At 65.7% G+C, this 57,671-nt stretch carries 49 protein-coding genes (2 of these 49 cut by a window edge); 23 read left to right on the forward strand and 26 right to left on the reverse strand.

Going from position 1 to position 57,671, the window contains the following annotated elements; translation table 11 throughout:
- Nucleotides 1-1,817: the 3' portion of a hypothetical protein gene (locus ACFWO8_RS29030; RefSeq protein WP_378969182.1), read on the forward strand. The gene continues 64 nt to the left of window position 1, outside the view; 1,817 of the gene's 1,881 nt are visible here — the last part of the coding sequence; its start codon lies beyond the left edge, outside the window; the stop codon is at nucleotides 1,815-1,817.
- Here ACFWO8_RS29030 and ACFWO8_RS29035 read toward each other — a convergent pair.
- Entirely contained in the window at nucleotides 1,804-1,950 is a 147-nt protein-coding gene (locus ACFWO8_RS29035) for a hypothetical protein (protein ID WP_378968826.1), read from the reverse strand. The genes ACFWO8_RS29030 and ACFWO8_RS29035 overlap by 14 nt on opposite strands.
- Nucleotides 1,951-2,008: 58 nt before the next feature.
- Between ACFWO8_RS29035 and ACFWO8_RS29040 the strand changes: the two genes are divergently transcribed.
- The 3 genes from ACFWO8_RS29040 (at nucleotide 2,009) to ACFWO8_RS29050 (ending at nucleotide 5,742) form a co-directional block, all read left to right on the forward strand.
- Complete coding sequence (locus ACFWO8_RS29040) at nucleotides 2,009-2,341, forward strand: hypothetical protein (RefSeq protein WP_378968831.1); 333 nt, start codon at nucleotides 2,009-2,011, stop codon at nucleotides 2,339-2,341.
- A 37-nt stretch (nucleotides 2,342-2,378) separates the two neighbouring features.
- On the forward strand, nucleotides 2,379-3,593 hold the full coding sequence (locus tag ACFWO8_RS29045) for a hypothetical protein (protein WP_378968833.1): 1,215 nt from the start codon (nucleotides 2,379-2,381) through the stop codon (nucleotides 3,591-3,593).
- A gap of 1,069 nt (nucleotides 3,594-4,662) precedes the next feature.
- Entirely contained in the window at nucleotides 4,663-5,742 is a 1,080-nt protein-coding gene (locus ACFWO8_RS29050; protein ID WP_378968838.1) for an alkaline phosphatase family protein, read from the forward strand.
- A gap of 5 nt (nucleotides 5,743-5,747) precedes the next feature.
- Here the strand turns inward: ACFWO8_RS29050 and ACFWO8_RS29055 are convergent, their stop codons facing one another.
- Both ACFWO8_RS29055 and ACFWO8_RS29060 read right to left on the reverse strand, forming a co-directional pair.
- A complete protein-coding gene (locus ACFWO8_RS29055; protein WP_378968843.1) occupies nucleotides 5,748-6,152 on the reverse strand; it encodes a hypothetical protein in 405 nt (134 codons plus the stop codon).
- 681 nt (nucleotides 6,153-6,833) lie between these two features.
- Complete coding sequence (locus ACFWO8_RS29060; protein ID WP_378968848.1) at nucleotides 6,834-7,436, reverse strand: TetR/AcrR family transcriptional regulator; 603 nt, start codon at nucleotides 7,434-7,436, stop codon at nucleotides 6,834-6,836.
- Nucleotides 7,437-7,554: 118 nt separating this feature from the next.
- Between ACFWO8_RS29060 and ACFWO8_RS29065 the strand changes: the two genes are divergently transcribed.
- Entirely contained in the window at nucleotides 7,555-8,727 is a 1,173-nt protein-coding gene (locus tag ACFWO8_RS29065) for an SRPBCC family protein (RefSeq protein WP_378968853.1), read from the forward strand.
- Nucleotides 8,728-9,020: 293 nt separating this feature from the next.
- On the opposite strand, the gene ACFWO8_RS29070 is transcribed toward ACFWO8_RS29065, so the two are convergent.
- Both ACFWO8_RS29070 and ACFWO8_RS29075 read right to left on the reverse strand, forming a co-directional pair.
- A complete protein-coding gene (locus ACFWO8_RS29070; protein ID WP_378968856.1) occupies nucleotides 9,021-9,731 on the reverse strand; it encodes a histidine phosphatase family protein in 711 nt (236 codons plus the stop codon).
- A 574-nt stretch (nucleotides 9,732-10,305) separates the two neighbouring features.
- A complete protein-coding gene (locus tag ACFWO8_RS29075; RefSeq protein WP_378968864.1) occupies nucleotides 10,306-10,803 on the reverse strand; it encodes a TetR/AcrR family transcriptional regulator in 498 nt (165 codons plus the stop codon).
- A 174-nt stretch (nucleotides 10,804-10,977) separates the two neighbouring features.
- Here ACFWO8_RS29075 and ACFWO8_RS29080 point away from each other — a divergent pair, with 174 nt between their 5' ends.
- On the forward strand, nucleotides 10,978-12,699 hold the full coding sequence (locus ACFWO8_RS29080) for an ABC transporter ATP-binding protein (RefSeq protein ID WP_378968883.1): 1,722 nt from the start codon (nucleotides 10,978-10,980) through the stop codon (nucleotides 12,697-12,699).
- A gap of 52 nt (nucleotides 12,700-12,751) precedes the next feature.
- Here the strand turns inward: ACFWO8_RS29080 and abc-f are convergent, their stop codons facing one another.
- On the reverse strand, nucleotides 12,752-14,359 hold the full coding sequence (gene abc-f / locus ACFWO8_RS29085; protein ID WP_378968891.1) for a ribosomal protection-like ABC-F family protein: 1,608 nt from the start codon (nucleotides 14,357-14,359) through the stop codon (nucleotides 12,752-12,754).
- A gap of 277 nt (nucleotides 14,360-14,636) precedes the next feature.
- Here abc-f and ACFWO8_RS29090 point away from each other — a divergent pair, with 277 nt between their 5' ends.
- From ACFWO8_RS29090 to ACFWO8_RS29100, 3 genes are all read left to right on the forward strand, one after another.
- Nucleotides 14,637-14,972, forward strand: coding sequence for a hypothetical protein (locus ACFWO8_RS29090; RefSeq protein ID WP_378968894.1), 336 nt, complete (start codon nucleotides 14,637-14,639; stop codon nucleotides 14,970-14,972).
- A gap of 117 nt (nucleotides 14,973-15,089) precedes the next feature.
- Nucleotides 15,090-15,725: a TetR/AcrR family transcriptional regulator gene (locus ACFWO8_RS29095; RefSeq protein WP_378968901.1), complete on the forward strand. Its 636-nt coding sequence runs from the start codon at nucleotides 15,090-15,092 to the stop codon at nucleotides 15,723-15,725.
- Nucleotides 15,726-15,918: 193 nt separating this feature from the next.
- On the forward strand, nucleotides 15,919-16,362 hold the full coding sequence (locus tag ACFWO8_RS29100; RefSeq protein ID WP_378968905.1) for a hypothetical protein: 444 nt from the start codon (nucleotides 15,919-15,921) through the stop codon (nucleotides 16,360-16,362).
- Nucleotides 16,363-16,534: 172 nt separating this feature from the next.
- Here ACFWO8_RS29100 and ACFWO8_RS29105 read toward each other — a convergent pair whose 3' ends face one another.
- Nucleotides 16,535-16,756: a heavy-metal-associated domain-containing protein gene (locus ACFWO8_RS29105; RefSeq protein ID WP_378968915.1), complete on the reverse strand. Its 222-nt coding sequence runs from the start codon at nucleotides 16,754-16,756 to the stop codon at nucleotides 16,535-16,537.
- Nucleotides 16,757-16,891: 135 nt separating this feature from the next.
- Between ACFWO8_RS29105 and ACFWO8_RS29110 the strand changes: the two genes are divergently transcribed.
- Nucleotides 16,892-18,076, forward strand: coding sequence for an NAD(P)/FAD-dependent oxidoreductase (locus ACFWO8_RS29110; RefSeq protein WP_378968922.1), 1,185 nt, complete (start codon nucleotides 16,892-16,894; stop codon nucleotides 18,074-18,076).
- A gap of 238 nt (nucleotides 18,077-18,314) precedes the next feature.
- The gene (locus ACFWO8_RS29115; RefSeq protein ID WP_378968931.1) at nucleotides 18,315-19,259 is read left to right on the forward strand and encodes a M56 family metallopeptidase; all 945 of its coding nucleotides are present in this window, start codon (nucleotides 18,315-18,317) and stop codon (nucleotides 19,257-19,259) included.
- Here the strand turns inward: ACFWO8_RS29115 and ACFWO8_RS29120 are convergent.
- The 3 genes from ACFWO8_RS29120 to ACFWO8_RS29130 form a co-directional block, all read right to left on the reverse strand.
- A complete protein-coding gene (locus ACFWO8_RS29120; RefSeq protein WP_378968936.1) occupies nucleotides 19,256-20,560 on the reverse strand; it encodes an MFS transporter in 1,305 nt (434 codons plus the stop codon). The two genes, ACFWO8_RS29115 and ACFWO8_RS29120, sit on opposite strands and share 4 nt — an antisense overlap.
- Complete coding sequence (locus ACFWO8_RS29125) at nucleotides 20,557-21,702, reverse strand: PLP-dependent cysteine synthase family protein (RefSeq protein ID WP_378968945.1); 1,146 nt, start codon at nucleotides 21,700-21,702, stop codon at nucleotides 20,557-20,559. Before ACFWO8_RS29125 ends, ACFWO8_RS29120 begins: the two co-directional genes overlap by 4 nt.
- Before the next feature lie 80 nt (nucleotides 21,703-21,782).
- Nucleotides 21,783-22,190 carry a hypothetical protein gene (locus ACFWO8_RS29130; RefSeq protein WP_378968951.1) on the reverse strand — a complete coding sequence of 136 codons (408 nt, stop codon included), beginning with the start codon at nucleotides 22,188-22,190 and terminating at the stop codon, nucleotides 21,783-21,785.
- A 485-nt stretch (nucleotides 22,191-22,675) separates the two neighbouring features.
- On the opposite strand from ACFWO8_RS29130, the gene ACFWO8_RS29135 reads away from it, so the two are divergent.
- Nucleotides 22,676-23,014 carry a BlaI/MecI/CopY family transcriptional regulator gene (locus ACFWO8_RS29135; RefSeq protein WP_378969187.1) on the forward strand — a complete coding sequence of 113 codons (339 nt, stop codon included), beginning with the start codon at nucleotides 22,676-22,678 and terminating at the stop codon, nucleotides 23,012-23,014.
- On the opposite strand, the gene ACFWO8_RS29140 is transcribed toward ACFWO8_RS29135, so the two are convergent.
- Nucleotides 22,964-23,305 carry a hypothetical protein gene (locus tag ACFWO8_RS29140; RefSeq protein WP_378968955.1) on the reverse strand — a complete coding sequence of 114 codons (342 nt, stop codon included), beginning with the start codon at nucleotides 23,303-23,305 and terminating at the stop codon, nucleotides 22,964-22,966. The genes ACFWO8_RS29135 and ACFWO8_RS29140 overlap by 51 nt on opposite strands.
- A gap of 81 nt (nucleotides 23,306-23,386) precedes the next feature.
- Between ACFWO8_RS29140 and ACFWO8_RS29145 the strand changes: the two genes are divergently transcribed.
- Nucleotides 23,387-24,319, forward strand: a complete 933-nt coding sequence (locus ACFWO8_RS29145; protein WP_378968959.1) for an SMP-30/gluconolactonase/LRE family protein — start codon at nucleotides 23,387-23,389, stop codon at nucleotides 24,317-24,319.
- Nucleotides 24,320-24,522: 203 nt separating this feature from the next.
- On the opposite strand, the gene ACFWO8_RS29150 is transcribed toward ACFWO8_RS29145, so the two are convergent.
- Nucleotides 24,523-24,714, reverse strand: coding sequence for a hypothetical protein (locus ACFWO8_RS29150; RefSeq protein ID WP_378968965.1), 192 nt, complete (start codon nucleotides 24,712-24,714; stop codon nucleotides 24,523-24,525).
- Nucleotides 24,715-24,855: 141 nt separating this feature from the next.
- Here ACFWO8_RS29150 and ACFWO8_RS29155 point away from each other — a divergent pair, with 141 nt between their 5' ends.
- Complete coding sequence (locus ACFWO8_RS29155; protein WP_378968970.1) at nucleotides 24,856-26,313, forward strand: catalase; 1,458 nt, start codon at nucleotides 24,856-24,858, stop codon at nucleotides 26,311-26,313.
- A gap of 428 nt (nucleotides 26,314-26,741) precedes the next feature.
- Nucleotides 26,742-26,981 (forward strand): hypothetical protein, encoded by a 240-nt coding sequence (locus ACFWO8_RS29160; RefSeq protein ID WP_378968974.1) that lies wholly within the window; start codon nucleotides 26,742-26,744, stop codon nucleotides 26,979-26,981.
- Between the two features lie 56 nt (nucleotides 26,982-27,037).
- Here the strand turns inward: ACFWO8_RS29160 and ACFWO8_RS29165 are convergent, their stop codons facing one another.
- The 7 genes from ACFWO8_RS29165 to ACFWO8_RS29195 form a co-directional block, all read right to left on the reverse strand.
- Nucleotides 27,038-28,120 (reverse strand): class I SAM-dependent methyltransferase, encoded by a 1,083-nt coding sequence (locus ACFWO8_RS29165; RefSeq protein ID WP_378968980.1) that lies wholly within the window; start codon nucleotides 28,118-28,120, stop codon nucleotides 27,038-27,040.
- Between the two features lie 194 nt (nucleotides 28,121-28,314).
- Nucleotides 28,315-29,109 (reverse strand): class I SAM-dependent methyltransferase, encoded by a 795-nt coding sequence (locus ACFWO8_RS29170; RefSeq protein ID WP_378968987.1) that lies wholly within the window; start codon nucleotides 29,107-29,109, stop codon nucleotides 28,315-28,317.
- Entirely contained in the window at nucleotides 29,110-30,387 is a 1,278-nt protein-coding gene (locus ACFWO8_RS29175; protein ID WP_378968992.1) for a serine hydrolase domain-containing protein, read from the reverse strand. It lies immediately after the preceding gene.
- 157 nt (nucleotides 30,388-30,544) lie between these two features.
- A complete protein-coding gene (locus tag ACFWO8_RS29180; RefSeq protein WP_378968998.1) occupies nucleotides 30,545-30,946 on the reverse strand; it encodes a DUF302 domain-containing protein in 402 nt (133 codons plus the stop codon).
- A 34-nt stretch (nucleotides 30,947-30,980) separates the two neighbouring features.
- Nucleotides 30,981-31,226 carry a DUF2892 domain-containing protein gene (locus ACFWO8_RS29185; protein ID WP_378969002.1) on the reverse strand — a complete coding sequence of 82 codons (246 nt, stop codon included), beginning with the start codon at nucleotides 31,224-31,226 and terminating at the stop codon, nucleotides 30,981-30,983.
- Between the two features lie 43 nt (nucleotides 31,227-31,269).
- Nucleotides 31,270-31,539 carry a metal-sensitive transcriptional regulator gene (locus ACFWO8_RS29190; protein WP_189027774.1) on the reverse strand — a complete coding sequence of 90 codons (270 nt, stop codon included), beginning with the start codon at nucleotides 31,537-31,539 and terminating at the stop codon, nucleotides 31,270-31,272.
- 84 nt (nucleotides 31,540-31,623) lie between these two features.
- Nucleotides 31,624-33,783 (reverse strand): MMPL family transporter, encoded by a 2,160-nt coding sequence (locus ACFWO8_RS29195; protein ID WP_378969014.1) that lies wholly within the window; start codon nucleotides 33,781-33,783, stop codon nucleotides 31,624-31,626.
- Between the two features lie 121 nt (nucleotides 33,784-33,904).
- Between ACFWO8_RS29195 and ACFWO8_RS29200 the strand changes: the two genes are divergently transcribed.
- Together ACFWO8_RS29200 and ACFWO8_RS29205 are read left to right on the forward strand one after the other, a co-directional pair.
- Nucleotides 33,905-35,533, forward strand: coding sequence for an FAD-dependent oxidoreductase (locus ACFWO8_RS29200; protein ID WP_378969021.1), 1,629 nt, complete (start codon nucleotides 33,905-33,907; stop codon nucleotides 35,531-35,533).
- A gap of 599 nt (nucleotides 35,534-36,132) precedes the next feature.
- Complete coding sequence (locus ACFWO8_RS29205; protein WP_378969026.1) at nucleotides 36,133-36,753, forward strand: YdeI family protein; 621 nt, start codon at nucleotides 36,133-36,135, stop codon at nucleotides 36,751-36,753.
- 52 nt (nucleotides 36,754-36,805) lie between these two features.
- Here the strand turns inward: ACFWO8_RS29205 and ACFWO8_RS29210 are convergent, their stop codons facing one another.
- Complete coding sequence (locus ACFWO8_RS29210; RefSeq protein WP_378969030.1) at nucleotides 36,806-38,179, reverse strand: cutinase family protein; 1,374 nt, start codon at nucleotides 38,177-38,179, stop codon at nucleotides 36,806-36,808.
- 272 nt (nucleotides 38,180-38,451) lie between these two features.
- Here ACFWO8_RS29210 and ACFWO8_RS29215 point away from each other — a divergent pair, with 272 nt between their 5' ends.
- Entirely contained in the window at nucleotides 38,452-40,062 is a 1,611-nt protein-coding gene (locus ACFWO8_RS29215; protein WP_378969043.1) for a GMC family oxidoreductase, read from the forward strand.
- 42 nt (nucleotides 40,063-40,104) lie between these two features.
- Here ACFWO8_RS29215 and ACFWO8_RS29220 read toward each other — a convergent pair whose 3' ends face one another.
- From ACFWO8_RS29220 to ACFWO8_RS29230, 3 genes are all read right to left on the reverse strand, one after another.
- A complete protein-coding gene (locus tag ACFWO8_RS29220; RefSeq protein WP_378969054.1) occupies nucleotides 40,105-47,262 on the reverse strand; it encodes an amino acid adenylation domain-containing protein in 7,158 nt (2,385 codons plus the stop codon).
- A gap of 61 nt (nucleotides 47,263-47,323) precedes the next feature.
- Nucleotides 47,324-48,022 carry an aspartyl/asparaginyl beta-hydroxylase domain-containing protein gene (locus tag ACFWO8_RS29225; RefSeq protein WP_378969059.1) on the reverse strand — a complete coding sequence of 233 codons (699 nt, stop codon included), beginning with the start codon at nucleotides 48,020-48,022 and terminating at the stop codon, nucleotides 47,324-47,326.
- Between the two features lie 83 nt (nucleotides 48,023-48,105).
- The gene (locus ACFWO8_RS29230) at nucleotides 48,106-48,726 is read right to left on the reverse strand and encodes a hypothetical protein (protein WP_378969064.1); all 621 of its coding nucleotides are present in this window, start codon (nucleotides 48,724-48,726) and stop codon (nucleotides 48,106-48,108) included.
- Nucleotides 48,727-49,021: 295 nt separating this feature from the next.
- Between ACFWO8_RS29230 and ACFWO8_RS29235 the strand changes: the two genes are divergently transcribed.
- Nucleotides 49,022-49,633, forward strand: a complete 612-nt coding sequence (locus ACFWO8_RS29235; RefSeq protein ID WP_378969069.1) for a hypothetical protein — start codon at nucleotides 49,022-49,024, stop codon at nucleotides 49,631-49,633.
- Nucleotides 49,634-49,677: 44 nt separating this feature from the next.
- Here the strand turns inward: ACFWO8_RS29235 and ACFWO8_RS29240 are convergent, their stop codons facing one another.
- Entirely contained in the window at nucleotides 49,678-50,952 is a 1,275-nt protein-coding gene (locus ACFWO8_RS29240) for a PucR family transcriptional regulator (protein ID WP_378969073.1), read from the reverse strand.
- 161 nt (nucleotides 50,953-51,113) lie between these two features.
- Here ACFWO8_RS29240 and ACFWO8_RS29245 point away from each other — a divergent pair, with 161 nt between their 5' ends.
- The 4 genes from ACFWO8_RS29245 to ACFWO8_RS29260 all read left to right on the forward strand — a co-directional run bounded on the left by ACFWO8_RS29245 (nucleotide 51,114) and on the right by ACFWO8_RS29260 (nucleotide 56,448).
- Complete coding sequence (locus tag ACFWO8_RS29245; RefSeq protein ID WP_378969080.1) at nucleotides 51,114-52,556, forward strand: class I adenylate-forming enzyme family protein; 1,443 nt, start codon at nucleotides 51,114-51,116, stop codon at nucleotides 52,554-52,556.
- Nucleotides 52,557-52,646: 90 nt separating this feature from the next.
- A complete protein-coding gene (locus ACFWO8_RS29250; RefSeq protein ID WP_378969085.1) occupies nucleotides 52,647-54,449 on the forward strand; it encodes a DUF3556 domain-containing protein in 1,803 nt (600 codons plus the stop codon).
- A 41-nt stretch (nucleotides 54,450-54,490) separates the two neighbouring features.
- Nucleotides 54,491-55,903 carry a phytoene desaturase family protein gene (locus ACFWO8_RS29255; RefSeq protein ID WP_378969089.1) on the forward strand — a complete coding sequence of 471 codons (1,413 nt, stop codon included), beginning with the start codon at nucleotides 54,491-54,493 and terminating at the stop codon, nucleotides 55,901-55,903.
- Between the two features lie 227 nt (nucleotides 55,904-56,130).
- Nucleotides 56,131-56,448, forward strand: a complete 318-nt coding sequence (locus ACFWO8_RS29260) for a GYD domain-containing protein (protein WP_378969093.1) — start codon at nucleotides 56,131-56,133, stop codon at nucleotides 56,446-56,448.
- On the opposite strand, the gene ACFWO8_RS29265 is transcribed toward ACFWO8_RS29260, so the two are convergent.
- On the reverse strand, nucleotides 56,426-57,010 hold the full coding sequence (locus ACFWO8_RS29265; protein ID WP_378969097.1) for a DUF6968 family protein: 585 nt from the start codon (nucleotides 57,008-57,010) through the stop codon (nucleotides 56,426-56,428). The two genes, ACFWO8_RS29260 and ACFWO8_RS29265, sit on opposite strands and share 23 nt — an antisense overlap.
- Before the next feature lie 213 nt (nucleotides 57,011-57,223).
- Nucleotides 57,224-57,671, reverse strand: partial view of a hypothetical protein gene (locus tag ACFWO8_RS29270; protein WP_378969102.1) — the end only. Its footprint extends 833 nt past the window's final position; the window shows 448 of its 1,281 coding nt (coding positions 834-1,281); the start codon falls outside the window, past its right edge; its stop codon occupies nucleotides 57,224-57,226.

Here is a 57,671-nt window from a genome sequence, read left to right on the forward strand (position 1 = left end):
AGTGGGCCGAAACAGGCTATGAGGGTGGCGATCTCGGATACCCGGAGTCGCGCGAGTTCGGTGGTGGCCACGACAGTCGCGGAAACCACTTCCAGCGAGGCGAAATCTATTGGTCGGGCGCGACGGGTGCGCATTCGGTCAAGGGGGAGATCTGGCAGACCTGGGCAGCGACCGACTATGAGAACGGCACCTACGGACTACCGACAACGGACGAATACGACTTCGAAGATGGGAAGAAGCAAGACTTTCAAAGCGGTTCGATCGTCTGGAAACCGTACGGGTTCCCGCCAGACTGGTCAGGAGACGACGATGTCACCTGGACTGGCCAACCCAATTGCGCCACCGATCCTTGCGCTGTCGATGCTCAGGGGTCAGCCAACGTAGATGCGCAGGTCATTCCGATCACGTTGCCAATTGTGTGGGCGCAGGGCATCGCTGAGAGCGCGGAGGTTCCCAACGGGGAGCCTGGACAACCCGATCGGTCCGCATCGGACGTGCCGAGAATGCTCGAATGCGCCGCCTTCGACGCCATGCTGCGGGCCGGCCGGGCTGCGGTCGCGGAGGTGACATGGTGTATAAACGCTGGGCCCACACCTGCAACAGCCAACGAACCGTCACCCCCTGCGACCAAGCCGGAGTCCGCTCCCGCCGTGCCCCAGCCGTCGAGCGCACGATCGACTCCTCCGACAACAGCGTCCACCTCGAGTTCGCCGAGTCGACGGTCCGGGGTTTCGAGCACCATCGCACCGCCAACCTCGGAAAGCCGGCCCGTACAGGGCGAGCCGATCCAGGGTCCTGCTGCCGACATCGCTACACCTCCGGGTGTGCCACAGTTCTGCGAGTCGGTCGGCCCCGACCCGACGGGCCAAGCTGACTGGCATGGAAACTCCACCTACGGCTGCGTCTACCAGGTCAACGTGAACTTCCTGGCAAAGGACAACAAAGGTAACCCGATCGGGTCGATCACCGGAAAATGGGAGCGCAACCTGCTCCTTCAGTACAACAAAACCGACTGGACAGCGAACTCGATCTTCACGGTTACCGGCGTCAGCGGAGTGGGAACCTCGTCATCGATGAAGTTCCAATACAACTGCTTCATCGGCGTTCAGCCGTGCGCCTACAACGGCCCGCGCAGCACGACCTCGCCGGTGAGCTTGAACCGGACGGTCAGCCTGGCTGCCCGCCCGTTCGTCTACACTCAGCCGTCGCAGACGTTGGCGATGGATTCCGATTGGCAGATCGAGATCGTCGCGCCCAACGTTGCACCGGGCGGAGCGTTCGCTTTCGCTCCACAGGTTCGCTGTGACGCCGCGCCATTTCTGCGTAACACGCAGGGATGCACGTTCACCGACGTCATCCCGGTCCTGGACTTCGCAGGACCTACGGCATACGCGGCCTACCGCGCTCATGTCGAGGCTGCGCAGCGATCGGGCTTGCCGGGAGCATTGGGCTCCGGCGCGCTACACCGGGAAACCGACAAAGCTACGATCGATGCTCACAGGCGGGCCTCGTGCGGTGTCGTGACCGGACCACGTCCCACTGGGCAGAGCTGCGATGAGTATCCGATGGCTTCGACTGCGGAAGGTGCGGCATTGAACTCCTACGGCCGGAGTTACACGAACCCTGTTTGCAGTATCAAGGACATCGGCCTGCGTATCGTGTCCGACCCAGGCACAATCCATGTGCCGACAGGTTTCAGCGTATGCAATATCTCCGCCAGCGAGAACTCCGGCGCCGGCTCGATATTGAGCTGGTTCTACACCAAAAACCGAGTTCGTGACGGAGATCCCTTCTATGTCAATGTCAGGGCACGATGATCAATAACCGAAGCACTGCCCGATGGCCGATGTGTGTGGCGTCGCTTGCCTTGATCGCCGGAAGCTCCTTGATCGGGTGTGGCAGCGAGGATCCGCCCGACTCGCCAACATCGCCGACGCCCAGCGCCGTCACCGTCGATCCGTCGTCGGGCTTGGAACCGGGCGCGTCGTGGGGGTTGGAAGCCCAGCGTGTGCCGCGGGCGTCCCTCGGTGCTCCTGTCGTCGTCCTCCCACGATCCGATGACCTCGAGTTCGCGCAGCCGATCACCTTCAACACCTACGACCTCGACGACGGCGATACCGCACTCGCGGCCCACTTTCCGGCCCATCTCGACGGATGCCCGAGCTTCGGCTATGACGCATCCGTCGTCGAAGACAGCAACTTCGTCGACGTCACGCTCGTCCGCGGGCTGCATCGCGGTATGCAACCCTGCGACAGCGCCCAGCGGTCAGCGGACCGAGGCGTGGTTGTCGTCGTCCTGGGCCAACCACTCGGTGACCGCGCTGTTCGCAGCATGATCTGAACACCTGCCCCTTTCGAGGCACAGGAAGGACATTTTCGTGGCGCTGCATTGGCAGACCATCGACCTGAGTTGGCCGACCCTGCATATCGAGCCGGCTGACTACAGTGACGCTCCGATGTTCGACTCGGAAACCTCGGGATCGCTCCTCGGCGTCGCTCGCGATCCCTATGGCAACGAGAACGCTCACCTTTGGCTCGGGTGGACATATGGCCCCGCACAGTTGGGTGTAGAGACCTGCGGTCACGAACCAGCCCTCGATGACCGGGACGAGTGGGAAACGATCGAGCAGGCCACGATCGACCTCGGCCCCACCACAACGCTGACGCGGACCACGCTGTCTTCCATCCGGCCCCCGGAGCTGGACCAGCTTATGGCGCTGCCGACGGGACGACATGGAATCAGGGTCAGCGTCCGAGGCCGCGACGGGCAGCGGTCGGACTTGGCCATCCGAATTCAACTGTGGCCCACCACAGAACCCCGGCCGCTCGAAGTGATCAAGCACGTCGACGGATTCGACTTGGATGTGTTCCTCCGTCGACCCGCCGACGTTGCTCAGCATGGCGAACCGGCGGCCGGAGTCGGCGGCGCTGGTTCGGATGTTGTGCCCTCGCTACCTGTTCGGCCACCGGTATCGACGACGAAGCCGTCGTCACTGACGGCGCAATGGCGGCGTCTGCACAGGATCGTTCACCAGCGATGCACCGAGCGTGGTGTGTGGACATCGCTCGCTCGGCCCAGCGAAGGTGAAAACGCCATCGAACGCGCCCGGACACTCACCGGCGTGCAGTGGCCGGAAGAGCTTCGGGAGTGGTTCGGCCTCCACAATGGCGGCGGAACACGCGAGTTGGTTCCCGGGATGAACTTGATCGGCGTCGCCGAAGTAGCAGCAGTTCATACGATGCAGGTCAGCATCTGGACGGAGATGTCCGCCGACGATTCAGGGGGTCGTTCCCTGACTGACTACGCTGGTGCGCCAGCGAGTTCGGAGGCGGGAATGTTCCTGCGTGAGTTCGTCCCTGTCGCTGAACGCGACGGCACCATGCTCGTCTGCGATACCCGATCCGGTCCGATGCACGGATGTATCACTGAGTTCGGGAAGGACACCGCGGACGCGTACCCACCGAAGTGGGCATCGCTGAGCGCGATGGTTACCGACTTGGGTGACAGCCTCGAGCACGACGCGATCTTCGACAACGCCTACCTGCCTGAGCTCGATGATTCCGGGCTGTCCTGGCATGTCGATCGGCGATAATGAGAGCAGGCGTTCGAAACTCTTCCCGTCTATCGGTCCTTCCCAATCCGCGCGATTTGTCGACTGGCAATGGGGCCATCGATTATAGCAGTTGGAGACCTATCCTCGTTGGTGTGGTTTGGTCAAAGTCTGCATGTACGGCTGGTTTTCAGGCACGGTGTGTTCGTAAGCGGTGGGATCGTGGGTGTCTGGTGGTGGAGGTTGATTGAAAGTGAATGTAAATCGGGTGCTTGGCGTGCAAACGTGCAGGTGAATTGGTGTGCTCCCTTCGCGAGCGGGGATGAGCCTCACTCAATCCGAAGGTGGCGACTGCGTGAAATGTATCTTGCCCCCTTGAGAGGAATCGCCCCCACGGCACAGCGAGCTTGCGGCGCCACGAAGGACTCCGGGGCGGGTTAGAATCACCCCACAGAAACCCCACACGTTTGACCGGAATCAATGCGAATTCATGCGGAACGTTGAGGAGAATCGTTTTGCGAAAATGCCTGGTACTGGGCACTATTGGGCACTGGTGAGTAGGGTCTGGACAACTGGAACGCACGCGAGGTGGTCGCAGGTTCAAATCCTGTCAGCCCGACAGTGAAAACCCCCTCTGACCTCGGTCGGAGGGGGTTGCGATTTTTCGGATATTTGACGTTTTTCGGCCGAATCCCACAGAAACCCCACGTTTTTGAACTCGGCAGCCTGTTGAACATGGGAGCGACCAGCCTCGCGGCGCCCGGTCGCGAGCTCAGCTGTATTCGTCTCACCGTCACGCGGAGGCTTCGTCGGTCTGGAAGCTGAGCTGCTGGTATCACTACGGCGTCGTTCGCCCGCTGCTCTGCTCGGGCCCGTAGATGGTCGGCTGTGTGGGTGTACGTATCTCGGCGCGTAGTTTGCTTCGAGCGGTGTTACGCCAACTGACCAAGCCACGGCAAGCTCCGCTAGCGGCGCGGGATCTGTGGAGGCGATGAATCGGTAGCTCTGGGGAGGCCGGAATGCCGAGTGCTTCCTTAGGGGATGTCGGACTTTACGGTCAATTGTCCAATTCGCTGCGCGTCGGGGCCGTGCGGCAACTACGGTGCCGCGCATGTCTCGCACTCACCGCATACTCTCGGCGGCAGCCCTGGCCGTCGTCCCACTCGCCGCCGCAGCACCGGCCCCGGCGACTCCGGTCGTGAACAAGGTCGTGGTCATCGGTCTCGACGGCACGCTGTGGAGTGAGGTGTCGGCGGCCGAGGCCCCGAACCTCGACCGTCTGGCAGGGGAGGGCACCCTGTCGCGCACCTCCATCGCCCCGCACACCACGATGTCGTGCGTCTCATGGGCGACGGCGCTGACCGGCGTGTGGGACAACAAGCATGGGATTCAGGACAATGGATCCACCTGCAACGCAGGACCTTTCGCCCAGTATCCGACAGTGTTCACGCAGGTGGAACGCGAGCGTCCGGCATTGTCGACGGCCTCCATCGGGACCTGGGACAAGATCGGCATGATCGCGGGCACCGGCAGCCCGCAGGCCGACCGGGTGACCGTCACGCAGATCGACCCCACCGGTGCGGGCGTCTGCGAGACCACCGCCGATTCCAATGCCACCGCGGACGTTGTCTCGGCCATCACCGAGGACGGAACCGATCTGGTGTTCACGCACCTCGATCAGGTGGACATCGTCGGACACACGCTGCGCGGAATCTGGCCGCAGGCCTATCGCGATGCCATCGGCCGCGTCGATGGCCTAGTCGGAAAGATCACTGCCGCGGTCGACGCGCGGGCGGCTTCGCATTCGAACGAGCGGTGGACGATTCTGGTCACCACCGACCACGGGCACAAGCCCGATGGTGGGCATGGTGGGCGGAGCGCTCACGAGACGGCCAGTTTCGTGATCGCGCGCGGAGCGGGGTTCGCGGCGGGGACGCAGAACAACGGGTACACCCTCGCTGACATCACACCGACCGTTCTCGACCTCCTCGATGTCGCGGCTCCCGCGAATCTCGACGGCGAGTCGATGTTTGCCGGCGGCTCGGGCAATCCGGCAGCACCGGTGCCGAATACGCCACCGGTCGACTCCGGGATCACCGGTTCGTCGTCTGGTTCGGCGCAGGCGGCCATGGTGGCGAATCCGTTATGCATCCTGGGGAGCGGATCGGCGAGCGGTTCGTACGAGAAATAGTCACCTCATCTCGGGGTGCGACTCTGCGCTGAGGTGTCCAACCCTGGCGGGGCACGCTGTCCAGCAGCGCGGGTGTAGGGATGCGCCGGATCCCTGAGCGGGGAGTCGGTGTGTTCGCTTTCGACGACGCGTCCGCCCTGTATGACGAGGCAAGATTCGGTCACTTGCCGGACGACGGCCAGATCGTGGGTGATGAACAGGTACGAGATCCCTGTGGTGTCACGAATGTCGGTCCACAGGTTCGGAATCTGTGCCTGGATGGAGACGTCGAGCGCGGCGACGGATTCGTCGAGCACGAGCACCCGCGGATCGGTCGAGTTCCGCAGCGGCGCACTGTAATCCAGGCTCCCGAGTTCCTCCACGAGGGCGCCAACGTCCAACAACGCGGCACGGAAGAGAGATTCGGACACGGCACCGAATCCCGCTGCCGCCTGGCCTTGATGCATTACCGGGCATTGGAAGCAACGCCGGGATCGAGCTGCGGACCCACGCAACGACGCTCTGCAACAGCATCTTCCGCGCCGACGGACCTCGCCATCTCCGATGAGTCCACAGAGCTGCGGTTCGTAGCCCCCTCCGAACTGGATAGCCTCGACATGCACCACACGCAGCGGCTCAGGCTGACCCATTACCTCGCGGGGCGAAGCGCGCCATATCTCGGCTGACGATTCGGCGAAACAACCGCGCGTGAGTGCGCCAGATGGCCGAGCGCATTGCTCGCGACGGTAGAAGCTGCGCGTGTCAGCTGCCCGACCTCGCCACCCGTGAAGGTGGCCGGTGGGCGCGGGTCAGTTCGTGCGGCACTCGGACGTGACACGCGCCCGTTCGGCACATATTCGAGGTGGTCAATCGCTGTGTCCAGTAGCCGATTTCTAACCACTGACAAGTGGGTCTGATCGGCGGCCAGACGACGGGCGGGACACCACCGGAACCTGGCAACAATGGGTACTGAGGTCGGCACTCCCTGAGCGACGTCCGCCATGCGCGGGTGGCGGTGGGATCGGTGCGACGGGTCGTGTGCTCGTGGCGACTGGCTGACGTCCTGGTGCGGCCGATACAGCGGCGTAGGAAACTTGCCGTTTGTTGTGGGCTCAGCGTTGGAGGGCGCGGAGTGCGGGGGCGACCCAGGTCGTGAGGTAGGCGCGCAGTTGTGAACCTTGCCGCGGCGGCCGACCAGGGTCGATGACGAAGGACTGCACGATCCGCAGCATGTGCTCCACGAGTTCATCGAGACGAGCGTCATCGATCCCCGCGCGGCCCCAATCGACAGCGAAGCGTTCGAGAATGGAGCGGCCGAAGGTCAACGCGGTATCGGAGGTGACACCCGGGGAGAATGCGCCCGCGCGGCCAGGGGTCAACAGCAAGCCGAGATACCGGTCGGTGGAGAGGCGTTCGAGGGTGTATGCGATCCCTTCGACCACGGCCTCGGCGGGATCGGTGAGATGGTTCAGATGCTCGGCGAGGACATCGAGAAACCGACCCGTTTCCGTCAGGGCCGTGGCGGTCAGCAAGGCGTCGGCATTGGCGAAATACCGGTACACGGTTTGACGGGTGACGCCGAGGTCGCGGGCAATCTCGGCCATGGTGAAATCCCCGCCGCTGCGTTCGATGGCCGCACGGGCGGCGCCGATGATGCGCGCGATGGCTTCGGTGTCATCGGCCGGGGTGGTCCCCGACCAGCCGTGCGTGCGCATCGATTCCTTCCGGGCCGGTGATCGTGTTCTGCCGACCCTATCGTCTGCGCCGAGGTCGGCGGGCGTCCCGTTCCGTCGAAATTGACCATACAGTTGGATAGATATGTATGGTCTACTCATGACCGCTCAGATCGAACCCGGCGCCACCGGGCTGAACGAGGACCTGACCCGCCGCGCCTTGGGGTTGGTGCTCGACCACACCACCGATATGGCGCACGCTCCGCTGCGGGTGCCGCTGCACTACTACAGCGACCCGAAGATCGCCGAGGTCGAGCAGACCCAGATCCTGCGCCGCACACCGCTGATGATCGTGCCCTCGGCGCGCATCCCCGCACCGAACGACTACGTGGTGCGCACCGTGCTCGAAGATTCACTGTTGGTCACCCGCGACCGTGATGGCACCGCGCATGTGTTTCTGAACTACTGCCGCCACCGCGGCGCGCAACCGGCATGTGGCTCGGGCAACGCCACCCGCTTCACCTGCCCCTATCACGCCTGGACCTACCGCAACACCGGCGAACTGGCCGGGGTGCCCGGCAAAGAGGGCTTCACCGGCATGGACCGCGCCGGCTACGGATTGGTCGAGCTACCCAGCCAAGAACGCCACGGGTTCATCTGGGCAGTGCTCTCTGCCGAGGGCTCGATCGACATCGACGCCCACCTCGGCGCGATGGGACCTGAACTGGCGCAGCTGAACTACGCTTCCTACGGCTACCACGACGAGCGGGAATTCACTTCCGAAGTCAGCTGGAAGGGCGCACTCGAGGCTTTCGCCGAGAGCTACCACTTTCCCTTCGTTCACGGCCAGAGCGTGATCGGCCAGAACACTGTGGCCAACACCTCCACTCACGACGCCTTCGGCCGCCATCACCGTATGGGATTCCCGTTCAACTGGATCACCGCGCTCGAGGCCGATCCGAGCGGATCCTGGGACCCGCTGATGAACATGGGCGTCATCTACTGGGTCTACCCGAACCTGGTGCTGGCCAACAGCCCTGTCGGTGTCGAGATCCTCGACATGCTGCCCGCCGGCGCCCCGACCCGCTGTACCGTCCGCCACAGCTGGATGGCCAAGATCCCGGCCACCACCGACGAGCAACGCGCTGTCTATGACGGCATCTACGCCCAAGTCCATGCCGCGGTCCGCGACGAGGACTTCGCGATGCTGCCTCAATGCGGCGAAGGAGTTCGCCGAGGCCAGCACGATCACATGATCATCGGTCGCAATGAAATCGGTGTCCAGCACATGATCAGAACCCTCGCCGCCGAACTCGGCATCGCACTGGACTAACGGCGAGAGCGGAACACCGATGACGGTGCGGACCTATGCCCACGATCTGCTGCGGTGGTGGAGGGTCTTGTCCGTGCTGGATGTGCGGTGGGATCGTTCGACGCGCGAGGATGTCGAGGCGATGGTGGGATGGATGAGGTCGGCGGTCAACCCGCAACGCCTGCGCTCCGATAACTCTGGATCCCAGCCCGGGTCGGTGAATCTCGAGACCGGGAAGCCGGCGCTATGTGTGGACAGGTCCGCGGTGACAGTGGCCGATTGTGTCGGTGACATCCGGGGCGCGGAAGGGTGAATCAGCCCAGGTCCGGGTGGCCCACCCACTCGACAATCGTCCAGCCCTTCTGCGGGCTGCCCTCGAGGACGACGCGGCCGCCGTTGCGCATCGGATCGGTGCCGAGTTTGCTCTTGTCGGCGTTGTCGGCATTCATCATCGACCAGAACATGATGGTGCCGCCGTGCGAGAAGATCACCGGGTTGGCGCAGCCGCGGCGCTGCACGTCGAGCAGTGCCTGATCGACGCGGCCGTCGAACTCGTTGCCGTCAATGGAGCCTGGAATCCGTGCGCTCAGGTCGCCGGAGAGCCACTTGATCGGCGCCTGTAGGTACCCGGACATCGCCTGGGCCTCCGGGGTGCCCTCGTACTGCCCCGCCTCGATCTCCCGGAAACCGGGCTGAATGTCGAGGCTCAGGTCCTGCTCGGCGACGGTCGGTGCCGCAGTCTGCTCGGTACGCACCATGTTGGACGCGAAGGCGCAGTCGTAATTATTGTCGGCCGGCTGGATGGCCAGATTGTCTGCCTGTGCCCGGCCGCGTGAGGTCAGGTCGGGTCCGGGCACCTTGGTGTCGATCAAGCCGGAGGTGTTACCGAGGGACTCGGCATGGCGCACCAGGGTGATAACCATTTCGCCGCTGCTGCCGGAGCTGCTGCCGGAGTTTCCGAAGTCGATATCGGCGGACGCGACGCCGGCGGTAGCGGTTGTGGCCGCGACCGCGGCCGCCGTCACCGCAATGGACAATCGACGAGATCGGATTCGCATGGGTGGGAATGCCTTTCATCGTGGCGAACGCTAATTCAGGTATGCCGAAGAACCGGAATTCGGGGTGTCGCGTCTCACAAAAGCAGCTATTTGCTCGTATCAAATACGGGGTATCCCATTCATCGGGATCTTTCGCCCACTGGACCGCGCAGGCGGAACCACCGGTAGCGGAGGTGCGAGCGGCATGTCGACTCACGCGACCCGCTCACCCGGCCGTTTCGATGCCGCCGATCCCGGCAGGCGACCTGGGGAAGATCACTCCGTTCCGCTCAGACGGATCATGGCTGAACTGGCTGCTGGGTGGTGTTCAGGCCTGCCGCTGTATCTGCCGAGCGGTCAGCCAGAGGCAATTGCTCGTCCAGCTTCCTGTAATCGGCATGAGAGTGCGTTACTCACCGCGCCGAGCGGGCACTGTGCGGAGCGGCTGCGGCCGATGGAACGGGTTCTGCGGTTCGGGGACGTTCACGATGGACAGCGGGCGGCCTCGGTCGGCGAGGACCTCCGGGCTGCGGGTGTGCCGAGGGCGGCAGGGTTGTCTCGGTCACCCGGGCGAGCGTATCGCTTTGCGCAGACTCGTCAGCGCCTGTGTCTGCGCATGCATGCGGCTGGCCGACCCACGGTTGACGTGGTCGACGGCGGCATACAGCAGCGCCCACATCATGTTCAGGATCCACGAGGCGTCGAGCGCTGCGTCGATCGAGCTGTCGTCGCGCCCCCGTTCTACCGCCGCCATCGCGGCGTCGTCGGACAGGCACGACGTGGTCTCGTCGTACACGCCTGACGTGAAGAAGATGACCGTTAGGACATCGCTGAGTTCGAAGTACTCCTGACACAGCCGCAGGACCGCGTCGAGCCCTGTCCCGTCAGCCAGGCGCGCACGCTTCGAGGCGTCGGCCACGGCCTGTTCGGTGAGCCGCCCTACCGCAGTGATCAGGTCGGATCGTTCGGGAAAATAGCGGTGCAGCGTCGTACGCCCGACGCGCGCCTTCTCGGCGACTTCCGTCAGCGACGCGTTGGGCGATTTCGCGAACGTCGCCACTGCCGCACCGAGAATCGCGCGACGGGTGCGTTCGCGGGCACTGGTCTCTTCGACATCCTCCACAGGTGCAGCATAAAGGAGATCCAGCCTGGATATTCGCTTTACTAAAATGGAACAATGTTGTTCCATTGATGGGTGACGACGATTGCGCCTCCCATCGAAACAGCTCCACCGATGACCATGTCGAACCTGGGTATCCTGATCGGCTATGCCCGACCGCACACACGCACCCTGCTGATCGGTCTCGTACTCGCCCTCGGCAGTTCCGCGACGGTGATGGCGACGCCGATGGTGACCAAATCGATCCTCGACGCTCTCGGCACGGGCGCGTCGATCATGGGCCCGACCTTTGCGCTGTTGGTGCTGCTCGTGATCGGCGCCGCACTCGGGTGGGGTTACTGGATCCTGCTCGGGACCGTCGCCGAGAACATCGTCTTCGACGCACGCACGACGCTCGTTCGACGACTGCTCGGCGCGACGGTTCCGTCGGTGCAGGCGCGTCCCACAGGCGAGTTGGTCACGCGCGTCACGGCAGACACCTTGCTGCTGAAGGAGGCCGCGTCGTCAGCGGTGATCGGCATCATCAACGCCACCTTCCTGACGCTGGGCACCGTGATCCTCATGGGTGTGCTCGACATGATGCTCCTCGGCGTCACCGTGCTGGCCATCGTCGTCGTCGGCATGCTGTTCGGAACGCTCATGCCACGAATTGCCAAGGCGGACGCGCAAACTCAGGAATCGCTCGGCCGCCTCGGCGGAGTGCTGGAAGGCAGCCTCCGTTCGGTGCGCACCGTCAAGGCGGCACGCGCCGAGCACCGCATCGCCACGTTGATCGGTGCCGACGCACGCAACGCCCGGACACACGCGATCGAGTCGGTGCGCGTTTCGGCAACGGCATGGACCGTCGCGTGGACCGGCGTGCAAGGCGCCATCATCGCGATCCTGGCCATCGGCGCCTGGCGCGTCGACAACGGTTCGCTGACCGTCTCGACGCTGATCGCGTTCCTGCTGTACGCGTTCACGCTGATGGGACCGATCCAAGAACTGACCACGCACATCACGGCCATGCAGTCGGGTATTGCGGCCGCCATGCGTATCCGGGAGATGGAGACGCTGCACTCCGAAGCAGACGTGGCGCACGAGCCTGCACCTGCGACGACCGCCGAGCCCGACGCCGCCTTGCGTTTCGACGACGTCACGGTCCGCTATGCACCTGATGCACCGCATGCATTGAAGGGATTGACGCTGCGGATTCCTGCGACCGGCCATACCGCCATCGTCGGGCCGTCGGGCGCGGGCAAGACAACGGTGTTCTCGACGATTCTGCGATTCGTCGAACCCGACACCGGGACCATCTCGGTGGGCGGCGTGGCGTACCGGAACCTGACGATGTCGGAAGTTCGCGCGCGTATCGCGTACGTCGAGCAGGAATCCCCTTTGGTGCCGGGCACATTGAGCGACAACCTGCGGTTCCTGCGGCACGGTGCCACCGACGACGAGGTGGCCGAGGTTCTTCGCCTTCTCCGCCTCGACTCGGTCGTCGCCGCCCAGCCGAAAGGCCTGGACACCCACGTTCGCGACACCGACCTCTCGGGCGGGCAGCGGCAACGGATCGCGATGGCACGCGCGATGCTCGGTGACGCCGACGTGCTGCTTCTCGACGAAGCGACGTCGCAGATCGACACCCTGACCGAAGCATCGATCGTCGAAGCGATCGCCGTGCGGGCGCGCACCCACGCCGTCGTCACGATTGCTCACCGCTTGTCGACCGTGCGGCACGCCGATCGGATCGTCGTGATGGACGACGGCAGCGTACGGGCGGTCGGGACGCACGACGAATTGATGCGCGCCGACGACCTCTACGCGCGGATGGTCCGCGCTGGTGGATTCGCGTAGGCGCAAGTTGTCTCGGCCATGGCGGTGGCGGGCGGCAGCATATCTACGCAGTTCACACGGAGGCCGACGCCTGCAAGGCGAGGTGGGTGCCTTCCCAGCGGCTGCGCAGTCGTCGGTCGTGGCTGACGACCACGATTGCTCCCGGGAAATGGGCGAGCGCGGTTTCCAGCTCCTCGACCAGACCTGGCGACAGATGGTTGGTCGGCTCGTCGAGGAGCAGCACGTCGACGGGTTCGGTGACCAAGCGCGCCAAGGCGAGGCGCTGGCGCTGGCCGGTGGACAGGTCCTCGACACGCGTCGTGAACTGGGAGACGTCGAACAGGCCGAGTGAGAGCAGTTGGTTGCCGTGGAATTCTGGGTCACCTGGGCGATCGCGCGCGAAGGCGACGAACATCATGCGTCCGCGGACGGCGGGCGGTGGTTCCTGCGCGAGGTAGCCGATCTTGCCGTGTCGGGTGACGGTGCCGGTGTCGGGTGCGAGTTGACCGGCCAGCACGCGCAGCAGGGTGGTCTTGCCCGCACCGTTCGGGCCGGTGATCAGCAGGCGGTCACCCGCGGCGAGCGTCACGCTGGTCGGCTCGAGTCTGCCCGCGACGGCGATGTCGGTGGCCTCGAGCCCAGGCCCGTGTGCGCCGGCGGTCGTCAGGGTGGGTGCGAATCGTAGGGGTTGCGGCGGTGCGGGCACCGGGTTGGCGAGCAGGCGCCGCAGCCGTTCCTGCGCATTGCGAACCCGGCTGGCCACTGATTGCTGCACCCGTCCACCGGCTCGGCTGTAGGCCATCTTGTTGTTGTCGGCCATCGCCCGGCCCGGTGCGACCCTGCGGGCGGTGGTGTCGGCGGCCTCGCGGAATCGTTCGGTATCGGCCAGCCATTGCGTGTGCGCCTGCACCCATCGCGCTCGTTCGGCCGCCTTTTCCGTCAGGAATCCTGCGTAACCGTCGTTGTAGCGGACGACGCGCTGCCGGTCCGCGTCGACCTCCAGCAGGCTGGTTGTCACCCGTTCGAGGAAGGCCCGGTCGTGGGAGACCGCCACCGTCGTGCCGCGCCGGGTGAGCAGGTGGTCTTCGAGCCAGGTCAGGGCGACGTCGTCGAGGTGGTTGGTCGGTTCGTCCAGTAACAGCAGTTCCGGAGCTGCCGCCAGCACCGCGGCCAGGCGCAGTCGGACCTGCTCGCCGCCCGATAGCTCGCCGATCGTGCGGTCGCGATCTACCAGGCCCAAGCCCAGTCCGTGGAAAGCCTGTTCCACCCGCGCGTCGGCGTCGTAGCCGCCGTGATATTCGAAAAGTAGTGTCAGATCACCGTATTCGTCGATTCCGGACTCGTCGCCGTCGGCCATCGCGGCCTCGAGGCGGCGCATCTGGGCTTCGACCGCTCGCAGCTCGGTGAGGGCTTGGTCGATGAGCTGCTGCACAGTGAGGTGCTGGGGGAGTTGCTCGTCTTGCGCGAGGTAGCCGACACCACCCTCGGCGTGGACGACGATCTCGCCGCGATCGGGCTGCACCCGCCCGGCGAACAAACGCAGCAGGGTGGTCTTGCCGGAGCCGTTTTCGCCGATGATCCCGGTGCGCTCGCCGACGTCGAGCGAGCATGTCACATCCGTGAGAACGGGATCGCCGTCGTAAGACTTGCTGACCGCGAGCGCGGTGATCTGGGTTGGCATGGCACACTCCGAAGCATTCGAGGACGACGCAGTCAGGGGACCGCGGGGTCGGGTGAAAGCTCGGAAGAATCGGGCAACCTCGCTTGCGTACGACAACTGTCGTACCACGGTAGCAAGACGATGATGGCCTACTACGTATGAGTCTGGCGCGTGCGCAGCCCCGATGGAGGCGTCGTAACGACGTGTTAGCTATCCAACTGTCGGTGTAGCCGACCGTTCCCGCGAATATTCGGTACGTTGACCATCGGCGCGGAACAAGTTCGACAAGGGGGAGTCGATGGACGAGTACATCAGCGATAACTCGCGGTCAGTCGATGATGAAGGCCGTGACAAGGTCGGCCGGAATCGCGAACATCGTTCGGGTCTCGAAGCCGAGCTGTGTGATAGCGAGGCCGCTCATCTCCACGACGTCGTGGATCAACTGGAGTACGCGGTACAGGTTTGTTCGCGCGAGAGCATTCCGCTTCCCTTTGTCTTGGAGGAAGTCGAAAAAGCGCTCGGTGTGGATCTTGACGATATTTCCGCGGACTGGCCTTCCGCCCTCCGTCTTCACCTTGTCGATTATGTGACAGCGGTATTCGCGAAAGACCACCTACAGCCACCACTTGCGTGACGACGAGCCTGGAGTGTTCCATTCGTTGTGGTCGCCGATCGTCAGGCCGGTGAGCCGCGGACTGCATTTTGCACACCTGTGCGCAGATGTGGGATGGTGGTGGGTGAAAGGACGGACGTGACTGCGACGACGCACTCGACCACCGTCGGCCTCGGGCCGCGCGCATTGGCCAACCGGCGACACATCGTCGCTGTGGCCGGGGACGAGTTGCTGCGAAATCCCCTGGCGAGTATGGAAGACATCGCTGTGGCCGCGGGGATGGTCCGCCGCACCCTCTACGGTCATTTCCCCACCAGGGAAGCGCTGATCGACGGCATGCTCGACGAGGCCTTCGAGCAGGTCGGTCGCGCACTCGACGGTATCGACACCGCGCAACCGCCCGCCCGGGCGATCGCGGATATGGCGCTCGCGCTGTGGGCTGTCGGCGACGAGTTCCAGCTGCTGCTGCGCCTGGACGAAGCCGGGTCACGGGCCCGGATGGCAGACCGGCTCGCGCCCGTCCGCGCTCGGCTGATCACGTTGATAGCGGCTGGTCAAGCCGACGGAACCTTCGCTGGTCACCTGCCGCCTGCAGCGTTGGCCGGGGTACTCACGGCGCTGGTGCTCGAGCTGCTGAAAGCGCACAGCGATGGTGAATGGGTCGGTGCCGAAGCTGCGCGCGACGCCGCCCTGGCTTGTCTGATCGCGGTCGGCGTCGACCGTTCCGGTGCCGCGGAGATCGCCCGGTCCGCCGCGGAGGCCGCGCACCACTGATCGTGGGTGCGCTCGTCGGGCGATCGCTCGTCGAGACATGCTGTCTCCGAATGGATCCAAGGGTGTGCTCTCCGGCACGAACCCGGGCGGCTGTGAGTCCCTTCACGAGTTCTTGCACATCGGTGTGCAATGCACGTAGTTTCACAGCTACGTGCAATTGCACGAAGGTGTGAAAATGTCGAAGGAGCGGGATATGACGAGCCAGGTGGCAACTGTGCGCATGGCGTACGCGACCAAGACCTCTACCGGGGGTGCCCCCGTCGATGTGTCCTCGTGGACGCTGCGCGGTGTGGGCGCGATCCGCGTCCTGTACGGCCTTGTCCCGTTCGCCACGCTGATCCTGGGGACCGATGTCGGCACCGGAATGGCCGTCCCTGTCTTCGTCGTAGTCGGCCTGGCGTCCGTCCTGCTCGGCCTGGCCACCGTTGCGCTGACCCCTCGTCTACTGGGCCGCGACGACGCTGTCCTGGCCGCCGTTGCCGTCGACGCGATCCTCGTGGTCCTCGGCGTGGCCGCGCTCATGGTGGGCTGGGATCAGTTCACGGTCGCCGCCGCCGCGATCGTCCTCGGCGCGGTGGTGATCGGGGCGTTGTCCGCGGCGGTCGTCGCGATCGTCACGGCGGTGCGCGAAGCCTGATCCACCGACGCGGTGCGAAATGCCCGAGCGGCGCCCCCGGAATTCCGGAGGCGCCGTTCGTGATTGGAGGTGATGTGCGGATGGGTGGGCGGGGCAATCCGCGTGACCGCCCGGCACGCCGGCGGCAATCATCGTGACCGGACGTTCGAATTGCTGACGAGGGCGAGCTTAGTCAGTTCTGGACGAGCTCGTAGCCGAGGTTTTCGACGGTGTCCTGGATCAGCGCGTCGTCGATCGGGCCGGCGCCGATGACGGTCATCCGGCCGGTGGCGAGTTCGATGTCCACGCCGTTGATGCCGGTGAGCTTGCCGATTTCGGACTTGACCTTGCCGACGCAGCTGCCGCACGACATGCCCGAAACGACGTAGGTGCTGGTGCTGTTGTTGGTGCTCATGACCGGGTTTCTCCTTGTTGTCTCAGGGGCTTTCCGAGAAACAGACGATACGACAACCGCGACGCGATGTAAACCCCTAGGGGGTATCCGTATTTAGATTTACCGGTACCCCCAATGGGTATGTATGGTGGCGGCATGACAAAGCTGAATCGGATCGTTGTCGTCGGAGCTTCGCTGGCTGGTCTGCGCGCGGTACAGGCGCTGCGCGCTGAGAACTTCGCCGGTGACATCACCTTGATCGGCGAGGAGAACCACGCCCCTTACAATCGGCCGCCGCTGTCGAAGAGCGTCCTGGACGGCGGCGACGACGACATCACCCTGCCCGGCGCGGAACAACTCGACAGTGACTGGCTGCGCGATAGGCGAGCCATTGGCCTGCGCGCCGACGAGCAAGTGGTCGTCCTCGACGACGGCTCCGAGGTCGCGTTCGATGGACTCGTCGTGGCAACCGGTGCGAGCCCGCGCCGCTTCAGCACGCATCCCGCAGGCGTGCACAGCCTTCGAACAGTCGACGACGCACTCGCCTTGCGCGCCGAGCTGGCGGCCGGGCCCGCTCATGTCACCGTGATCGGCGGCGGCTTCATCGGCAGCGAAGTGGCGTCCACCGCTCGGCGGCAGGGAATCCCGGTCACCCTGGTCGACGCCGGGGTCCACCCCATGGCCGCGACCTTGGGGATGACCGGCGCGCGGTGGCTGAGTGGGCACCATGCGCGACACGGCGTCGAACTCGCTTCCGGAGTCCGTGCGCTCGGCTTCGACGGTGAAAGTCGGGCTACCGCAGTGCTGTTGAGTGACGGTCGCAGAATTCCGACCGAGGTCGTCGTCGCGGGCACCGGTGTCGAACCGAATACCGGCTGGCTGCGCGCGAGTGGGCTGAAGCTCGACAGCGGAGTCGTGTGCACCGGTTCGCTGTTCGCCGAGGGCGGATCGTCGGTCGTCGCGGCCGGGGATGTCGCCCGGTGGGCGCACCCGCTCTACGACGGTGCGCTGGTTCGAGTCGAGCACTGGGCCAACGCCAACGAACAGGGAGCGCTCGCCGCACGCAACCTGCTGGCCGGTCCGGCCGAGGCCGCGACCTATGCCGCAGTGCCCTCGTTCGCGACTCATATCCACGGTGCCCGCATTCAGGTCGCGGGTCTACCCGCCCTCGCAGACGATGAACACGTGCTCGTCGACGAGTCGGCTGACGACCGACTCGTGGTCGCGTTCACCGCCCGCGACGTTCTCGTCGGTGCCGTCGCGGTGAACGCGCCGAAGGATCTGATCCGGCTGAAGCGAGCCATCGCCGCACGATCCACGAGCGTGGAGCTCCCAGCCTGATCGGTGACCGCGGGATCCGGCACCGACCTCGGTGGCAGGAGGGTGGGCGACGCCACGAGCCGTCGCCCACCAGGGGCGACCGCACAGCACAGCAAGATCTGCTCTCGGCGCGCGCCGATAGAATGTCGCCGAGCTGTAATCCCGCAGCCCCAACCGATCCGGATTCGGCAGAGGAGTCTCCCGTGCCCGCAGCCAAGGCGCCGATGATCGCGCAACTCGCGTCGGGAGCGGGTCGACAGTGAGCAGCGCGATCTGTCTGCTCGTCTACAGCCTGGGTGTCCTGGTCCTCGCACCACCGGTGCTGAGCGGTTCGACCGGTAGCGGACGCAATCCCCGTCTCGGACTGATCGCTTGGACCAGTGCGATCGGGTCGGTCCTGGTGTCATGGGTCGCCGCGGCCGCCTTCGTCATCGTCGATATCGGTCGGGACCTGCTGTCCGACGAGCATCTGAGTTTGAGCAGGTGCTTCACTCAGCTCCATGACGCGGCGATCGGTGTCCACGGCGCGGTGGTGCAGGTCGGATTGCTGATGTTGATCGGTTTCGGCGTCGTCGCCGTCGGCGTGCTCGCCTCGCGTCTGGGAACGGCGCTGGCGCGGGCCCGTTCGGCCACGCACAGCCACGCGAACGCGGCGAGGATCATCGGACGGCCGCACGCTCGCCACGACGCCGTCGTCATCGATCACCCCGAACCCGCGGCCTACTCGGTGGCCGGAAACCCGGACACCATCGTGCTCACGCAGGGCATCGTGGCAGCGCTCGACGACGAGCACCTCGAGGCCGTCATGGCCCACGAACGCGCGCATCTGACCGGTCGCCATTATGTTCTTCTCGCGGTGACCCGGGCGCTGGCCGCGGTGCTGCCGCGGATCGATCTGTTCGTGACCGGTGCCGCTCAGGTCGCCCGGCTGGTCGAGATGTCGGCAGACGACGCGGCCGCGTCGCTGCACGGACCGAAGATCGTCCGGGAGGCGTTGCTGGCGCTGGCCGGGACGCGCACCCCGAGCGCGTTCGGTGCGCCAGAGGTCGGGCTCGCCGACCGGGTGTTCCGGTTGTCGGCGCCCTATCCCGCCGCCCGCTCGATGTCGGTGACCGTCTCGGCACTGACCACCGCCGCGTTTTTCGCCGGTCCGATGCTCGCCATGTTCGCGGCGGCCGCGGGGCTCGGAGTATGCACGCTCTAGGTGCTTCGTGCTGGAGCCGTCCGCTCCTCGAGCCGGTGGCGGCCCGGTGGGAGTCGGTGTCGCCCGTCGCGGTGTGCCGCCGTGTCGTCGGCGCGTGCGAGGCGCAGGAGTGCGAAGGCGGAGATCGCACCGATCGCGGTCAGTCCTGCCCAGACCACCCAGTCGATTCCGGCCTCGCGGGCCGCGCCGACAATGGCCCCGGTGGCGAGGTTGCCGATGAGGATGCCGACGCCGACGACGGTGTTGTAGAACCCGTAGTGTGTGGCGACGAGTCGGTCCCCGGACAGCGAGACCACGGTGTCCATCTCGAACGGGAACACTGCGGCCGTGCCGATCGCCAGCAGTGTCGTGGTGATCAGCAAGGCGGCGACGGCGGCGATCGTCCCGTACCGGGCAGCCCCCGGTACCACGATCAGCGGGACGAAGGACACCGCGAGAACCGTCATTCCGGCGACAAGGCTGCGGCCTGGTCCCCACCGGGCCCGCAGCCAGGCGGTGATCCGGAGCTGGCCCGCGACCGCGACCACACCGGAGACGACGAACAACGCCGACACCAGCGCCTGAGATCGCGCGCCCGCGATGAACTCCGCTTGCAGGGGCAACGCCAGATAGACCTGGAAGGACAGGACGTAGGACCCGATCATGGCCACCGAGAACGCCAGGAAGCGGCGATTGGACACCACGGTGCGCCAGTCGTCGAGCACCGAGGTCTGCCCGGTCGAGGTGTCGGCTCGGCGGGCGGGGAGCGCGAACAGTTGGGCGACGGTCAACGCGGCGAACACGATCGCGGCCACGCCCGCGGTGACCCGGAAATCGACCGTCATCAAAGCCAGTCCCACCAGCGGGCCCGCCAGGATGCCCGCTTGGTAGAACATGTTGAACACGGCGAAGGCCTCGACCCGGCGTTCACCGGCGTCGGCGGCCAGATACGCGCGTACCGCGGGATTGAACAGCGCACCGGCGAAACCGGTTGCCGCCGAAGCGATCAGCACCCCCGGTAGCGAATTCGCGAACACCAGCAGCGCGAAGCCACCCGTGCGCAGCAGACATCCCGCGACGATGAGTGGCTTGTAGCCGAGCCGGTCGGCGAGTGTGCCGCCGATCAGGAACATGCCCTGCTGGGAGAAGTTGCGCACGCCCAACACCAGTCCGACCGCCCACGCGGCCAGCCCGAGCGGCCCGGCGAGGTAGCCCGCGAGATAGGGCATCAACATGTAGAAGCCGAGGTTGATGCCGAACTGGTTGACCATCAACAGCTGGGCCGGTCGATCGAAACCGGCGAACTTGGTGAAGACGCTCATGAAGCGAGCTCCCCGACCGCCCATGACAACGGTGACGGAACTTCCGCACATCGCGTCCAGTGCTGCACGACGCGGTCGCCTGGGTGCGCGATCGTATCGGGCTCGATCGGTGGCGTGGTGTCGAGCAGCCCGTGTTCGGCGCAGTAGGTGTCGTTGTAGATGGTGTCGAAGTAACGGTGTGGCCCGTCTGGGAAGACGGCGGCGATGCGGGTGCCCGCGGCGCCGACCCGGGCGACCCAACCCGCTACCAGGGCGACCGCGCCGACACTCCATCCGCCAGTGGCGTGGTGTGTCGATGCCAATGTTCTTGCAGCCCAGACAGCTTCGGCGGGAGCTACCCAGTGGACTTCGTCGAAGGCGGCGTAGTCGACGTTGGCGGGGAAGATGCTCGAACCGAGGCCGCGCATCAAACGTGGTCCGGCGGGCTGGCCGAAGATCGTCGAGGCGACAGTGTCGACGCCGACGAGCTTCATCGCCGGGTTGAAGCTGCGCAGCACGCGCGCGACGCCGGCGGAGTGGCCGCCGGTGCCGACCGCGCACACCAGCACATCGACGTCGCCGAGCTGTTCGATCAGTTCCAGTGCCAGCGATTCGTAGCCGTCGACATTGTCCGGGTTGCTGTACTGGTCAGGGCACCACGCGTCAGGTTCCATCGCCAGCAGCTGTGTCACGCGGTCGCGACGGGCCTGCTGCCAGCCTCCGGTCGGGTGCGGTTCGGACACGAGGTCGACCTGAGCGCCGTACGCCGCCAGCATCTTGGCCACGATCGGTTCCAGCCCGGGGTCGGTCACCACGGTCACCGGGTGCTGGTACACCAATCCGGCCAGGGCGAGACCGAGTCCGAGTGTGCCGCTGGTGGACTCGACGATGCGGGCACCCGGACACAGGTCCCCGCGCTCACGGGCGCGTCGCACCATGTGCAGCGCGGGCCGGTCCTTCATGCCGCCGGGGTTGAATCCCTCGAGCTTGGCCCAGAATCCGCGACCCGCGCCGGCGAGCGGCTCGCCGATCCACAGCACCGGCGTATTGCCGACCAGCCCACGTGGGGCGCGCGCGGCATCAGGCGCGCCGAGCGGGCGAGGGGAGTGGTCGGGCTTCTTGGTGAGCAGGACCTTGTTCACGGTGGTTGTCTCTTTCTGCATCAGCGGCCGCGATCGGCGGCGCGCCACGACGATGGACAGCGGTCCCCGGCCGACACGATGGTCGGCCTGGCGCTGACCGGTCAGCGTCGGGCGATGCAGTGCAGAGCGAGGATGGTGCGCCCGTAGGGCGAGCGCGGGCGTCCGGGCGGTCCACGGACTCCGACTCCGCCGGCGGGCGGTGTGGGTATCGCGGACGTCACCGCGGTGACCGCGGCGAGCAACAGTGCCGAGAGCGTGAGCGAGACGACGCCGGGTGGGATCGCCTCGGTCGTGCAGTGGGCGGTGTCGACATCGCAGTGCGCGGCCGTGATGGCATCGAGGATGTCGTGGCTGCCGGTCGTCGAATGCGCTGCGGCCGTGGCGTGATGACCGTCGGCGTGGGTGTGCTCGCGGACCAGCGAGCAATCGATAGCAGGGATCATGAGCAGCGCCGCCATCAGCAGCGCGGCCGGCCAGCCGCTGTGCCGCAACCGAACGAAGAGTCTCACTGCGGCCCGATGGTAACGGCGTCGTAACGGAACATGCAATCCTGACACGCCAGTAACACGGAAAACTGTTGAAATACGTACGGGTTTAGTTCGTTGATGGACCAAGGCGGACGAATGCTGTGCCGCTGGTTCACGCATCGTTCGTCCTCCTTGCGAAATCTAGTGGGTACTAACAGGTTTCGGGATATACGGTCTGTGTAAGACCGGACTGATTGAGATTCGCCCAGCCATCTACTATCTCGGTACGTACATAGTAAAAGCCGGGTGGTCAGGCGCACATGCCTGCAGCGGCAATCTCTCGGGGAACTGGGGCGAAGCCGGGATGATGGCAGTCCTGTCCTACCTGGACTGATCCGCAGTCTGTCCGATTCGCCACCGGAGTGACATGCCCCGGACGGCTGATCTACGATGTCACTACGTAGGTCGAATTGTCTGGTGAGGAGGAAGTCGTGGCGCACAGGTTCGGCGACCTCGAAGCCGTCATCATGGATCGAGGCTGGGCCTCCGAGGAGGACTTCACCGTCCGCGACATCTACGAGAGCTTGCGGCTCGAACGCGAGATCGCCTACACCACCGTGATGTCGACGATGGACAACCTGCACCGAAAAGGCTGGCTCGATCGTAAACGTGACGGCAAGGCCTACCTGTACTGGCCGACACTGACCCGCGAGGAGTACAGCGCCCAACTCATGCGCCAAGCACTCGACGGAACCCGATCCGACCTCGTCCTGGCGCATTTCGTCGAACAGATCACCGACGACGAAACCGACGCCTTACGCGCTGTCCTGCGCCGCTTGCGGCCCAAGCGTTCCCACGACGGCTGACCCCCTCGGCGCCTTCTTGCTGGTGAACAGGCCGATGCCGAAACCGAACACCGTGATCCCGAAGAAGCACAGCAGCAACCCGCTGATCTTCGCCTCGGTGTCGGTGTCCGGACTGCGCCCGGTGCGTGAAGACCCGGCGACCACGGCGGTCGGATCGACAATCGCCTGGATTCCGCCGACCAGCAGAACCATCGCGACAAGGATCAGGGCGATGCCACCGATCATGCGCTTGGCGGTACGGCGCGGCAGGACGAGGTCTTCGACAGGTTCAGAGGTGCCGGAGGCTGACATGGCACGTAACTTACGCGGTCGAGCAACCGCGGTGCGGGGTAGCGTCATAGCCTGAGGCTTCCGACGAACCAGGAAGATTCGATGAAGATCTCTAGCCCGATGTCTCGCGTGCTCGGCGCGCTGGCGGTCACCTCTGCGGCCATGGTACCCACCGCGAATTCTGCTGCTGCGCAGACAGATTCGTGTCCACGCTGGACTGCGCACACTGTGGCCTCCGACTACGGGGTCCTCGAGAACCTCGGCTTCGACGGGCGCGGAAACCTCCTGATGTCCCAAACGTCCGCCACCGGTACGGACGGTTCACTGCAGCGCCTGGCCGCCGACGGGACGAAATCCGTTGCGGCCGCCGGTATCGATGCCCCCGGAGGCATCCTCGTCGCGGGTGGCACCCTGTACTTCACCACAGGCAATAGCGCCGCGTCCGGGCTGACCGGCCGCGCGGACGGGGCCATCCGGGCGCTGGACCTCGACACCGGCGCGGTGACGACGATCGCCACCGGGTTGACCATGCCGAACGGCTTGGCGCAGTTGCCGAACGGAGATTTCGTGGTCAGCCGGGACGTCGGCACGGGCCCCATGACGCGCGTCTCAGCACACGGCGGCGCGGCGGCGTACGCGCCGTGGGTTACTTCCACCAACGGTCTCGCGTTCGATCCGGCGCGCGCTCGACTCGTGGTGTCGACAACGTTCGACCCGGCCACGGTGATCGCCGCCGTCGACTACGCCGAGCCTGCCGAAACGGGTCCGCGGGTGGTGATTCCGGGCTACGGGCCGTTGAACTCGGCCGACGATCTGACGGTCGGGCCCGACGGGAAGGCCTACGTTGCCCTGAATGCGGCGGGCCGGATCCAGCAGGTAGACCTCGACACCGGCCAGACCTGTTCGATCGCCGACGGCCTCCCGCTGTCATCGTCGGCACGATTCGGCGCCGGACCAGGCTGGGAAGCACAGTCGCTGTACGTGACGAGCTTTCTCGGCACGGTTACGAAACTGACACCGCCCACCGTCAGGTAGCGGTGCGACGGCAAGAGGCTGCCAGTCCGTGAACCTATCGGCCTCAGCCTGTCACTGCCGTACCGGTAGGCGGCCTGATCCAGCATTGAAGCGCGAGAGCTGGTTCCATTGAATCCAGCAGGTACATGCCGCTAGGGTCAGCGGGAACCCTGCAAAATCAGGTCTCCTGGAAGTTCCCATGCCTCGCCGATCACCGGGTGAGATCAGGTCACGGCTACCGCGACACACCGCACACGCCGGACCTGCGGCGATCCTGCGGGCGGGTCCAGCCCGGTCAGCACGCGGCAGACCTTCTCGGTGACGGTGGCCGGCAACGCGAAATAGATGATCAGCTGACCCGAGCACGAGTCCAGTGACTCACGCAGATCGTTCTCGTTGGTGACGTCGGCCCTCACGTAGTGGTCGAACTCGAGCGGGACAACTGTATGTCGCTGGTGGACCTGATCCTAGGTTGCGTTCGTGTACGTTCTGAGTGAACCGGCAAACCGTGCGCTCCTCGTGACACACCCCTGACGACCCGCTCCAGGAGGTTCGAGATGACCAAGCCGACCACCACGAACACCGGAAACGCCGTCGAAAGCGATGACGAATCGCTCACCGCCGGTATCCAGGGACCAGTGCTGCTGCACGACCACTACCTGATCGAAAAGCTGGCCCAGTTCAACCGCGAACGGGTGCCGGAGCGCATCGTGCACGCCAAGGGCTCGGGCGCCTTCGGGCGCTTGGAGATCACCGGCGATGTCAGCCGCTACACCTTGGCCAAGCTGTTCCAGCCTGGCGCCCGCACCGAGTCGCTGGTCCGTTTCTCGACCGTGGCCGGTGAGCAGGGCAGCCCTGACACCTGGCGCGACCCGCGTGGATTCGCGATGAAGTTCTACACGGAGGACGGCGTCTACGACCTCGTCGGCAACAACACTCCGATCTTCTTCATCAAGGACGCGATCAAGTTCCCCGACTTCATCCGGTCGCAGAAACGCCTGCCCGGCAGCGGACTTCGCGACCACAACATGCAGTGGGACTTCTGGTCGCTGCGCCCCGAGACCGCACATCAGGTGACGTGGCTGATGGGCGACCGTGGCCTGCCGAAGACCTACCGGCACATGGATGGTTTCGGTTCACACACCTACCAGTGGATCAACGCCCAGGGCGAGCGGTTCTGGGTGAAGTACCACTTCAAGACCGACCAGGGCATCGAGTTCCTGACTCAGGCGCAGGCAGATACCCTCGCCGGTTCGGACCCCGATCACCACCGCAAAGACCTGTGGGAAGCGATCGAACGCGGCGAGTTCCCGAGCTGGACGGTGAAGGTTCAGATCATGCCGCTCGCCGATGCGCCGGACTACCGGTTCAATCCGTTCGATCTGACCAAAGTCTGGTCGCAGCAGGACTATCCGCTGATCGAGGTCGGCAAGTGGACGCTGGACCGCAACCCCGGCAACTTCTTCGTCGACATCGAGCAGGCCGCCTTCGAGCCCTCCAATATCGTCCCCGGCATCGGATTCTCACCGGACAAGATGCTGCTCGGTCGCGTTTTCGCCTACGCCGACGCGCACCGCTATCGCATCGGCACCAACTACGCGCAGCTGCCGCCGAACCGGAGCAGGGCCGCCGAGGTGAACTCCTACTCGAAGGAGGGCGCCATGCGTCACGAGTACAACCCCGCGGACGTCCCGGTCTACGCGCCGAATTCCTACGGCGGCCCGCACGCCGATCCGGCACAGGCCGGCGACGGCGGACTGTGGGAGTTCGACCCGACGATGGTGCGGGCCGGATACATCGAGCATGCCGAGGACGGCGACTTCACGCAGGCGGGCACGCTGGTACGCGAGGTCCTCGACGACGCGGCCCGCGCACGACTGGTCGACAACATCGTCGGGCACGTACTCGATGGTGTCCGGGAGCCGGTGCTGAGTCGGGTTTTCGAGTACTGGCGCAATGTCGATGCCGAGTTGGGCAAGCGCGTCGAAGAGGGGGTTCGCGCCGCCGACACGTGATCATGGATCGGCTTCGGATTGAACGGCAGTTCCTACCTTCCCGCGCCTACCCTGAACCGGCCGAAACTGCCTGTCGGGGTCCAGGACCCGGGGTTGCGACGACATGCGGTCGGCGAGCGTGGGAGTGTGTGTCTGCGGAGCTTTGCGGCTCGGCGAGTCCTGACGTTTCGCTAGAATTGCTCATGATGCCGAGGCACGTCTTCTTCGAACTGGGAGCTGATCGTCGACGACAGGTTCACCTATCGCTGTGCGAGGACGCCCTGCCGACCTGGATCGGTTTCGCCCAGGGAAACCCTGCCCCGCTTCGCTACCGGGACTCGGTTGTCGGGATGTGGCACCACATAGATGTCGAGCTTCCCGTCCATGCCCTTCGTGCGGCTCGGGCCGGTGTGGATCTCACGGATGTCAGCAGCCGCTACCTCGAGCCCATGGCCGCGCTGCAAGACGACGATGTGGTTTTTCCGGACCCGATCGAGTTCGCCTACTACGCGATCTACAACTGTTTCCGCAAGTACGTTCACGGTGACGACATCCCGGATTGGCTGATCGTCAACCAAGCCTTGTCGGTGCACGGCCACAGCGAGGTAGTGCCGCGTTTGGCGCGCGCGATCGACGAAACTAGTTCAATCAGAAGCGGGGACGGCGAGAATTCGGGATCGAAGGGTTAGCGCCCCTCCGGGCATCGTGGTCTCCTCACGGTTGGTCAACCGGGACCGTGTACCGGTCAGGGTCTGATTTCGAACACCTGGTTGAACGGTGTCTCGGCGACCTTGGCGAACCGGGTGAATCCGCCCTGTGTCACCACATCCCGGATTCGGGCGGGGCCGGCCTGGGTACCGAGCGCGAGCCCGACGTCCTGCGAGAGCGAGGCGGGAGTACACAACAGTGTCGAGAACCCGTAGTAGGCACGCCCGACCGGGTTGAGGTTGTCCTGGACGTGGTCACCGGCCATCGGCTCGACAACCATCCATGTGCCGGTGTCGGCAAGACTGCGACGTACGTGCTGCGCCGCGCCCACCGGGTCGCCCATGTCGTGCAACGCGTCGAACGTGGTGACCAGGTCGTAACCGTCCCCGGCGAACGAGTCGGCGGAGGCCACCTCGAACCGCACACGATCGCCGAGGCCCGCGGCCTGCGCTCGAGTGCGAGCCTCGGTGATGGAGTCGGCGTGGTAGTCGTAGCCGACGAACGACGCCGTCGGAAACGCCTGGGCCATCATGATTGTCGAGGCTCCGTAACCGCAGCCGATGTCGGCCACCCGCGTACCGGCCGTCTCGAGCTTGGGAACCACACCATCGAGCGCCGGTAGCCACTCGGCGACCAGATGTGCGTTGTAGCCCGGCCGAAAGAATCGCTCACAGCCCTCGTGCACGTCGTGATTGTGCTCGCCCCAGCCGAACCCTGCCCCCCTACGAGCCAGTTCGATGATCCTGGCGGAGTCCTGCATGGTGCCCAAAGCCAGCTGGAAGAACCCTGGCAGATACGCCGGGCTGGACTCGTCCGTGAACGCGACGATCTGCTCGGCGGGAAGCGTGTACTGGCCGGTGGCCGCGTCGTACTCGACGATCGCGCCCGCGGCCTGGGCGTTGAGCCACTCGCGCGCATACGGTTCGGTGGTGCCGGTGTCGTCGGCGAGTCGTTTGGGGGTCGTTGGCCCAGAGGCTGCCATAGCTCGGTAATAACCGAGCTTGTCGCCCATCACGACCAGAGCGGTGTTCAGGGTTGACCCGATCTCGTCGACCGACCGGAAGACGAAAGCCATCAGCTTGTCGACGTCGACCTCGGTGGGCTGTTTGAATTCAGTCATCGGGTTGGTCCTTTCGTCGGGTGGATCCGGGGCCGGATCACGTACGAACCAATTTTCGGAGTGCATCCCGCGTACCGATAGGCACCCTCGGTGGTGCAATCAGCCACCCCTCTGCGCAGATAGCGCGATCGGCGCCGTGTTCGAGCACCGTGCCCCGCCTTGTGATCACGCCTCTCATCGGTCACGTCGCGAACTCAGACCAGGTGGTGCGACTGAACCGACACAGCAATCAGTTCGGCCCGCAACTGCAGGAATCGGAATAGCCCAGGCCGGCCGACGACGGCTTCGTAGCGGTCGACGACCTCGTCCACGAAGACGGGGATGTCGGCGGCGGGCACACGGGCTGTCCAGTCCGCGAACCCGACGGTGCACCATTGGGCGAAGGCCTCGCGTGAGCCGAAGTCCCATTCCCGGTCGGTCACCGAGTGCGCGATGACCTCGAGGTCGGCGCCCGCCGCGATCGAGGGCAGCGCGCCGGGGTCGATATGCACGTAGGGGCGCGCGAACCCGGCGAACGCTGTCGACCAGCGCACATCGCCGGTGACCGCCGTCGCGACGTCCTCGATGCTCGGGCGAGGCCCGCCGCAGACATACTGCACGAGCACCCGGCCGCTGGGTGCGAGTGCCGCGGCGATGCGCCGGTAGGCGGCCTCCTGGTCGAGCACCCAGTGCAGTGCGTTGAACGAGACAACGAGGTCGAAGTCGCGGGGTAAGGTCATGGTCGTGACATCGCCGACCCCGAAGTCGATGTTCGTGAGCTGGTCGTCGGCCGTGCGGGCGGCCTCGATCATCCGCGGCGACGGGTCGATGCCGAGCACGGAACCAGCGGGCACCCGCGCCGCGATCAGGCGAGTCACAAAGCCGTCGCCACAACCCACGTCGAGGACGTGCTCGCCACCCGCGAGCGAGACGGACTCCACCGCGTCCGTCGCCATCGCGCGCTGGAGTCCACTGATGTGGGCGTAGCCCGCGCCGTCCCAGTCGGCCATCTACGACCCGCCCTGCGACGGAACATCCTTCTTCACCGGCGGGGCGTCGTCCGGCGCGAGGTGCGCGCCGATCTTGCGGAACAGCGCGTCACCGCCATTCGAATAGCCGCCCGACCTGCTGAACGCTTGGGGCTGGTAGGTGACCGCAACCGCGATCGCGATCTTCTCCGACGGCAGGTAGGCGTTGACCGCGGCACCGCCGTAGAACAGTGGGTTCTGGTAGGACCAGTCGCCGGTGAGCCACAGGCCGAGTCCATAGGTCTGGAAGTCGTCGAGCGCCCGGCAGTTGACGCAACCGGGGACTGCTGTCGTTTTCCCTCGCAGGTCCGTCGTCGTCATCGCCCGGTACGACTCCCCGGACAGCAATTCGCCGCTGCCGATGGCGACGGCACTTCGTTCCAGGTCGTAGATGTTGCTCGTCTGGATAGCACCGTGGCTGATCGTCCACGACGGATTCCAGTAGGTCGATTCCTCGTAGAACGGAACGTCGGGCGCTAATTCGAAGAACTCGCGGCGTTCCGAGGTGAAGGAGTGCAGGACGGGCTCGGGGATGTAGGGCGTGAGGTTCGGCTCGGTGTTCTTCAAGTCGAGCGGGCCGAGAACCTTCTCCTGCAGGGCATCCGCGAGCGACTGACCCGTGACCTTCGCCAGCACCAGGCCGAGGAGTACATAGTTGGTGTGCGCGTAGGCCCAGTTGGTTCCGGGCTCGAACCACAGGGGGTCGTCGATCGCGAGAGCGAGTTGTTCCTCGGTGGTCCACGCCTTGTACGGATCCGCGTAGGCGATCTCCGCGAATTTCGAGTTCCCGAGCACGAAATCGTGATAGCCCGAGGTCATCTGGGCCAGTTGGCGCAGATTCACCCGGTCCGCGTTGGGAATGGCGGGCAGGTATTTCGAGAGCTTGTCGTCGAGGCTCAGTTTCCGCTCGTCGGCCAGGATCAACAGCAAGGTCGAGACGTAGGAGATCGCGACGGCACCATTGCGGAAATGCATCGCGGTGGTGGCGGGCACACCCGTCATGGACTCGCCCCTGGCTGCGGTGACGATCTCTTTCCCGTCGACCGTCACGCGCACGATCACCGACTTCAGGTGAGCTTCCGCCATGTAGTCGTCGACGATCTTCATGATCGCTTCGGCCTGCACCGGGTCTTCACTCGTGAACGTAGAGGGCGCGTCCGAGGCCGATCGGGAATCCTGCGCAGTCTCGTTCGATGAACAGGCCGCCGCCAGCAGACCCAGTGTGCAGAAGAACACCAGAACGTTCCGAGAAACGGACATTGGTCACCTTCCTGGTTACCGTCCCCCGAAATATGGATCGACCGAATAGTCGATTCTATGCCCCGGTGACCCCGAAATGACCGCGCAGCACACGGACAGCAACGACGACCCGACGAATATCGTCACCGTGATCGGATCGGGTGGGACCGCGGCCGGGTCAGCGGGCACTCAGTGAGTCGATCGCCGCACGCAGTTTGGTCGCGGCCTCGGTGGCGATCGGGACGAGATCTGCTTCGCCAGTGACCTGGACCATGATGGCCGGGTTCATGGCCTCGATGATGACGGCATCCTCATTCGTCGGGTCGCGCCGAACAACGACATTGCACGGGAGCAGAAGCCCGATCTGCCGGTCGGCGCTGACGGCGGCGTGGGCGAGCGGTGGATTGCAGGCACCGAGGATGCGGTAGTCCTCGATGTCCTCGCCGATCTTGGCCTTCAGGGTAGCCTTCATGTCGATATCGGTGAGGATGCCGAATCCTTGCTCGGACAAGGCGGCCCGAGTCAGTTCGATGGCTTCATCGAAGGTCGTGTGGACAGTGGTGGACAGTGCGAGGCTCATGGTCACGATCCTTTCTGTTCGTGGATGTTCGGCGTCAGCGACGCGGTGTCGGGCAGCTTGCCGACGTGGTCGCAACGCCGGCTCGGCGGAGCAGCAGCGTCGCGGGGCACCAGCCGACGGCGCTGTAGAACAGTAGGTTCGCGCCGACGAAACCTGTGAAGATCAGCCACCACTGCGAGAGTGTGGCCGCCAGCATGACGCTGTTGAGTACAAAAGTGCCTGCGAGTAGCGGCACGAGGCGTTCGATCGACCAGCCGTGGTGCCTGGGGAGGTTCGGCATAGAATTGCGGTCCAATCATGATGCTCGCCTGTGTATTCCGTGATCAGGCGAGGGCGAGGAAGAGCTTTTCCAGCTCGGCTTCGGTCATCGGTTCCGAGCCGTCGGCGGTGTCGCCGGTGAGGCATTCCCGCAAGCCGGTTGCGACGATCTTGAATCCGGCGCGGTCGAGGGCGCGGGAGACGGCGGCGAGCTGCGTGACGACATCCTTGCAGTCACGGCCCTGCTCGATCATCGAGATGACGCCGGCGAGCTGTCCGTTCGCGCGGCGAAGGCGGTTGAGGACTTGGGCGATAGTCTCTTCGTTGCCGACCATTGGTGGTGCCTTTCGTCTGGTTCACCCAAGTATACCCCTGGGGGTATCCGCGGGCTCGCCGGCGGCGAGCCCGCGGATGTGGTCTCAGTGGTGGGCGAAGCTGATGGAGGGGAGGGCCCTGCGCAGCCAGGCGGGCGACCACCACGCGGCATGGCCGGTCAAACGCAGCAGGACGGGCAGAAGCACCAGCCGGACCGCGAAGGCGTCGAGCAGCACCGCCACGCCGAGGATGATTCCCATCTCCTTGGGCGGCAGCGGCTCGGCGAATGCGAAGGTGAAGAACACCGCGACCATGACCGCCGCGGCGGCGAAGATCACCCGGCCGGAATGCGCCATCCCGTCGACCTGCGCGACCTTGGGGTCACCGGACTGTTCGTAGTGCTCCTTCGCGGTTGCCAGCAGGAACACCGTGTAGTCCATCGCGATGGCGAAGATCATCGCGAAGAAGAACACCGGACCCCAGCCGTCGAGAAATCCTTGCGGAGTGAATCCGAGCATGCCCGCGCCATGGCCGTCCTGGAAGATCAGGCGGGCGACCCCGAACGCGGCAGCGGTCGACAGCAAGCTGACCACAGTGCCCAACACAGCGATCAACGGCGCCTGGAGCGCGATCAGCAACAGTGCGAAGCCCAGTACCAGGATTATTCCGACGATGATCGGCAGGTACTTGTCCAAGGCGTGCTGCAGATCCAGATTCTCGGCGGGTGCACCACCCGCCAGGGCGTCGGCGGGCATGGTGTCACGCAGATCGTCGAGAATGTCGCCCATCCGTTCGTCCGAAGGGTCGACATCGGGCAGTGCCTGCATCATGACCAGGCCGCTACCGTCGGCTGCGGGCTGAGCGGGGGTGACCATGATGATGCCGTCGATGCTCCGGGCGGCCTCGGCGACCGGTATGGCCTCGTCGGCCGGGGCGATGATCTGGATCATGCCCGGCGCGCCTTTACCCATTTGCGCCTGCACGAGTTCGTAGCCCTGCCGGACCGGTGCGTCCGTGGGCACGACCTGGATCGAGGGCATTGCCACCTTCAGTCCGATGACGGGGACCGACAGCGCGATCAACACGAGCAGCGCGCCGATAGCGAACGGCCACGGCTTGTCGTGCAGTAGTTTTCCCCACGCCTCGAATCGCGGTGAACGATGCTGCTGGCGCTTGGCGTATGGCAACGCGCCCGCGTTGACCTTGCTGCCCAGAGCTCCCAGTGCCGCCGGCAGCAGCGTCATGGTGGCCAGCAGGACGAACGTCACCGCGAACATGATGCCGACGGCCATGGTGCGCACGGCCGGAGCCGGCACGATCAGCACGGCCGACAGGCTGACCAGAACCGTCAGCCCCGACAACACAACGGCCTTGCCCGCGGTGTCCATGGTTTCGGCGACAGCCGCTCTGGAACTCGGTGCTGTGATGAGCGCGTCACGGAAACGCGCAACGATGAACAGTGCGTAGTCGATGCCCAGCGCGAGGGCGAACATCATGGCGAAGTTCATCGCCCACACCGAGATCGGGGTGACCTGGTTCAGCAGAACCAACCCGCCCGCGGACGCGACCAGTCCGGCAAGGGTGAGCAGCAATGGCAGCCCGGCGGCGACCATAGATCCGAAGGCCAGCACCATGATCGCCAAAGTGACCGGCCACGAGAACATCTCGGCCTTGATCATGGCGTCGTGGTTGGCTTTGTTGAAGTCGCTCCACAGTGCCGAAGCGCCGGTCGGGTAGACATCGATTCCGTCGCCGGATATCGCGGCGAGCGCTTCCTTGTGCTCGTCGACGGCTTTGACCATGTCGTCGGTGGAGGCGTTCGCGCCGGCGATGAGGATGCCGGTGTGTCCGTCCGGGCTGATGGACATCCCGGGCTGCGGCGCGATCATCTCGCCGAAGCGGGAATCGCCCTCGAACACGTCGCCGATCTCGTCGAGCGCCTGCTGAACCTGTGGACTGTCGACGGTGTGGAGGTCGGAATGGACGACGACCTGCACCGCCGCCGACGAATTTCCGCCGAAGTGCTGCTGCGCCAGCTCGCGTACACGCACTGATTCCGAACCGTTCGCCTGCCAGCCCGCCCCGGCGAGCGAGTCGAACACGCTCGGTGCGGCGGAGCCGAGGGCGACCAGCAGCACGAGCCAGACTCCGACCACAATCCTGGACCGTCCGGCCATTGTCGCGCCGAGCCGGCCCAGGGCCCCACCTGATATGCCCGGCGGTTCCGGGCTTCGACCTGGGGAAACCGTCAGAGAGTCACTCATCACTTTTCCTTTCATACCCCTGGGGGTATATTGCTACCGAGACCAAGATACCCCCGGGGGTATGTAAACGGGAAGAGTGGCATGGGGCACACGCCGTGCCGAGACTGCTAGGAGGCGCGAGATGAGAGTTGTGATCGTTGGTGGGGTTGCCGGGGGAATGTCGGCAGCTACCCGCTTGCGCCGGCTGAATGAATCGGCCGAGATCGTCGTTCTCGAGCGTGGCGATCATGTCTCGTTCGCGAACTGTGGGCTGCCCTACTACGTCGGCGGCGTCATCCCGAAACGGGAATCGCTGCTGCTGCAAACCCCGGAAGCGCTCGCCGCGCGGTTCCGCCTGGACGTGCGAGTGCGGCACGAGGTCGTCGCGGTGGATCCGGTCCGGCGGACAGTGACCGTCCACGAGTCGGACACGGCCCGGGAGTATGTCGAATCGTTCGATGCGCTGGTGCTGAGTACCGGCGCGTCAGCGGTCGTACCGCCCGTGCCGGGCGTGGGACGCGCACTGGTGTTGCGGGATATCGAGGATGTCGACCGGATCGCCGAGGCGGTGGCCGGCGTGCGTTCCGCCGTGGTCGTCGGGGCCGGTTTCATCGGCGTGGAGCTGGCCGAGAACCTGGTGCGCCGGGGAATCGCGACCACGGTGATCGAACGTGGCGCGCAGGTGCTGGGGCCACTCGATGTCGAGATGGCCGGACCGGTTGCCGCCGAAATGCGCAAGCACGGGATCGATCTGGAAGTGGGGGCGGAGGTCGCGAGTATCGATGCCGACACGGTCACACTTGCCGACGGGCGGGTCGTGCCGGCTGAACTGGTGGTGATGGCGATCGGCGTTCGCCCCGAAAGTGGCCTCGCTCGGGCAGCTGGAATCGACATCGGTTCCGGTGGTGGCATCGTGGTCGATGACCAGTTGCGGACGTCGGTGCCGCGGATCTACGCGGTCGGCGATGTGGTCGAGAAGAAGGACGCGGTGTCCGGTCTGTCGACTGTGGTGCCGCTGGCCAATGCGGCGAATCGCCAGGGTCGGCTCGCGGCCGACGCGATTGCCGGGCTGCCGGTCGTGGACCCGCCGGCCCACGGCACGGCGATCCTGGGCGTATTCGATCTCACTGCGGCGACGACCGGCTGGAGCGAGAAGCGGCTGCGGGCCGCCGGTCGCCCGTTCCGGGTTATACACACGCATCCGCTCTCACACGCGGGGTATTATCCGGACGCTCAGGCGATGTCGGTGAAACTACTGGTCGATCCTGAAACCGACCGGATTCTGGGCGCCCAGGCTGTCGGCGGTGAGGGTGTCGACAAGCGCATCGACGTGCTGGCCACCGCGATGGCGGGCGGTATCACGGCGTCGAGGCTGATGGATTTGGAGCTGGCGTACGCGCCCGCTTTCGGGTCCGCGAAGGACCCGGTGAACATGCTCGGCTACATAGCCGACAACCTCCGCGCAGGCGTGCTTCGCACGGCGCAGTGGTACGAAGTCGACGACGCGATCGCCACCGGCGCGCAGGCGGTCGACGTGCGAACCCCAGAAGAGTTCGCCGCGGGTTCGATCCCCGGCTCGCTCAACATTCCTCTCGATGAACTACGCGATCGCGCGAGCGAGATCCCGGATGGGTCTGTCCTGGTGTTCTGCCAGGTCGGCCAGCGTGGGAGCAGCGCCACGCGGCTGCTGACCCAGCTCGGGCGGGAAGCGGTGAATCTCGATGGTGGTTATCGAACCTGGCGCGATGCCACTGCCGAACAACATCGGTAGGTCTCGGTCCAGATCCAGCTGCTCCAACCGAAAGGAAGAATACGATGTGTCAACGGATCACCTGTCGCACCTGCGGCAAGCCCAGCTACAGCGGATGCGGTAGCCATGTCGAGCAGGTGCTCGGCAATGTGCCTGAGTCGCAACGCTGTTCGTGTGCAGCGGACGTGCCACTGCGGAGGTGGCGGATCTTTGGAGGCTGACAGCACCGAGCTGCAGTGTCGCTGGTACTCCGACGACCCATGCTCGGGCCCATTCATCGATCGCCGGATCAACGATGAATTCCCAACTCCGCGCATCGAATTCCTCCCGTGCCCGCTGCCGGCGCCGGGAGTCCTCGGCGTAGTAGGCCTCGCGAAACGCCGCAGTCGAGCGGTCGACAATCCGGGAATCGCTGTGCGCCCTGTCTCGATCGTCCCAGCGCCGCTGAGGAGCGGTGCGCTTCAGATAGAGTTCGTAGCCGGAGGGCTCTTGCTTCATGCACGCACAGTACCGATGGTCAGTTTCCGCGAAGGGCCGTAGCGGAGGAGCACCATCGTCGCGACGAGATGGGAATCGGGCGATCAGGCCGTGCAAGTTTTCGTTCTGAGCTGGGGGAACAGATGACCAATTCGGAATCATTGCCACCGGTCTCCGCCCACCCGCCAACGTGGAAGTTCGACTACCCGATCTTCCACGCTGAGACCCGGACACAGTGGCGGACTTGGCTGACGGACAACCACGCGTCAGGCCGAGGCGTGTGGCTGTGCTCGTGGCGCAACACCTCCGGCCGACCACGCTGCCCGTACCCCGAGGCCGTCGAGGAAGCCATCTGCTTTGGGTGGATCGACTCCACCAACACCATTCTCGACGAAGAGCGCGGCTTGCAGCTGTTCACGCCGCGTCGACCCAAAAGTTCCTGGACCCGGCTCAACCGCGAACGCGCAGCCGATATGGAGAAGTATGGCCATATGACCGACGCTGGTCGCGATGTCATTGCTGCCGCGAAAGCCAATGGCTGGTGGACGATTTCGGACCAAGTCGAAGATCTCGAGGAACCATCTGACTTGACGGCGGCGCTGGACCGGGACCCGCGAGCTCGAAGCAACTGGGACGGTTTTCCGCCCAGCGCCCGCAAGCAGATGCTGTGGTGGATCGTCAGCGCCGCTCGAGACGCGACACGGGAAGGTCGAATCGCACAAATCGTCACCGCAGCTGCCAACGGCCAACGCGCCCGCGGCTGAGTCGCCCCGATTTGTCCGGAGATTTATCGGGGGTGACAGCAGCCTTCCACGGCTACGAGACGACCTGGGAGCTCAGGTAGCTCAGGAGGATTCGGACGTCGTCGCCGTAGTCGATGTGGGCGTCGGAGGCGTAGAAGTTGGCCATGTCCACGCCTTGGCGGCCCAGTTGGACGAGCTCATCGACGGTGGCGGGGTCGGTGATGCTGAGCAGGGTTCGGGTGGTCGCGTTGAGGTCGGCTCGGATGCCTGCGGCGATGGGGCTGAGCACGGAGCCGGTGAGGTCGGCGCCGGTGGCGGCCACGGTCGCCAGGTCGGCGGCGGCCGCGATGGGGTCGTTGCGATCGAGGGATTCGACTGCACGCCAAAGGATTTCCTGAATTCGGCCGACCCTGTCGGCGATGTTCAGAAAATCGATGTGCAGGAGGGCGTCGGCGATGACGCTGACGCCCGCCGTCCGACCGGAGGGGTCGACGGCGGCGGCCGCGCGGATGACCTGGGCGACCAGGGCTCGGTCTACGCCCGCGGCGGCCTGGACCAACGGAGCCAGGGCAACGTTCAGGGCCCGCGCGGTCCGGTGGGCACCGCGAATGTCACCCGCCATGATGAACTCCGGGAGGCGGGTGAGGTTGTCGAGAATGGTAGGCAGGTTCGCCGCGGTGGCGGTCCAGCCGGCGCCCATGGTGACGGCTTGAGCGATCAGGCTGCTGGGATCGGCCGTAGCGGGGATGAAGTTCGCGATCGGTGTGGGATCACCACTCAGGACCCTGCCCAACACGGCGAGGAACGGGGAGGTGGCGGCATCGAGGGAGCAGTACAGGTCGCCGTCGGCACACAGGGTGCGAACCCGGTCGGTCAACGCACCGAAATCCCGGCTTCGCGTTCCGGCTATGCCGTGGCCCGACTGCGGATTGCCCAGGGAGAGTGTGGTATTCGGATCGCGATGCGGATCGGCCAGCAGCCCGACACCGACCACCCGATCGGCATCGATGGGTCCGTCGCCATTGCCGATCTCGGTGGCCAGGTCGCCGATGCCGTCCGCGCCCTGGCTGTAGCCGGCGAGGACGACCCGCGTCGAGCTGCACAGGCCACGCAGCATCTGGCGCAAGCGGGACTCCAGGGTGCTCAGGGACTCCGCGTAGCTCAAGCCCTGGTCGAAAGCGCTTGCGGCATAGGGGACGTAGAGTGCCGTGAGGTCACCGCCGAACTGGCGTTGCAGGCCATCGCCGACGGGCCGGAGCGTGCCGACGGGCACCGTGGGATCGGCGTCCGGCGTGGTCTCCCAGGTCCCCGGCCCGAAAATTGCGGTGTACGGGGTGCAGGGCTGCGCGCCGGCGGTTTCCGCCCGCGCGACGCCGACCGCCGCAGTCCCGACCGCGACGACAGCGGCAACCAGCATCGCCGCGGCGGATCTCGACAACCTGTTCATCGTCCAATTCCTTTGTTGCCGAAGGGGAGTCGCGACGGTGCGGCAGGTGCTGACTCGCGCCGAACCGTCGTGGCCAATTCTCGCCACTCGCCGTCGGTTTCGCCGGAAATTTCAGACACAGTTTCATTTCAGATTTGGGTGCCGGGGACGCCGGGCCGCACGGTGACTCGGGACATCAACGCCATAGCTGAATCAGCAGTCGCGACCGGTGATCGGAGTCGGCGCGATACAATCCGGGTGTTGTTTGGGTCGACTCCCGAACGGAGAACAACGTGGCCGAGGCCGACTATGTCGTTGTCGGAGCGGGCAGCGCGGGCTGTGCGGTCGCGCGCAGGCTCGCCGAAAGCGGCGCGTCCGTGGTGTTGCTCGAAGCGGGTGGAGCGGACAACAAGGGCTGGGCCACGATGCTCTTCCGGATCCCTGGTGCGATCAACGTCATCCACTCGACGCCGCAGCTGAAGAAGCTGTTCGATTGGGGCGACAGGTCGACGCCGCAGCGCAATGCGCTCGACCGCGAGATCCCGATGACGCGCGGTCGGATACTCGGCGGATCGAGCTCGGTCAACGGGATGCTCTTCGTCCGGGGTAACAAGAAGAACTTCGACGACTGGGCCGCCGAAGGTTGTCAGGGGTGGGCCTACGAGGATGTCCTGCCGTATTTCAAGCGGATGGAGGACTGGGAGGACGGCGCGAGCGAATTGCGTGGGTCCGGCGGTCCGATCAAGGTCACTCGTCAGCACACCATTACCGACGCGGCCCGTGCGTTCATGGACGCCACCGCGACGCGCCTCGGCGTGCCGAAGCTCGACGACTACAACGGTCAGAGCCAGGAAGGCGTCGCGGTTTTTCAACAGAGCGCCTCGAAAGGTCTGCGGTACTCCACATCCAAGGGCTACCTGCACGAAGATCCGTTGCCCAATCTCACCGTGCTCACGGAGACGACGGTGACGAAAGTCGTCATCGAAGGCTCTCGCGCGACCGGTGTGGAAATCCTGGTCAACGGCGGCAAGCAGGTGATCGGAGCGTCGCGCGAGGTCGTCGTATCGGCCGGCGCGTATGGGTCGCCGCAGATTCTGCAGCTGTCCGGGATCGGCCCGGCCGCGCACCTGAAGGAGCACGGCATCGCCGTCAACGCGGATTTGCCGGTTGGCGACAATCTGCACGACCACCTCTTCGTCCCCGTCTCGTTCAAGATGAACTCAGCGTTGCGTAAGCCGACGGCGCCGTACTTCATGCGTGGACTGGCGGCTGAACGGGTTCGTCCGGGATCGTCGTGGGCGGCTGGTTCCTCCTTCGAATCAGTCGCGTTCGTGCGCACCTCGCATGCGCGCGAGATCCCCGACCTGCAACTACTCAGCCTGTACTGGGTATATCCGTCGCCGAATCAGGACTCCGGCAAGCGAGTCGTTCCGGCTACTAAAAAGCCAGGTCAAAGTGTTTTCCCGGCGCTCATCTACCCAGAGAGCCGGGGGACTGTTCGGTTGGCCTCAGCGGATCCGACGGCCGCACCACTCATCGATCCGGCCTATCTGACGGCGCCCAAGGACACCGAGGTGCTGCTGGAGGGCATCGACATGGTCCGCGAGATCATGGCGGGAACCGGCGACAACGAGGGCGAACTCGTTCCGGGTGCGAAATTCGCCGACGTAGCAGCGATGCGCGAAGAACTCCCGAATCGCATCCACACCGTCTATCACCCGGTCGGGTCGGTCCGGATGGGTGTCGACGAGCGGGCGGTCGTTGATCCGCAGCTTCGAGTGCGCGGAATCGACGGACTGCGGGTCGCTGACGCGTCGATCATGCCGAGCGTGACAGGTGGCAACACCAACGCGCCCACGATCATGATCGGCGAGCGATGCGCGGACCTGATCCTGAACGGCTGAGGTTCAGCGCTGGTTACACGGCAGGAACGTGCAGGTAGTGAATCAGTCCGGCGTGGACCCGTGATCGTCGAGCCGGTCGGCCAATCCGGCGGGCGTGGGATGCAGGAACATCAGGTGTAAGGGGATGTCCCGATCGAGTTTTGCTTCGAGCGCGGCCACCGATCGGGTCGCGGACAGCGAATCCCCGCCCAGGGCGAAGAAGCTGTCGTCGACCCCGACCCGGTCCGCCCCGAGGATCTGCGCGAACACGCCGGCCACGATCTCTTCCATCGGTGTCGACGGCGCCCGGAACCGGGTATCCGCCTGACCTACTGCGTGCTCGGCCGCGTTCCGGTCACCGAGCATTGAAGGTCGGTCGGTGCCGTCGAAGAGTTCGATGGCACCGACGGGTAGGTCTGGATCAGTGGTGAGGGTGTCGAGGACCCGGACGAGGCAGTCGGCGAAGCTGCGCACCGTCGCCGGGACGAACAGGTCGGGGAGGTATTTGAGGGTCAGGTGCAGCCGGGTGTCGACGAACACCGTGAGGCTGAGGGGGTAGTGGGTGGCGTCGTGGCCGGTCACGTCGACAATCTGGATGTCGGCGACGTCGGTGGTCTCGAGCAGTCCGACCCTGTCGATCGGGTAGGACTCGAACACGGTCAGGGTGTCGAAGAAGGCGGCGGGGCCGGCTGCGTGTTGGATCTCGCTCAATCCGAGGTAGTGATGTCCGAGCAGCGCGACCTGCTCGGTCTGGACCCGGTCGAGCAATCTGCCGAGGGTTTCGCGGTAATCGAGGGCGATCCGGACCGGCACCGTGTTGATGAACAACCCGATCATCTCCTCGATGCCGCGGATCTGCGGGGGGCGCCCCGACACGGTGGCACCGAACACCACGTCGTGGCGTGCGGTCAGGGCCGCGAGCACGACACCCCAGGCAGTCTGGATGACGGTGTTCACGGTGACTCCCCGCTCGCGGGCGAGCGCCTCGAGCCGGTGGGTCTGCGGTTCGGTCAAGGCGAGGTGGATGTCGCGAGGGATCGCCGACAACTGTCTGCCCCGGTCGGCGGGAGCGAGCAGCGTTGGCTCCTCGAGTCCGGCCAGGGCCCCCGCCCACACGGTCCGCGACGCGTCCGGGTCCTGCCTGTTCAGCCAGGCCAGGTAGTCCCGGTACGGGTACACCGTCGGCAGCAGTGCGGGGTCCCCGCCGGTGCTGTAGAGGTTGAGTAGCTCTCTGAGTAGCAGCGGGTTGGACCAGCCATCGAGCAGAATGTGGTGGTTGGTCCATATCAGCCGGTGCTCGTCCGGGGCGGTGGTGACGAACCGCAGCCGCAGCAGCGGGGCGCTCGCCATGTCGAACCGGACACCCCGGTCCGCGGTGAGAATCCGGTCGAGTTCCCGCTCCCTGCTACTTACCTCGAACCCGGTCAGGTCGATCTCGTGCAGCGGCACCTCGACACGGTCCGGCACAACTTGCACGAATGTTCCGTCCGGATCCTGGGTGAATGCGGCCCGCAGGTTCGGGTGACGCTCGAGAAGCGCCTGCACTGCCGCCCGCAGCCGACCCGAATCCAGGGGGCCGTGAACGTGGAGTACCAGCTGTACCAGATAGGCGTCGACGGAATGGACCGCCAGCAGCGCCTGGAACAGCAACCCGCCCTGCAGCGGCGTCACCGGCCATACCTCGACCAGCCCGGGGAACCGCGCCTCTAGCGCCTCGATCGCCGACTGCTCGAGGTGTACCAGCGGGAAGTCCGACGGGGTGTGCCCACCGGACCCGGCTGCGGCCGCGTGCACGGTCACCGCGGTTGCCGCCCGGCCCCACACCCCGGCCAGATCGGTGACCTCGTCGGAGGTGAGGATTCCGGTCGGGAACGAGAAGCGCGCCCGCAGTCGGAGACCATCCGGAGTGTCGGTGACGATCGCGTTGATGTCGAGTACTGCGGCCGCGGGCAGTTCCGGGTCCGGTGAGGCGGTGAGTTCACCGAGCTCGTCCGCCGGGGTCCAGCCCGTCCCGCGCAGCTGCTCGGGTACCTCAGCGATCCGGCCCAGATAGTTGAACCCGATCTGCGGGGCGGGCAGTTGTCGCAGCGTCTGGCCGGTGTCGGTGTTGAGGTAACGCAGCAGCCCGAAGCCGATGCCGTGATCCGGGATTGCGAGGAGTTGTTCCTTGACCGCTTTGATCGCCGTCCCGGCGGCCGCGCCCCCAGCCAGGGCATCGTCTACGTCGATCCCGGACAGGTCCACTCGCACCGGGCACATCGTGGTGAACCAGCCCACCGTCCGCGACAGGTCCGCGCCCGGAACCACCTGCTCCTGCCTGCCGTGCCCCTCCAAGCTGATCAGCGTCTCGCGGGTATCGACGCCCCGATCGAGCCGCCACGTCGTCAGCGCCAGCGCCAGCGCCGCCACCAGCCCGTCGTTGACTGTGCCGTGGAACTTACCGGGCACTGTGGTCAGCAGTGTCTCGGTCACCTCGGCCGGCAGATCGATGGTGACCGTGTCGACCGTCGATGCCAGATCCACCGCCGGATCCAGTCGCCGCGACCCCAGCACCGGATCAGGGCCGGTGAGCATGCCTGTCCAGAGCTCGAGTTCCGCGACCCGCTCCCTGCTGTGCGCGGCCTCGACCAGCCCGTGCGCCCATCGGCGCATGGAGGTGCCGACCAGGGCCGGCTCCGGCTCCACAGCTGCCGTGATCCGGGACCAAGCGGCCGCGAGAGCGGGGATCAGGATCCGCCACGACACCCCGTCGACCACGCTATGGTGTGCCACCAGCAACACCCGGCCACCCGAAGTGGCTGCATCACCAGCGGTTTCGGGATCGAACCACACGATCTGCAGCATCACCCCGCCTGCCGGGTCCAGTCGGCCCGCCGCCGCGTCCAGCTCGGTGGCGAGGGTCGCGGCGAACGCTGCCCCGGTTGCGGATTCGACCGATACCCGACGGATCAATCGGTCCGCCGGCACCGACCCGGCCGGCCGAACCCGCACTACCCAGCCGATCCCGGCTCCCGGGTCCGGGCGAAGCGTCGCGCGGAGCATGTCGTGCCGGTCGAGCACCGCCCGCACCGTGCGGGCCAGTGTGTCCCCGTCGAGCCCGGTCGGCGCGTGCAGCAGCACCGCCTGGGAGAACCGGTCGAAACCGGTGCCGCGGTCGAGCAGCCATCCCAGGATCGGGGTCAGCGCCACCTCACCGACCCCGCCACCGGCAAGTTCCGCCAGCACCGGGCCCACCCCGCCGCCCGGCACGGCGACCCTGGCGAGCGCGGCCGCGGTCCGATGCTCGAATACCTCCCGCACGGTGAACACCAACCCCGCGGCCTTCGCTCGCGTCACCACCTGGATCGACATGATCGAATCCCCGCCCAGAGCGAAGAAGCTGTCATCGACTCCGACCTGATCCATCCCGAGGACCTGTGCGAACACACCGGCCACGATCTCTTCCTCCGGTGTCGACGGCGCCCGGAACCGGGTTCCCGCCGCGGTGAAATCCGGGGCAGGCAACGCGCCCCGATCCAGCTTTCCGGCCGGAGACAGCGGGAACTCGTCGAGCACCACCACCGCCGCAGGCATCATGTGATCCGGTAACCACTGCCTCAGCGAGGTTTTCACCGCATCCACGGCCACCACCGCACCGAGTTCGAGGACGACGTACCCGATCAGGCGGTCCCCGGTCCCGTCGTCGCGGACGATCACCACCGCCTGCGCAACCGAGTCGCATCGCAGCAACGCCGCCTCGACCTCGCCGAGCTCGATTCGGTAGCCATGGACCTTCACTTGGAAATCGGTGCGCCCCACCCACTGGAGCTGCCCGTCCCGGGTCCACCGCACCCGGTCCCCGGTCCGATACGTTCGCTCACCGGGCTGTCCGCGTGGGTCCGCCACGAACCGGACCGCCGTCGATCCCGGATGCCGGTGATAGCCCCGCGCCAATTGCACTCCCGACACATACAACTCGCCGACCACTCCCACCGGCACCGGCCGTAACCGGTCATCGAGGACATAAACCCGGGTGTTCCACACCGGCACACCGATCGGCACTCCGTCGGAATCCGCAGCGGTCACCTCGTGGAACGTCACGTCCACCGCCACCTCGGTGGGTCCGTAGAGATTGTGTACTGCCCCGACGGGCATCCGCTGCCGTACCTGCTGCGCCACCGGCGCCGGCAAAGCCTCGCCCGACGCGAACAGGTACCGCAGCGTCGGCAACTCCCCGACCGACTCGGCGCCGAACGCAGCCAACAACGACGGTACGAAATGCACCGTCGTCACCCGTTCGGTGTCGATGATCCGCGTCAGGTATGTCGGGTCCCGATGCCCGTGCTGTGCCGCGATCACCAATCGCGCTCCGGTGTGCAGTGGCCAGAACAATTCCCACACCGACACGTCGAAGGTGATCGGCGTTTTCTGCAAGACCACGTCGGTGTGGTCGAGCCGATACTCGGCCTGCGCCCACACCAAGCGGTTCACGATCGAGGCGTGGCTCAGTGCCACGCCCTTCGGCGCCCCGGTGGAGCCGGAGGTGAAGATCACGTACGCGGTGTTTCCCGGCCGCAGTGGCGAGATCCGGTCCGTATCCGAGAGCGGGGCAGTCGAATACCCCGAGACATCGAGGGTGTCGACGGCCAGGACAGGTCTGTTCCCCGCCATCGCGATCCTGTCCGGTTCGCTGGTGAGCACACAGACCGGATCGGCCGTGTCGAGAAGATAGGACAACCGCTCAGCGGGCTGATCCGGGTCGACCGGCACATACCCTCCGCCCGCCCCGAGGACCGCGTACACGCCGACAACCATGTCGATCGACCGCCGCATCCCCACGGCGACCAAGGTCTCCGGTCCCACACCTTCGACAACCAGTCTGCGGGCGAGTTGGTTGACCCGCCTACCGAATTCGGCATAGGACAAGCGTTCGTCCTCGAACACCACCGCGATGTTTTCCGGCGTGCGCACGACCTGCGCGGAGAACATGGACACCAACGTCAGACCGTCGCCGACGGCATGGTTGGTGGCATTCCACTCACCGAGTACCCATTGCCTGTCGGTGCCATCGAGGAGTTCGATGGCACCGACAGGTAGGTCTGGATCGGCGGTGAGGGTGTCGAGGACCCGCACAAGGCAGTCAGCGAAGCTGCGCACCGTCGCCGGGACGAACAAGTCTGTCGCATACGTGAAGCCGGCCGCGATGCCCGCCGGTGCACCATCCTCGTCGAACCGCTCGGCCAGGGTCAGCCGCAGATCGATCTGTGCGGTTCCCGGATCCACCCCGGCCATCTCGATCTGAAGTCCCGGTAACTCCAGGACCGGTCGGCTGGTGTTCCAGCCGTCGATGGCCGCTCGAAACAAGGGTGCGTGCGCTGTCGACCGGACCGGCCCGAGCTCCGAGACCACTCGTTCGAACGGCACTTCCGCATGGGCGAACGCGCCCAGATCAGCGTCGCGGACCCGCTCGAGCAGTTCCCTGAACGAGGTGGCATCGCGTACCGGGGTGCGCAATACCAGCGTATTGACGAACGTCCCAACCGCCCCCTCGTCGAGGATGGCCTCCCCACGCACCGCCGTGCCGACCGCGATGTCGGAGCTGCCGCACAACCGCGACAAAAGCACCGCGAACCCCGCGTGCACGGTCATGAACACACTCGCCTGGTACTCCCGCGCCATGGCCTCGATCCGCCGATGCACGTCGGCGCCGATCGAGAACTCGTACCGCTCACGCCGCGGCGATCGTTGCGCTGAGCGGGGCCGGTCGGTCGGCAACGCCGATACGGGCATAGTGGCAAGTGCACGCCGCCAGTAGTTCAAATCAGAGGCCTGCCTCTGCAGGCGTGCTCCCACGCGTGCAGTGGTTGCGTGGATCGTCCCTACCGCGGTGTCGGCGTCCGCCGCGATGAACTCCTCGAGTAGGTCGACGATCTGCGTGTGCTGAGTGCGTACCGCGTCGTCTCGGTAGCGATGTGGATTCGCACGGATTTCGACGACGGTCTTCGCCGGTGTCCCGGTCTGGTACACAGTGATCAGTCGATCTCCGACCGGACCCCGGCTGAGGACGTGAACGTGCCCGACGATCGGGCCGACCTTGATTGCAGAGTGAAAGAGCATCACGTTCACCTGCGGCACCGAGAATCGAGCCGCGGTGCCGGTAACCCCGGCATTGCGGCGGATATCCTCGATGCTGCAGCCCTGGTGACGCAGAGCGCCGATCAACTCGCCCTGTACTCGCCGCACGAGCTCGCCGACCGAGTCCTCGGGCCGCACGTGCAGCCGCAGGGGCACGATGTTGGCGAGCATGCCGCCGGAACGACGCAGCGCAGCGGTCGTTCGCCCGGAGACCGGGATGCTGACCAGGATCTCGTCGGTGCCTGCCATCCGGGACAGGTAACAGGCGATTCCGGCGAGAGCCACGGCTGCCGACGTCGCACCGAACCGGCTCGCGGAGTCCTCGAGACGCGCGGCTGTGGTGTCTGACAGCGGCAGGCTCTCGACGATGTTTCGGACAGCATCAGGAACCATCTCGTGTTCCGGTGTGCCCCAGTCCGACAGGCCCGCGATCCGCTCCGCCCAGTACTCCCGATCGGCGGAGAACCGGCTGGAGCCGCGGTACTTCCGATTCAGCTCGAACAGGGTATGCAGATCCATCGCCTTGTTCGGCCCGGCGTCCCGGCCCTCGACTGCGGCCGTGTAGAGCTCCGCGGCTCGACGGAACATCGCCGCCGCACCGAAACCGTCCAACGCGATGTGGTGAACCCTTGCGTACCACAGGTAATCGGAGTTGCCGACCTGCAAGATCGAGATCGCGCCCAAGCGATCAGCAAGAAGGTCGAACGGTGCCGCACAGTCCCGCCGCATCCAGTGATGTGCCGCCGCAACCGGGTCGCGCTCGTCGCGGAAATCGATGAAGGCCATCGTGGCATCGAGCGATTGGTCAACGATTTGGAACGGCCGACCATCAATCTCGATCAGGCGAAGAAAGGCCGACTGGAACTCGCGACCGGCAACCACGGATCTCTCGCGAAGGAGCTCGGGATCCAGTTCTCCGTGCAATTCCACATAGTGGGCCATGCAGAACGGCACCTCAGGTGCGAGTTGCTGGGCGAACCAGATCCCATATTGGGCCGGCGAGAGCGGAAAAGCTCCGGGCGGTACTTCCTCGGCGTGAAAGCTGGGCCGCACGCGCTGCTGCGGGTGTTCAGAATTCGAGGCAAACCATTTTTCGAGGAATACCATTCAGGAAAGTCTCCTCCAGTCGGCTCGCCGAGTCGAGCTTCCTGTCAGACGATGTCGCTCCTCAACGGAGGTTCTTCACGAGACCCCGGCCGTACAGGTAGCGGATGAACACGCTGACCAGCCGGTTCAGGGATTGGAAGGGGAGCGGCAGCGGGCGCAGCACGTCGACGATGAGGACCACGCGCAGATCATCCGCGTCGTTGTGGACCTCGTGCTCCCAGCTGTCGTCGAAGAGGATGCTTTCCCGCTCGCGCCAGGTATGCGTGATGTCCTTGACCCGGATACTCGGTGGATTGCGGGCCGGCACGACCAGCGGCAGGTGATAACGCAGGTAGCCGCGATAGGGCCCGCAATGGGCCGGGATCGATTTGCCACCTTCCAGGATCGAGAAGAAGGCCTGGAACAAGCCGGGAATGCCGTCGATCACCACACAGGTCCGCGGGCAGCGTTGCCGGTTGCCTGCCGGCTTCTCGCCCATCGCGTACAGAAGGAACACCTTCCAGCGATGCGGCGTCGACGAGGAAATGCGCGTCTGCGCGGCGTCGACCTCGTGATATTCCGGCAGTTCCTGCCAGTCCGACAGTAGTGGTATGAGCTCGGCGCGAATGCTGTCGGCATTGCGGTCGATCTCCCGCAGCGCCGGGTAGGTCTTGTCGATGTCGAAGAACACCTCGCGGTGGCGCCCGCCGACATGCAGGTCGAGCGCAGCGTTGACGCATCGCAGCGGCAGTTGACTGAGCGCGAACAGCATCGGATGCATGCGGCGAGTTTATGGCGCGATGAACCAGGTGCGAAGGGCCGTCCCGGCGCGTCAGCCGCACGCGCGTAGCAGGTCTACGACACTCAGCGCGAGCTGACGCAGACCACGTAGCGGCGCTGGTCGTAGACGACACCGCGGTCGCCCGCCGTGCAGAAGTTGACGTCCGTGGTGTCGTGTCGGACCTCGAGCACGCGGAGCCGACCGGGAACGGGGGCAGTGCATTCCACGTGCCTGACCCCGCCACCGGCCAGATCGATGCAGCCGCCGACTGTCCAATCGATGTCGAGGCAGAGGGTCTCGTCCACGCCGCCAGGAAGCGTCCGAGTTTGTGAGCGGTCGACGTCGCCCGGACACTGGCCGCCCGCGGACGCCAATTCCGTCACCTTGTAGTGAGAATTGGTGCCACCACACGCGGCCTGCTGAATGTCGGCCGAGCTCGCGCCCAAATTCACGCAATCGCCGACACTGAGATCCACCCGGGGAATCCGAGTCACCGACTTACTCAGTGTGGATGCGACACCGCCGGGTAGCTCGGTATAACTACCCAGCGGCTGGGTTGCCGAAACCTCGGTCAGCGAAGTTGTTGCGGCAGAGTCATTGTCGGGCGGTCCGGACACCCGCGCACTGAACCCCGCGATGACGGAAAGCGCACCGTAGAAGGTCCCTGCCAGGGCAAACACCGCCACCACCGACACGCCAGCCACGGCTAAGTTCTTCCGACGCGCCATCTGTGTTGTCCCTACTCATCCGCTGGACGTCCCGACCGACACCCCACTTGTCTGACAGTTCTTACACGCCCGCATACGGGCGTGTCGAATTGTGAATCCGCATCTTTTTACAGCGAAAAGTTGGTCCATCGCCCAATTCGACAGGGATCACTATCCGACGAAAAAGGGTGCTAGGGTCTGCCCGATCTCACTCGCGGACAACAAGGTTCGTGCCCGACAGCGGCACACCGATCGGCCGCGCAGTCTTCGTCATGCGTAAAGGAAATCCCTGATGAATCTCGGTCACTTCCCTGTCACCGCGCTTGTGGTCGGTACCGCCGTCTGGATCGGCGCGGGGGCCGCCGCCGCGCAGCCGGTGGCGCCGACTCCCCAGGGCGTCACCGCGTCCGGGGTCGACCAGTCCGTGCACTACGAGGCCACCCTCACCGAGTTCTCCCGCGTGCTGACCACCACCGTCGCCGGCGGCACCTTCACCACCACCGACGACAACGCCGCGGTCACCCTCACCTCCGACTCCGGCGCCGTGGTTACCCGTATCCCGCTCACCTACCAGGTCTCCGGCACGACAATGCGGGTGGCGCAGACGATCTCCGACAACGGTCACCACCTCGTCCTCGCCCCGCAGGCGAGCGCCACCGAGATCGGCGAGATACAGACCATCAGCCCGATGTCCCAGCTGACGAACGAGATCAACCGCAACGTCGTCGGCGTGGTCGCCGGTGGCATCCTCGGCGGGCTCATCGGCACCGTGCTCGGCTTCGGCTTCCTCAGCATCGTCACCGGCCCCGTCGGACTGGTCCTCGGCGCGATCGCCGGCGGCTATGCCATGGGCGGACAGCCCTTCCTCGACGCCGTCACCGCCGTAGTCAGCGGTCAACCCTGACCCACACGAAAGGGCGGCGCTGCCGCACTCTGCCGGGTGCGATGTCAGGTTGCGTCGTCCGCTTTCGTCTCGGCCGAGGTGCGAGGGACTCGGCGGTGGTCGCCAGGAGGTATTCCCAGTTGGGCGCAGGTCAGCAGGGCCACCTCGATGTCGAGCCTGCGCTCACTGATGGGATGGCCGAGTAGCTCCTCGGCTCGGCGCACCCGGTAGTGGACGGTGTTCTTGTGGACGTGCAGCCGGGCGGCGGCGTCGGTGTAGCTGCCGCGGGCGTCGAGGAACGCGCGAACGGTCTCGCGTAGCCGTACGGCCGTGTCGTCGGTGCCCATCAGCGCGCCGAGTACGCGCCCGGCCCATCTCTGTATCTCGGGGACCCGGTCGGCGAACAAGGCCGCCAATGCCACGTCGGAATAGACGGTCAGTCCGTGCCCCCGCACGGTCAGCGCGACGGCACGGGCCTGCTGTGCGTCGCGGAAGGTCTGGCGAAATCCTTCGAGCCCGGTCGCTGGATCACCCAGGGTGACGGACAGATTCGGATGGGCACGCAGGTCGCGGGCGAGCTGTTCGGTGTCGAGCACCGGTCGTGCCACCGACGAGATCCACACCCACCGGTTGTGATCATCGACCTCGACGGTCATCGGTGTCTTGCCGGTCGCGGCCGCCAATAGGGCAGTGCCCGCGCGCAGGGGCGCCCGTGGATCGCGGGTTCCGGGCGGTGTCCACAGCATCGCGAACTGGTGCCAGCCACGCAGGGAGGCCGACAGCATCTGCTCGGCCGAGCTCACATCCAGGTCGTCGGCGTCGACGACAGCGCGTACCTGCGCGGCGCGGGCGGCGTCGGTGCGCGCGTCCCAGCGGCGGCGTTCGCTCTCGTAGATGTCGATCAAGCCCTCGATCACCTGGTCGATATAGCTGTTGACCAGATCGGCGATGCGTGCGGCGGTGGCCAGCGCGACGTCGGTGGCCGGGTTCAGCTCGGCCAGCAGCGCCATCGTCCACTGGACGAACATGTTCTCGCCGAGCCGATAGGCGCGCAGCATCGCCTCGAGCGCCAGGTCGTGCTGGGCGAAGCGGCGGGCGTACTCGGCGGCGGCCGGTGGGACGGTGATGTCGTCGAGGCCGATGGCCAGGGTGAGAATGTCCAGGATCGCGGAGAGGTTGGACTCGGTGCTGGCCACCATCAGCCTGCGAACTTCGTCGTCGTGCCGGAATTCGGGGATGACCTCGGTGAACATCGTGGTCATGCGTGGTGAAAGGTGGTCCAGGTCGGCTTTGATCCGGCCCGCCACCGCACGCACCAGTAGATCGTTGTCGTGGGCCATGGCCGCAGACAGTACCCCCGGCTCTCGGCTGTGTGGCGGTGTTTGTGCTCGTGGCACAACACCGCGCCGCAACGCTGGGCCGCGGGCCCGTAGTCGGCGGCGAATCCGCGTCCTACCGTGAGTGATGTAACTCAGATCACATTCACTACCGGTGAGGAATCATGCGACACATCGCCGAATTGCCCGAGGCCAGAGCCGCTGCCGACCCGCACGGTCACTGCATCGCCGACGACACCGACTCATTGTCGAACGCGCAGTTCCGCGCTCGGGTCGACACCGCCGCCTCGGTCTTGCACCGCGCGGGGGTGCGGCCCGACGACGTCGTCGCGGTCATGCTGCCCAACCGGGTTGACCTCGTGGTTGCCCTGTTCGCGGCCTGGCGGCTCGGCGCCGCGGTCACTCCCGTGAATCCCGGGCTCACCGACGACGACATCCGGTTCCAGATCGAGGACTCGGGCGCCGAAGTAGTCATCGGCGAACCCGGCAGGGCCGCAGTCACTCTCGACGTCGCGGCACTATCGCAGCATGCGGGCATGATCGCCGCGGCCACATCGGCCGACGGCCTGGCGTTGATCATCTACACCAGCGGCACCACGGGCAAGCCCAAGGGGGTGCTACTCGGCCACGAGAATCTCGCCGCCATGTGCGCGATGATCATCGACTCGATCGGTCTGCACGAGACCGACCACAGCCTGCTGATCCTGCCGCTGTTCCACGTCAACGGCATCGTGGTCAGTGTGCTGTCGCCACTGCTGGCCGGCGGGCGCGCCACCATCGCCGGGAAGTTCTCCGCCTCCGGGTTCTTCGACACGGTCGAAGGGGTCCGGCCCACCTATTTCTCCGCGGTGCCGGCCATCTACGCGATGCTGGTGGCCCAGCCCGAAGGTCCCCGCCCCGACAGTTCCTCGTTGCGCTTGGCGATCTGCGGTGCCGCGCCTATGCCCGCTGAGCTCATCGCCCGGTTCGAGCAGCGCTTCGATGTGCCGATCGTCGAGGGTTACGGTCTGTCCGAGGGGACCTGCGCGTCGACTCTCAATCCGCCAGCGGGCCAACGGAAGCCGGGCACTGTCGGGCTGCCGCTGCCCGGCCAGACGGTGGCGATCATGGGTGCCGACGGCGCGCTGTCGGCACCCGGTGAACCCGGTGAGGTCGTCGTTCGCGGGGCGAATGTGATGCGCGGCTATCTCGGCAAGCCGACGGAAACCGCCGAAACCGTGGTGGACGGCTGGCTGCACACCGGCGACGTCGGCTATTTCGACGACGACGGCTACCTGGTCCTGGTCGACCGGATCAAGGACATGATCATCCGCGCCGGCGAGAACCTCTACCCCAAGGAGATCGAGAACGCGCTCTACCGGCATCCGGCCGTCCACGAAGCCGCGGTGGTGGGCGTGCCCGATGCCGTGCTGGGCGAGGTGCCGGTCGCCCACGTGGTGACCGCGCCACAGGCCACGGTCACCGTCGAAGAGCTGACCCAGCACTGCCGTGCCGAGCTCGCCGCGTTCAAGGTCCCCGCCGCGATCGTGTTGACCGAGGAGATGCCGCGTAATCCGGTGGGCAAGATCGACAAGAGGCAGCTGCGGGTCATGGCCGTACGCGTCTGAGCTGTTCTGCACCGCAACTCAATTCGAACGAAGGACCACCTTTCGGTCGCGGTCGCTCGCGCCCGGAAGCAGGGAGAAAGGAATCGAGCCATGGGATTCAAGACGGGAGATTTCCCGCCGGTTGACACCGAGACATTCTTGGATTTGCCACTGCGCGAACGTATTCGAACGCTGGCGCTGCACTGGGCGGAATACGGATTCGGCACGCCGAAGATGATCCACACCGTGTACCTCGCGAAAGTGCTCGTGCTCTATATCGTCGGCGGTGTCGCGATCGCGACGGCGACCTCCGGTACCGGCCCGTTCTGGGATGTGGCGCAGTGGTGGAACCAGCCGGTCGTGTACCAGAAGCTGGTCCTGTGGACAGTGCTGCTCGAAGCCGTCGGAGTCGCGGGCTCCTGGGGGCCGCTGGCGGGCAAGTTCAAGCCGATGACCGGCGGCATCCTGTATTTCGCCCGGTTGGGAAGTATCCGTCTGCGGCCGTGGTATCGGGTGCCGTTCACCGACGGTGACTCGCGCACCGTGGTCGATGTGGGCCTGTACCTCGGCTTCATCGCCTCGCTGGTGGTCGCCCTGGTAGCACCGGGCCGAACGACTGCCTCGCTACTGGAAGCACTGCCGCACAACACATCCGGGCTGGTTCGGCCCGCGCTGTTGATCGCGCCGATTGTGCTCTACATCCTGTGCGGGCTGCGGGACAAGACGATCTTCCTGTCGGCTCGCGGCGAGCAGTACCTGCCGGCGCTGCTGTTCTTCGCGGTGCTGCCGTTCACCGACATGATCGTCGCGGCCAAGCTGTTGATCGTGATCGTGTGGGTCGGCGCGGGAGTTTCCAAGTTCGGCAAGCATTTCACCAATGTGGTGCCGCCGATGGTGTCCAACAGTCCGGCCATGCCGTTCCGGTCGATCAAACGCGCCCACTACCGGGACTTTCCGCGCGATATCCGACCTTCACGGGTCGCTTCGTACCTGGCCCACGTCGGTGGTACCGCCGTGGAGGTTCTCACCCCGATCGTGTTGCTGTTCTCGACGAACCACTGGCTGACCCTGGCCGGTGTCGCGATGATGGTGATCTTCCACCTGTTCATCACCTCCACCTTCTCGCTGGCCGTGCCGCTGGAGTGGAACATCCTGTTCGCCTACCTCACAGTCTTCCTTTTCCTCGGTTTCCCGAATTCGGGCGGCTACGGCGTATTCGACATGTCGTCTCCGTGGCTGACGGTGGCGATAGCCGCTGGGCTCGCCTTCTTCCCGGTGCTGGGCAATCTGCGCCCCGATCTGGTGTCGTTCCTGCCGTCCATGCGCCAGTACGCAGGCAACTGGGCCTCGGCGTTGTGGGCATTCGCGCCGGGCGCGGAGGCGAAGCTGAACACCATCGCCCACCGCCCCGCCGACAACCAGGTCGACCAACTGCTGGCCATGGGATATCCGCCTGCGGTCGCCGAGATCACCATGCAGCAGACCATCGCCTGGCGTTCCATGCACAGTCAGGGCCGCGGTTTGTTCTCCCTGCTGTACAAGCATCTTCCCGACATCGATCGCTGGACCGTGCGCGAGGCCGAGTTCGCCTGTAACTCGCTGATCGGCTTCAACTTCGGCGACGGCCACCTGCACAACCTCGACCTGATCGACGCGGTCCAGGCACGGGTCGGGTTCGCCCCGGGAGAATGGATCGTGGTGTGGGTGGAGTCGCAACCGGTCCACAAGAGTACTCAGGAGTACATGGTGGTCGACGCGGCGCTGGGCGTCATCGAACGCGGGACATGGGAGGTCGCCGACGCGGTAGAGGCAATGCCGTGGCTGCCGGACGGGCCCATTCCCCTCACGGTGACCTGGCGGCGTGAAGACGTCACCGGCGCGCCGCACCAGGACGCGGTGGTCCGGGCCGAATAGCTCGGTACCGCAAGTTATCTCGAGCAAGGAAAGGAAAGTCGATGACAACGGCGACAGTGGTCGGCAGTGGCCCCAACGGGCTGGCCGCAGCTATCACCCTGGCTCTGGCGGGCGTGGAGGTGACGGTCCTCGAAGCGGCCGGCACGATCGGCGGCGGCACCCGCTCGAGTGAGGCGATTGTGCCCGGTCTGCTGCACGACCACTGCTCGGCCATCCACCCGATGGCCGTGGGGTCGCCGTTCCTGCGGCGCGTCGACCTGCAACGGTACGGGTTGCGTTGGGCGTGGCCGGAACTCGACTGCGTCCATCCCCTCGACGGCGGCACCGCCGGAGTGCTGCACCGCTCGGTCGCCGAGACCGCCACGGGCCTCGGCGCCGACGAACGGCTGTGGCGCACACTGTTCGAACGCCCGGTCGCGAACTACGACGAGATCGGCGCCGACATCATGCGCCCCCTGCTGCGGATGCCCCGGCACCCGATCCGCTTGGCGCGCTTCGGCATTCCGGCGACCGCGCCCGCCACGTTGCTGGCGCGAGCCTTCCGTACCGAAGCGGGACGCGCCCTGTTCGGCGGCGTTGCCGCCCACGCCTTCCACCCACTCGAGCGCCCGTTGAGTGCCAGCATCGGGCTCGGCATTCTGACCGCCGGACACCGATACGGCTGGGCGGTCGCGGCAGGCGGATCCCAGCAGATCGCCGACAGCATGGCCGCGGTATTGGCCGATCACGGCGGAAAGGTCGAGACCTCCGTCCGGGTGCGCTCGCTGGCCGACTTACCACTGTCCGATATCACCATCTGGGATCTCGCACCGACAGCGGTCGCGGAGATCCTCGGCGATCAGCTCCCCACGCGGATTGCCCGTGCCTACCTCCGGTTCCGCTACGGGCCAGGCGCTTTCAAGGTCGACTTCGCGGTCGACGGCGGCATCCCATGGACGACGGAGTCCGCCCACCGCGCAGGCACGGTACACCTCGGCGGCTCCTTCGCCGAGATCGCCGCAGGTGAACGCGACATCCACGCGGGACGGATGCCCCAGCGCCCGTTCGTACTGGTAGGCCAGCAATACCTCGCCGACCCGCAACGGTCGGTGGGCTCGATACACCCGATATGGACCTACGCGCACGTCCCGAACGGCTACACCGGCGACGCCACCGCAGCGATCTTCGCCCAGATCGAACGCTTCGCACCAGGCTTCCGCGACCGCGTAGTCGGCCTGACCGCCCGCACCACAACAGCATTCGCCGACTACAACCCCAATTACGTCGGCGGCAACATCATGACCGGCGCCAAGAACATCCCGCAGCTGCTATTCGGCCCACGAAAAACCTTGCAGCCCTACGATATCGGCCTACCCGGACACTATCTGTGCTCGGCGGCGACCCCGCCCGGCCCCGGGGCGCACGGCATGTGCGGTGCCAATGCCGCAGAACGAGCGATGCGGCGGCTGCGCTGACGACATTGTCGTCGTCATCGACGATGCGGTGCACGACCGCGATGCAGGTGCCTCGCGTTCTGGAGGGTTTCCGGCGCGCCGAGGATACTCGCCGTGATTTCCGATATCGCCGCAGTTACGTTGCCGCATCATTGCGACCACGGTGTTCGACCTGGAGCGTTCAGGGGGTGGCGGGCACGTAGGGTCGGTCTCGCCCAGATCGCCCGGATCAGAGGAGGCCGTTAGGTATGCCCAAATACATGTGGCGCGTCAGCTATCTCCAAGAGGGGGCACAAGGCCTGCTGGCCCAGGGCGGCAGTGCCCGCCGCGCGGCCATCACCGAAATGGTGGAGAGCGTGGGTGGTCGGGTAGAAGCGTGTTATTTCGCGTTCGGCGACGACGACCTATTCGTCATCGGTGATGTCCCGGACGATGTCTCGGCCGCGGCACTCGCGATTCGCACCGCGGCTGCTGGTGCGGCGGTGTCGCACACCGTGGGTCTGCTTACTCCTGAGCAGATCGACGAAGCGATAGCCAGAGACGTTACCTATCGGCCGCCCGCGTAGCCGGCGTGCTCGGCATGGGCCAGTCCAGCGGTATGCCCAGGATGGCGCCCACACCGCGGATCGCCGACATCACAGCGTGGACCTCGTTCATGCCCTGCCCGAAGGCTTCGGTGCGATCATCGATACGGAAGGGGCACAGGTAGGTATGCGGACGATCGGGGTCTTGGCGAGGGCGTCCGAGGGTGATCACCACCGGCCCCTCGGCGGTGTGGACGGCCCGTGCCGCCAGATGCGGGCCGAACTCGCGCGCCTTCGTCGCGGATCCGGTGGAGTTGCCGACGCGTTGTCGCGGACCTACACGTACTCGTGATCGGTCCGATTCGGCTGGGCGGCCCGAGCTAGCTCGGGCTGCTGCGTTCGGGATGTCGATCATCGCGGCGTAGATGGCGGCCAGCCGGTCCGGGCCGTGGGCTATGTGTGCCCGGGCGCCCTCGACGCGGTAGGTGCACTGCCAGCTTCGCGTCGTGTGGTCCTGTTGGGGTTCGGCGATTTCGATGCGCAACTCACGGTCGCCGTTTTTGACGGTGCTGGCTATAGCTAGCTCGACGGGTTCGCTGTTCACAGATCCTCCAAGAATATTGTCGCGGTCGCCGGTCGTGGGTGACGAGCAGCGGTCGCGTGTTGCAGCAGTTGTCGAGCGCAGCACGTCAGGGTTGGGCGGCGGGGCGGGTGTTGCGCTGCATGCTCGGTGGAACCCGCCTCGCATCGGGTGGTGGGCAAGGCGGACGGAGTTCGCTGCGCACGGAGGCATGGATGGGTGCTGTGGGCGTCGACTTCAGCCGCCGTGCAACCAACGTTGCTTCAGGTTCCAGTGGTTGTCCCACCATGCGCGTTCCACTGCGGGGTCCGCGCCCGCAGGCGGGCGCGGGGATTCTCCGGGGAACAGCCCGTTCGAGTCGGGGGCGCCGACCTTTGTCGGTGTCGTCGGGTCGCTCGGTGTGGTCGGTTGCGGTGAGTCCAGCGGTGTGGATGGAGCTGTCGGGTTCGCGGTAGGGGTGGGAATCCAAGCGGGTTCCTCCCCATTCTGCTGCGGAGCAGGGGGCGGGGCGGTCGCTGATGGCGCCGCAGTAGCGGGGGCGACCGACACCTGGTCGGGGTGTGGTGCCGGAGTCGGAATGGGAGCCGGTGGTGGCGCAGAGTCCGCAGGCGAGATCGGAACCTGCGCATCGGTCGTGGGCTCGATGACTGTTGCTGAATTCGACGGCGGCGAAGGTCTGGTCGTG

It is taken from the genome of Nocardia sp. NPDC058480 (assembly GCF_042720495.1).
Taxonomy (GTDB): Bacteria; Actinomycetota; Actinomycetes; order Mycobacteriales; family Mycobacteriaceae; genus Nocardia.

Bases quoted from the DNA above. Each gene is read 5' to 3' on its own strand.
- ACFWO8_RS29050 (WP_378968838.1), top strand. From the start codon at position 4,663: ATGTCTCGCACTCACCGCATACTCTCGGCGGCAGCCCTGGCCGTCGTC.
- ACFWO8_RS29060 (WP_378968848.1), bottom strand. From the start codon at position 7,436: ATGCGCACGCACGGCTGGTCGGGGACCACCCCGGCCGATGACACCGAA.
- ACFWO8_RS29065 (WP_378968853.1), top strand. From the start codon at position 7,555: ATGACCGCTCAGATCGAACCCGGCGCCACCGGGCTGAACGAGGACCTG.
- ACFWO8_RS29080 (WP_378968883.1), top strand. From the start codon at position 10,978: ATGACCATGTCGAACCTGGGTATCCTGATCGGCTATGCCCGACCGCAC.
- abc-f (WP_378968891.1), bottom strand. From the start codon at position 14,359: ATGCCAACCCAGATCACCGCGCTCGCGGTCAGCAAGTCTTACGACGGC.
- ACFWO8_RS29090 (WP_378968894.1), top strand. From the start codon at position 14,637: ATGGACGAGTACATCAGCGATAACTCGCGGTCAGTCGATGATGAAGGC.
- ACFWO8_RS29100 (WP_378968905.1), top strand. From the start codon at position 15,919: ATGACGAGCCAGGTGGCAACTGTGCGCATGGCGTACGCGACCAAGACC.
- ACFWO8_RS29105 (WP_378968915.1), bottom strand. From the start codon at position 16,756: ATGAGCACCAACAACAGCACCAGCACCTACGTCGTTTCGGGCATGTCG.
- ACFWO8_RS29110 (WP_378968922.1), top strand. From the start codon at position 16,892: ATGACAAAGCTGAATCGGATCGTTGTCGTCGGAGCTTCGCTGGCTGGT.
- ACFWO8_RS29120 (WP_378968936.1), bottom strand. From the start codon at position 20,560: ATGAGCGTCTTCACCAAGTTCGCCGGTTTCGATCGACCGGCCCAGCTG.
- ACFWO8_RS29125 (WP_378968945.1), bottom strand. From the start codon at position 21,702: ATGCAGAAAGAGACAACCACCGTGAACAAGGTCCTGCTCACCAAGAAG.
- ACFWO8_RS29135 (WP_378969187.1), top strand. From the start codon at position 22,676: ATGGATCGAGGCTGGGCCTCCGAGGAGGACTTCACCGTCCGCGACATC.
- ACFWO8_RS29140 (WP_378968955.1), bottom strand. From the start codon at position 23,305: ATGTCAGCCTCCGGCACCTCTGAACCTGTCGAAGACCTCGTCCTGCCG.
- ACFWO8_RS29145 (WP_378968959.1), top strand. From the start codon at position 23,387: ATGAAGATCTCTAGCCCGATGTCTCGCGTGCTCGGCGCGCTGGCGGTC.
- ACFWO8_RS29155 (WP_378968970.1), top strand. From the start codon at position 24,856: ATGACCAAGCCGACCACCACGAACACCGGAAACGCCGTCGAAAGCGAT.
- ACFWO8_RS29160 (WP_378968974.1), top strand. From the start codon at position 26,742: ATGGCCGCGCTGCAAGACGACGATGTGGTTTTTCCGGACCCGATCGAG.
- ACFWO8_RS29165 (WP_378968980.1), bottom strand. From the start codon at position 28,120: ATGACTGAATTCAAACAGCCCACCGAGGTCGACGTCGACAAGCTGATG.
- ACFWO8_RS29170 (WP_378968987.1), bottom strand. From the start codon at position 29,109: ATGGCCGACTGGGACGGCGCGGGCTACGCCCACATCAGTGGACTCCAG.
- ACFWO8_RS29175 (WP_378968992.1), bottom strand. From the start codon at position 30,387: ATGTCCGTTTCTCGGAACGTTCTGGTGTTCTTCTGCACACTGGGTCTG.
- ACFWO8_RS29180 (WP_378968998.1), bottom strand. From the start codon at position 30,946: ATGAGCCTCGCACTGTCCACCACTGTCCACACGACCTTCGATGAAGCC.
- ACFWO8_RS29185 (WP_378969002.1), bottom strand. From the start codon at position 31,226: ATGCCGAACCTCCCCAGGCACCACGGCTGGTCGATCGAACGCCTCGTG.
- ACFWO8_RS29190 (WP_189027774.1), bottom strand. From the start codon at position 31,539: ATGGTCGGCAACGAAGAGACTATCGCCCAAGTCCTCAACCGCCTTCGC.
- ACFWO8_RS29195 (WP_378969014.1), bottom strand. From the start codon at position 33,783: ATGAGTGACTCTCTGACGGTTTCCCCAGGTCGAAGCCCGGAACCGCCG.
- ACFWO8_RS29200 (WP_378969021.1), top strand. From the start codon at position 33,905: ATGAGAGTTGTGATCGTTGGTGGGGTTGCCGGGGGAATGTCGGCAGCT.
- ACFWO8_RS29205 (WP_378969026.1), top strand. From the start codon at position 36,133: ATGACCAATTCGGAATCATTGCCACCGGTCTCCGCCCACCCGCCAACG.
- ACFWO8_RS29210 (WP_378969030.1), bottom strand. From the start codon at position 38,179: ATGAACAGGTTGTCGAGATCCGCCGCGGCGATGCTGGTTGCCGCTGTC.
- ACFWO8_RS29220 (WP_378969054.1), bottom strand. From the start codon at position 47,262: ATGGTATTCCTCGAAAAATGGTTTGCCTCGAATTCTGAACACCCGCAG.
- ACFWO8_RS29225 (WP_378969059.1), bottom strand. From the start codon at position 48,022: ATGCATCCGATGCTGTTCGCGCTCAGTCAACTGCCGCTGCGATGCGTC.
- ACFWO8_RS29235 (WP_378969069.1), top strand. From the start codon at position 49,022: ATGAATCTCGGTCACTTCCCTGTCACCGCGCTTGTGGTCGGTACCGCC.
- ACFWO8_RS29240 (WP_378969073.1), bottom strand. From the start codon at position 50,952: ATGGCCCACGACAACGATCTACTGGTGCGTGCGGTGGCGGGCCGGATC.
- ACFWO8_RS29245 (WP_378969080.1), top strand. From the start codon at position 51,114: ATGCGACACATCGCCGAATTGCCCGAGGCCAGAGCCGCTGCCGACCCG.
- ACFWO8_RS29250 (WP_378969085.1), top strand. From the start codon at position 52,647: ATGGGATTCAAGACGGGAGATTTCCCGCCGGTTGACACCGAGACATTC.
- ACFWO8_RS29255 (WP_378969089.1), top strand. From the start codon at position 54,491: ATGACAACGGCGACAGTGGTCGGCAGTGGCCCCAACGGGCTGGCCGCA.
- ACFWO8_RS29260 (WP_378969093.1), top strand. From the start codon at position 56,131: ATGCCCAAATACATGTGGCGCGTCAGCTATCTCCAAGAGGGGGCACAA.